Below are 52,643 nucleotides of genomic sequence, written 5' to 3' on the forward strand. Positions count from 1 at the left end.
CGCGCGCGACGCTCGAGGACGCGCTCACCGGCGCGTCGCCCGATGATCCGAACGAAAGGCTCTGAACCATGGAACCACGCCACTCGAAGATCGAGTCGGAGAAGCCCGTGCATCCCCTGGGCCCCGCCCTGCGGCGAACGGGCAGGGGGGCGCTCCTGACCGGCGCCCTGCTGACGCTCGGAGCTTGCGCGGTTCCAGTCGGAACGGAGAGAGCGCCGGAGCAGGGCATCTCGCCCGAGGCAATGGAGCAGATCGCCGTCCTGGCGGCCCCGTATCAGGATCTGAGCACCGTCGAACGGCGACCCGGCGACGGGTGCTACTGGTACCGCCATGTCGGACCGGTCGAGACGACGATGCTCCCGCTGCGCACGCCCGAAGGAAATCCGATCTGCTCCGGGACGTCGGCCGGGTCATGAGGACGCGGCGTTGCGACTGTCCAACCGTCGCCATTCCGGCGCCCCGCTGGGCAGCGGCCCGGCAGGGCGGGATCATGAGGCCGTCAGCTGTGCGCCACCGACGGCCCGTCGCCCGCAGGCTTGTAGAGGAAGGCCGTCACCCCGGTCTCGACCCGGTCGTAGAGGTCGTTGATGTGGGGCATGACCATCCGCACGCAGCCCGAGCTGGCGCGCGAGCCGATCGAGCCCGGCGACGGCGTGCCGTGGATGCGCAGATAGGTGTCGCGGCCGCCATCGAAAAGGTAGAGCGCGCGCGAGCCGAGCGCGTTCTGGGGGCCCGGCTCCATCCCGTCCTCGTACTGCGCATAGGCCTCGGGCTCGCGCCGGATCATGTCCTGCGTGGGCGTCCAGTGCGGCCACCGCACCTTGCGGCCGATCCGGTAGGTGCCCGGCTCGTAGAGGCCGTCGCGGCCGATGGCCACGCCGTAGCGCATGGCGGTGCCGCCCTCCTCGATATGGTAGAGGTAGCGCGCCGTCGCGTCCACGTGGATGTCGCCGGGCACGAGGCCGGGCCGGGCCGTGACCCGCTGCGGCAGCAGGCGCGGATGCAGGCCCCAGGGATTGGTCGTGGCCGGGTCGTAGCCCGGCGGCGTGACCTGCGCGTCCCAGGCCGCTTTCTGCGCGTCCGTGGGCCAGCGGCTCGCGAGGGCCGGGCCTGTGGCCGCGGTCGAGAGCAGGGCGGAGGTCGTCGCGATGAAATGGCGTCTGGTCAGCATGGGATAGGCCTATTCCTTGAAGATTTCGCCTCCGCGCTACACGCAGGGGGCTCATGTTTCAAACCGGCGACGGCAAGTCCGGGTTCCGGCGCGGGCCGTGGGAGTTCGTCGGGGCTCGAGGCGTCGGCCCGCGAACTTCACGCGATTTTGCGTGGCCGGACCGTGAGCGTCGTCGGGCCGTCCATCCCGGCATCGGGGGGGCGACGATGACCGAACTATCCCCCATCATGCTGGGCCTCCTGGGCAGCCTCGCCGCCGGCTCCATGACGGCGATCGGGGCGGTCCCGGTCCTGTTCGGCCGGCTCCCGTCGCGCTCCACGCGGGACATGGCGCTCGGCTTCGCGGCTGGCGTGATGCTGGCTGCGTCCTTCTTTTCCCTCATAATCCCCGCGCTCGATGCCGCCGAGCCGATGTTCGAGAACGGCGCGATGCCCGCCGCCGTGGTCTGCGTCTCGATCCTTCTGGGCATGGGCGCGGTCGCGCTGATGAACGAGCGGCTTCCGCACGAGCACTTCGCCTCGGGGCGCGAGGGGCCGCAGGCCGCTTCGCTCAGGCGCGTCTGGCTCTTCATCATCGCCATCACCATCCACAACTTCCCCGAGGGCCTCGCCGTGGGCGTGGGCTTCGGCGCGGACGGGATGTCCGGCGGCCTGCCGCTCGCCATCGGCATCGGGTTGCAGAACGCCCCCGAGGGGCTGGCGGTGGCCGTCTCGCTGCTGGGCGAAGGGTACTCGAAGGTCCGGGCCTGGGGCATCGCAGCGCTGACCGGCATGGTCGAGCCCCTGGGCGGCCTTCTCGGCGCGGGCGTCGTCACCCTGTCCCAGCCGCTCCTGCCCTGGGGCCTCGCCTTTGCGGCGGGCGCGATGCTCTACGTCATCAGCCACGAGATCATCCCCGAGACGCACCGCAGCGGCCATCAGAACCGCGCGACGCTGGGGCTCGCCGTGGGCCTCGTCATCATGCTGTTCCTCGACGTGTGGCTGGGATGAGCGAGTTGGCGATGCGACGTCGGAACCTTGTCCCGGGCAGCGGCGCGCTGCTGGCCGCCCTCACTGCCGATCAGGCGAGCAAGGCACTGGTCGTCGCGGAGGCCGCGCGTCTCGCGGGCGGCGTGCCGTTCGCGCCCGGCTTCAACCTTGTCTTCGGGCGCAACTCCGGCGTGACCTTCGGGCTCTTCGGTGATGTGCCCTGGTGGGGGCTCGCCCTCGTCGCGGCCGCGATCTGCGCGTGGCTTCTGCGGATCATGGTCGCGGCCCCGACGCGCAGCGAGGCCGTCGCCGCCGGGATGATCGTGGGCGGCGCGCTCGGAAACGTCGTGGACCGCATCCGCTTCGGCGCGGTCACCGACTTCCTCGATTTCTATGCCGGGGCCTGGCACTGGCCGGCCTTCAACTTCGCCGACGTGGCGGTGGTGTGCGGCGCGGCGCTGCTGGTCCTGCGCCCGCTCATGGGCCGCCGCGCCGCATGACGGCCGCCGTCGCGGGCCTCGGCCGCGGCGTGCCGGTCCTGCCGCTGGCCTTCGCGGCGGGTGCCGCGGCGGTCCTCGCCCTGCCGCCCTTCTCGGTGCTGCCGGCCGCGCCGCTGGCCTTCGGGGCGCTGTTCCTTCTGGTGTCGGGGGCAGGGACATGGCGGGCCTTCGCGCTCGGCTGGGTCTTCGGGCTGGGGCATTTCGCTTTCGGGCTCTCCTGGATCGCGGAAAGTTTCACTGTCGAGGCCGAGCGCTACGGCTGGATGGCCGTTCCCGCCATCTCGGGCCTGAGCGCGCTTCTCGCTCTGTTCCCGGCCCTGGCCTGCGCGGCCTTCGCGCGGCTGCGGATTGGCGGCGCGACGGGCGCGACCGCCTTCGCGGCCTGTTGGACGGCGACCGAGTGGCTGCGCGGCCATGTGCTAACCGGGTTTCCCTGGAACCTTTCGGGGTACGCCCTGGCGGAGTTCGACCCGCTCCGGCAACCCGCCGCCTGGATCGGCAGCTACGGCCTTGGGTTCGTGTTGGTCCTAGTCTCCGCGCTCGCGGCGGGCGCGCTGCGGGCTGAGGGGCGGCGGCGGGCGGGCGCGCTGGCCCTCGCCGGGCTTCTCTGTTTCGCGCTCGCGGGCGCCGGATGGCTGCGGCTGGCCGCGGCGCCGGTCAAGGAGACGGGGATCCGCCTTCGGATCGTGCAGGGCAACGTCGCACAGGCCGACAAGTGGCGTCCCGAGCTGCGCGCGGAGACCTTCGCGCGCTACCTGCGCCTGTCGAGCCGGCCCGGCGCGTTCGACGTGCTGCTCTGGCCGGAGACGGCCTTTCCGGGCTATCTCGACGAGGATGCGGCGGCCGCGGATCGCATCGCGGGGATGCTCGGGCCGGGCCGGGTCCTGCTGACGGGAGCGCCCAGCCGCGTCGCGGACGGGCAGGGCGCGCGCTACTTCAACGCCGTGCAGGCCTTTGACGCCGGCGGCCCGGTCGGCCGATACGCGAAGCACCACCTCGTTCCCTTCGGAGAGTACGTGCCGCGCTGGCTGCCCATCGAGCGCCTGGTGGAGACGCCGGGCGACTTCACGCCGGGGCCGGGGCCGCGCACGCTGGCGCTGCCGGGCCTGCCGCCGGTCGGGGTCGCCATCTGCTACGAGATCGTCTTCCCGGGTGCCGTGGTGGACGACGCCATCCGGCCGGACTGGATCTTCAACGCCACCAACGACGCGTGGTTCGGCACCTCGATCGGACCCCGCCAGCATCTCGCCTCCGCCCGGATGCGCGCGGTCGAGGAAGGGCTGCCGGTCGTGCGGGCGGCGAACACGGGCATCTCGGCGGTGATCGATGCGGAGGGCCGCATCCGCGACCGTCTGGAGATGAAGCGGACCGGTGTCATCGACGCCGCGCTTCCCGCCCCCCGGCCCGCGACGCTTTACGCGCGGCTCGGCGATCTGGTGCTGGCACCCCTCGTGCTGATGGCGCTGCTGCTGGCATGGCTGACGGATGGCGGAAGGGCCGGCCTGCGGCGGCGGGCCTGAAGGAGAGGCGCCACCGGGCCGTCAGGCGTAGATGTCGACGGGCGTGCCGTCGCGGACCATGGCATAGACCTCCTCGATCTGGCGATCGGTGACGGCGATGCAGCCCGCCGTCCAGTCGCGCAGGTCGGTCGGGTCGATGCCGCGCCTGGGCCCGCCATGGATGAAGATGTCGCCGCCCGGCTTCTTGCCGGCGGCCTCGGCGAAGGCGATGTCGGCTTCGTTCGGGTAGGAGATGCCGATGGACAGATGGAACTTGCTGTCGGGGTTGCGGCGGTCGATGACGTAGGTCCCTTCGGGCGTCTTGCCGTCCCCCTCGAACTGCTTGTGGCCCACCGGCGCGAAACCCAGCCCGATCGGATAGGTCCGCAGGATGCCTTCACTGCCCTCCAAGGCCAGCAGCCGTCGGCTCTTGAAGAGCCGCAGCCGCGTCACCGCCGGTCCGTCATAGGATCGGAACTTGCCGGCGCAGCCGGAAAGGAGGGCGCCCGCGCCCCCCAGAAGCGCCGCGCGGCGCGTCAATATCGTGGTCATGCCTGCCCCTCGCGCCCCGTGTTCCGGTGGCCGCTGTTATTGCGTCGAGACTACGCGGCGGCGGGCCGCCGATCAATGCCCGTGCGCCAGCGCCCCCTGCGCCATGCGCGTAGCCACCCGCTCGCCGCCTTCAGGCGGCGGCGCGTCGCCCCCGGCCCGCAGAAGGCGCATCGCATTGGCCACGACCAGGAGCGACACGCCCACGTCGGCGGCGATGGCGCCCCACATGGAGGCCAGTCCGAACGCCGTCAGTCCGACGAACAGCGCCTTGGTGGCGAGCGCCAGCGCGATGTTCTGGCGGATGACGCCCATGGTCCGTCGCGAGTGCCCGACGAGCCACGGAACCTTGCCGATGTCGTCGGTCATCAGCGCGATGTCCGCCGTCTCGATGGCCGCATCCGAACCGACGGCGCCCATCGCGATGGCGAAATGCGCCCGCGCCATGGCCGGCGCGTCGTTCACCCCGTCGCCGATCATGGCGACCACGTCATGGCGCGCGACCAGTTCCTCGATGGCTGCGACCTTGTCCTCGGGCAGCAGCTCCGCGCGGACCTCGTCGATGCCGACCTCGGCGGCGACCGCGCGCGCCGTGCGTTCGTTGTCGCCCGTGAGCATGACGATGGTCGTCACGCCTTGTTCATGGAGCCGCGCCACGATCCCCCTTGCGTCGAGACGGATGCGGTCGCGCAGCGCGATGAGCCCCATCAGCCGGTCGCCCGACCCGACGGCCACAAGGGTGCTGCCCGCGCCTTCGATCCGCTCCGCCAGGTCGCGCGGGATCGCGTCCCCCAGCCCCTTCTCGGCGGCGAAACGGTCGGAGCCGAGCCAGATCGGCGCCCCCCGCCACGTCCCCTCGACGCCGCGGCCGGGAACGGTGCGCGTGTCCTCAGCGGCCGCGCGGGCGATGCCGTCGCGCTCGCCACGGGCCAGGATCGCGCGCGCCAAGGGGTGCGAGGAACGCGCCTCGAGCGCCACGGCCGCCTCCAGCAGGTCGCGCTCGGAGGCGTCGCCCAAGGGGTGCAGCCCCGCCACCTCCGGCTCGCCCATCGTGATCGTGCCGGTCTTGTCCATGGCCAGCGCGGTCATCCGGGCAGGCGCCTCGACATAGGCCCCGCCCTTGATCAGAACGCCGCTGCGCGCCGAGGAGGCCAGCGCCGCGACGATCGAGACGGGGGTGGAGATGACCAGCGCGCAGGGGCAGGCGATCACCAGCAGCACCAGCGCGTTGTAGATCCAGTAATCCCAGGCCGCGCCCAACAGGAGCGGCGGCAGAAGCGCGATCAGCACGGCCAGGGCCATGACGATGGGCGTGTAGACGCGGGCGAAGCGGGCCACCCACTGCTCGACCTCGGCGCGGCGCGAATGAGCGTCCCCCACCATGCGGATGATCTTGGACAGCACCGTGTCCGAAGCGGGCTTGGTCGCGCGCACCGTCAGCGTGCCCTCGCCGTTGATCGTGCCGGCATAGACCTCGTCGCCGGCCTCCTTGGGAACGAGCGCGCTCTCGCCGGTGATCGGCGCCTGGTCGACGGCACCCGCGCCGTCCGTCACCTCGCCGTCGAGAGGGATGCGGTCGCCGCCGCGCACCACGAAGCGCGCGCCGACCGCGACCTCGGCGGCCGGCACGTCCGCCTCCGAGCCGTCGTCCCGGATCACCCGCGCCGTGGGCGGCGCGAGGTCCAGCAGCGCGGCGACCGCGTTCCTTGCGCGCCCCACGCTCCAGCTCTCAAGCGTCAGCGACAGGGCGAAGAAGAAGGCCACCGTCGCCGCCTCGAAATACTCGCCGAGCGCGATGGCGCCCGCGACGGCCACGACCATCAGCAGGTTCATGTCGGGCGCGAGCCGCCGCGCCGCCGACCACGCCTTCGGCGCGACGAGCCAGACGCCGAACAGGATCGCGATCAGGAAGGCGACCACCTCGATCAGCGGCATGGGCACCTCGCCATGACCCGAGAACAACCCGACCGCGCCGATGGCGCCGGACTCGAAGACGTGCCAGCCGAAGCCGGCCGCCCAGAAGCCGCCCGAGATGGCGGTGAAAAGCCGCTGGCGGCGGAAATGCGCGGCCTGGTCGGCCTCCGCGGTTTCCGCGTCCCAGGGCTTGGCGCTCATCCCGGTGGAGCCGACGATCTTCACGATCTGGTCGTCGCGCAGGGGCTTCGCGCCCTCCAGCACGGTCATCCGGCCGTTGAGCACGTCGAAGGCCAGATGCTCGGCGCCGCCCACCTCGGGCCCGACCACGCGGCTCAGGATCGCTACCTCCTCGGCGCAGTCGAGGCCGTTGACGCGGAAGCTGCGCCCCGCCTCGGGCGGCGGCGCGCTCGAGGCCTGCGGGACCTCCGAGGCCTGCAAGGCCTGCCCGCCGCAGCAGGTGTCGTTTGCCACTCCGTGCTCGTCTTCGTGCTCTGCGCGCCGTTCCATGAAGGTCTCCTGCCGAACGTCCGGCCCGTAAGATGGGTGCTCTAGCCGCTAGAGGTTCAAGGGGTTTCGGCATGGGCATCGACCTTTTCCACAGTTCGCGAACCGATCGGGCGGCTTTCGCGTTTCTGGAAGGACTTGTCACGCGGAGGCCTGCCATGGCGGGGAAGAACGACCGGGACGCGAACCTCAAGCGCGGCATTCGCGTCGAGATCGCCAGCCTCGTCTACAACATCTTGGAGGTCGTCGTGTCCGTAACCGCGGGTCTGCTCACGGACAGCGCGGCGCTGGTCAGCTGGGGTCTGGACAGCACGGTCGAGGCCACTTCGGCGGGCACGCTCATCTGGCGGCTGCGCGGTGAGGCGAAGGGCGGGGACCGCCGCACGGTGCTGCACCGCAAGAAGGTCGCGCTCTCGGTCGTGGCCTGCGCCTTCTGGATCGTGGTCGCGGCGATCCTCTACGAGGCGGTAAGCGCTTTCCTGTCGCAGGAGGCGCCCGGCTTCAACTGGTGGGGCATCTCGATCCTGTTCGTCTCGCTCGTGGTCAACCCGTTCCTGGCTTGGGGAAAGTACCGCTACGGCAAGCGGCTGGACTCGCCCGCCCTGAAATACGACGCCAAGGACACGATGATCTGCCAGTACCAGACGGTGGTGGTCCTGGTTGGGATCGGCCTGACGCAGTGGCAGGGCTGGTGGTGGGCCGACCCCGTGGCGGCGCTGCTGATCGTGCCCTATGTCGCCTGGGAAGGGTTCGAGGCCACGAAGGACGCCTGGTCGGTCGATCCGGACGATGTCGAGGCCGCCGCCTGACGTTCGGAAGCCTGGTTGAAATCGGCAAAACCGGTGACGAAGGAGCCAACGACATGATGATCGACGGATGCATGATGGGTGGGATGGGGTCGATGATGGGCGTCATGGGAGCCGGGACGCTCGTGATTACCGTCGTCCTCGTCGGGATCGGCTTCGGGGCCGGATACGCGGTGGCCGGGCGGCGCTAGCGCCGCCCGGCCGTTTTGTGCAGACCGTTCCAACGAGAATACCGGCTCACCCCGCGGCAGAACGTGTCGTACGGCGCGGCCATGACGGCTTCGATCTGCGGGTCGGCAAGACGATAGTGGATGGTTTGGGCCTCGCACCGGGTAGCGAACACGCCGCCCCCGCGCAGCTTGGCGAGGTGCTGGGACAGTGCGGCCTGGCTCAGGCCCACCACATCCTGCAGCGCGCCGGCCGACGCCTCGCCCTCGGCCAAAAGGCACAGGATCAAGCTGATGTATCCCAACATGGGGTCGAGCCGGGCCGACTTCCCCGACGGCTCGGTGTCCGAACTGTGGGACTCGATCCAGGCGGTCCTGGCCTTGCCCGAGGAGACGCGCCTGTTCGTCGGTCACGACTACGGCACCGAGGATCGCGGCGAGCCGATGTGGGGGGGGCACCGTGGCCGAGCACCTGGCATCGAACAAGCAAGTCGGGCGGGGCGCAACGAAGGCGGAGTTCATCGAGACCCGCGAGGCGCGCGACGCTCTCCTGTCGTTGCCCGACCGGATGCTGCATGCGTGCAGGTCAACCTGTGCGGCGGCGCACTGCCCGCGCCGGAGGCGGACGGGCACGCCTACTTCAAGATCCCCGCCAACCGGTTCTAGACCGAGGCGCAAGCGAAAGGACGACGGCATGAGCATGAGCATGAAGGACTTGGTGGTCGAGGCGCGCGAACGGATCGCGCCGGTCGCCCCAAAGGACGCGGGGGAGGGGCTGATCCTCGACGTGCGCGAGCCGGGCGAGCTGGAGCAGAAGGGCCGCGTGCCGGACGCGCTGCACGTCCCGCACGGCCTGCTGGAGGCGCATGCCGATCCCGAAAGCCCGATGGCCAGCGCGCGGCTGACGGCGGCGCGGGGCGGCGCGACGGTGGACGTGCTCTGCGCTTCGGGGGCGCGGGCGGCGCTGGCGGCGGCGATGCTGGACCGGATGGGCTACCGCGCCCGCGTGATCGAGGGCGGGCTGGAGGGCTGGGCGGCGGCGGGCCTGCCGGTCGAGCGCTGAGGCGGGGGCGGGGCGGGCCCCGTCAGGACGCCAAGGACGAGAGGAGCGTGAATGCCGCGACGCAAAGGAGCGTCCAAGCGATCATTCCCGCGGCAGCCCGTCGCCATCGCCCGCCGCCCCGTCGCAGCGTCGCGGCCTGCGCGGGCAGGGAGGCCAGCAGGGTCGCGTAGAGGTAGACGCCAGATAGGTTCTCGAAGGCGGCCGCCCGCGCCAGCGTCGGCGCCACGACCCGCAGCGCCGTCATCCTGTCGCCCCCGAAGGAGCCGAACCAGCCGGCGGCGAAGACGAAGACGGCCGCATGCAGCAGCGCGAGGACGGCAAGCCGCAGCGGCGCGTCGATCAGCAGCGCGGGCCGTCCACGCCGGGCCGTGCCGTGCAGGACGGCACCCGCCCAGGTGGCGATGAAGACGACCGGCAGGCCGTTCACCACGACCTGCCGGATCAGCAGCCACAGGGCCGCCGACCCGCCGTGCCGCAGCATCTCGGCCGCGCCGGGGCGGAACGCAATGTAGGCCGCCAGCGGCAGGGTCAATGCGGCGAGGCTGAGCGCCAGGAGGTTGCGCGCGAAGCGCATCGGCCGCAGGCTCGGGTCGAAATGCCGGTCGAGGCTTTTCAGATGAGCACGACCTTCACCCCCACGGGCACCTTCGCGTAAAGGTCCTCAATCATCGTGTTGTAGAGGCCGATGCAGCCCGAGGACGAACGCCGCCCGATCTTGCGCGTGTCGTGGGTGCCGTGGATCAGGTAGGCCGGCCAGTCGAGATAGAGTGCGCGCGTGCCCAGCGGGTTGCCCGGATCGCCCCCCTCCATACGGATCGGCAGCGAAGGGTCGCGCTCGCGCATGTCGGGCGTGGGCGTCCAGGACGGGTTCTCGCGCTTGCGCACGACTTCCGTGTAGCCGCGGCGCGTCAACTCGTCGGTCATCGGCACCGAGGTCGGATAGAGCGTCATTCGTCCGTCCGCGTCCCAATGCTGAAGGGCGCGGGTGTTCGTGTCCGAGACGATGCGACCGGATCCGAGGGCGTCGAAATGATCGCGCCAGTCGTGTGGGACGAAATAGGATGTATTGCGGCGGGTCTCGGACTGCGCCAGGGCGGGGGCCGCCAGGCCGGTCAACGCTGCGGCCATGCCGCCCGTGATCACGGCGCGGCGCCGTTGGTAATCGGACATCTTCGGTCTCCTCTGCTCGATGCCGCGACATGCGTCCGGCCGGAGGATCGGCTCGGGCCTTCCAGCGCGGAAAGGTCAAGCGCCATCGCCGCCTCGGCGCAGGTTCGCCGACATGGCGCCGGCGGCCTTGCGCTCCGTCCGGGGCGACGGTCCGACGACCGGGGATCAGCGCGCCTCGCGCACCCTCGCGACCGCCTCCGCCAGCGTCCCGGCGTCGACGAGGCCGGGCAGCAGGGTCTCGCCCACCACGAAGGAAGGCGTGCCGGAGAAGCCGAGCAGATCGGCCAGCCGCATGGATTCCTCGATGTGGGCGTCGACCTCCGGCGCCTCCATGTCCGCCAGCAGCCGCTCGACGTCGAGCCCGACCTCCCCGGCGACGCGCAGCACCGAGGCGCGCTCGGCCCGGCCCGACAGGCCCATGAGGGCCCAGTGGAACGGCTCGTAGAGGCCCTGCTCGCGGGCGGCCAGCGCCGCGCGGGCGGCGAACACGCTGCCCTCGCCCAGGATCGGCCATTCGCGGCCGACGACGCGCACGCCGGGATCGTCCGACATGAGCTCGGACAGGACCGGCTTGGCGCGGCGGCAATAGGGGCAGTTGTAGTCGAAGAACTCGATCACCGCGACGTCGCCGGCCGGGTCGCCCAGCACGGGCGCGTCAGCGAGCAGCGCCTGCCGCTCCGCCGCGACCACGGAGCGGGCCGCGTCCATGCGGGCGGTCTCCTCCCGCTGTTGCAGGATGCCCACGGCCTCCATGACAATCTCGGGATTTTCCAGGATCGCCTCAAGGGCGAGACGCTTGACCTCCTCCGCCGTCATCTCGTCGGCGAGGGCGGGGGCGCCGGTGAGCGCGGCGGCCAGCAGGGCCGTGGCGAGACGGAGAGACGGTATGGGCATCGTGGAGCCTCATGTCCATGGCAGGGCAGGGCGCGATCGCGCACCCGGCGCCCGGTCTACGAAGCGGACCGTCGGACCCTCCCATGCGGGAAGGTCAAGCGCCTCATTCCGCCGGGGCGGCCATCGTGTCGCCGCGGGGCGCCGGCACCGGAACGGACGTCTCGCGCATCGGCGGCGACCAGCGGCGCAGGCGCAGCGCGTTGCCGAGGACGAAGACCGAGGAGAGGGCCATCGCTCCGGCGGCGAAGATCGGCGAGAGCAGGAGGCCGAAGGCGGGATAGAGCACGCCCGCCGCGACCGGCAGGAGCGCCGTATTGTAGGCGAAGGCCCAGAACAGGTTCTGCCGGATGTTGCGCAGCGTCGCCTTGGACAGCGCGATGGCGTTCGGCACGCCCCTGAGCGAGCCCGACATCAGCACTACGTCGGCCGCTTCGATCGCCACGTCGGTGCCGGTGCCGATGGCGAGGCCCACATCCGCCTCGGCCAACGCGGGGGCGTCGTTGAGCCCGTCTCCCACGAAGGCCAGCCGGCCATGCGCGGCCCGGAGCGCCTTGACGGCCTCGACCTTACCATCGGGCAGGACCTCGGCGACGACCTCGTCGATCCCGAGGCGGCGCGCGATGGCGTCCGCCGTCCGGCGGTTGTCGCCGGTGATCATCGCGACCTTAAGGCCGAGATCGTGCAGGGTGCGGATCGCCTCGGGGGTGGTCTCCTTGATCGGGTCGGCGACCGCGACGATGGCGGCGAGCTTGCCGCCCACGGCCGCGTAGAGCGGCGTCTTGCCCTCGTCGCCGAGCCGCTCGGCGGCCTCGGTGAAGACCGAGACGTCATATCCGAGGGAGACCATGTACCGATCGGCGCCGATCTCGATGGGCCTGCCGCCCACCATGGCCGAGACGCCCATGCCCGTCACGCTCTCGAAGCTCGCGACCTCGGGGAGATCGAGCCCCTCCGCCTCCGCGGCCGCGACGATGGCGCGCGCGATGGGATGCTCGGACTTCGCCTCGCCGGCGGCGACGCGGGCCAGCACGTCCGCCGGGTCGAAGCCGTCCGCGACGTCGAGATCCGTCATCCGCGGCTCGCCCTCGGTCAGCGTGCCGGTCTTGTCGAGCGCGACCACGCGGGCCTCGTTGAGAAGCTGAAGCGCTTCGCCCTTGCGGAAGAGGACGCCCATCTCTGCGCCGCGCCCGGTGCCCACCATGATCGAGGTCGGCGTGGCGAGCCCCATGGCGCAGGGGCAGGCGATGATGAGGACGGCCACCGCGTTGACGAGGCCGAAGGTCAGCGCCGGGTCGGGCCCGAAGAAGAACCACACGCCGAAGGTCAGGGCCGCGAGCGTGATGACGGCGGGGACGAAGTACATCGTCACCTTGTCCACGAGGGCCTGGATCGGCAGCTTCCCGCCCTGCGCCTCCTCGACCATGCGGATGATTTGCGAGAGCATCGTGTCGCCGCCGACGGCCGTGGCGCGGAAGGACAGTGCCCCGGTCTGGTTGACCGTCCCGCCGACGACGGTGGCGCCCGCTTCCTTGGACACCGGGATGGGCTCGCCGGTGATCATCGACTCGTCGACGTAGCTCCCGCCCTCGACCACCTCGCCGTCCACCGGCACGCGCTCACCCGGGCGCAGCTCGACCACGTCGCCTGGGGCCACGTCGGCCACGGCGATCTCGATGATCTCGCCGTCCCGGCGCACGCGCGCCGTCTTGGCCTGGAGCCCGACGAGACGCTGGATCGCCTCCGAGGTGCGCCCCTTGGCGCGGGCTTCCAGCCAGCGGCCGACGAGGATCAGCGTGGCGATCACGGCGGCCGCCTCGAAGTAGACGTTCACCGTGCCCTCGGGCAGCAGCCCCGGGGCGAAGAGCGCCACGACCGAGAAGAGATATGCGGCGGACGTGCCCACGGCGACGAGGCTGTTCATGTCCGGCGCGCCCTTGAAGAGCGCCGGGAAGCCCTTGGCGTAGAACTGGAGACCGGGTCCGAAGAGGACGAGGGTGGTTAGAGCAAACTGGATCATCCAGTTGGCCTGCATCCCGATCGTGTTCATGACGAGGTCGTGGATGGCGGGGATCAGGTGGCTGCCCATCTCCAGGGCGAAGATCGGGAGCGTCAGCAGGCCGGCGATCAGGATGCTGCGACGCAGGCGACCGGCCTCCTCGTCGCGCTTCGCCGCGGCCGCGTCCCGCGATCCCTGGTCTCCCGCGACCTCGCGCGCCGCGTATCCGGCGGCCCCGGCGGCCGCGATCAGCGCCGCGGGATCGGCCGTCCCGCGCACCGTCGCACGCCCCGTGGCGAGGTTGACGTTCGCTTCCGCGACGCCGGGAACCGCTGCCAGTGCCCTTTCGACCCGGCCCGTACAGGACGCGCAGGACATGTCCTCCACCGCAAGCTCAACGGTCGTGGCGGGCACGGCGTAGCCCGCCGTCTCGACGGCGTGCACCAGCGCGGCCCGGTCGGCCGTGCCGCGCACCGACGCGCGCCCCGTGGCGAGGTTGACGCTGGCCTCCGCGACGCCCGGAACGGCCCGCAGAGTCCGCTCGACGCGGCCGACGCAGGACGCGCAGGACATGCCTTCGACGGGTAAGGTCTGCGGGGGCGGGGCGGGGGCTGGCATCGGCACGGGTCCTCGGGCGGGCTTCGGTCGGCCGCAGACATGGAGCTTCCCCCCGCTGGAAGGTCAAGGGCCGATGCCGTGAACTTGAGATCACTGGGCATCGGTCTTATCTTCCGGTCATGGCACTGTTCCGAACCCTCTACTCTCTGCTCGTCGTCGCCTTGTTGACAGCAAGCCTGTTCGGGGCCGGTCTTGCCGCCGCCGCGGATGCCCATGGGCATGGCGAGACCCAGTTCGAACAGGGTCTTCCTACCGAAAGCACCGGCTCCATGGACGAATGCTGCCAGGACGCGAGCGACCGGGGGGCATCCTGCATGAGCGTCCTGGGCATGGCGCCCGACGCATCGGAGCCTTGCCTAGCTGCGCAGTTCCACAAGGCGATTGCAGTCCGGCCGGTCGGTTTGTCCGACGGCCGCGACCCTCACGACCTCCTCGATCCGCCGCGAACGGCCTGACGGCGCGCCCCGGTGGCGCGCCGACCCTCGTCGCGCCCGAACGGCGCGCAGCGGGCTATCGCGCCAATTAAACCGAGGAACCTGTCATGTCATTTCATTCCACTTGCCGTCCCTCCTCCGCGGGAGGTCCGTCATGAACATCGGAGAAGCCGCCGAGCGGACCGGCGTCCCCCCCAAGACGATCCGCTACTACGAGGATATCGGTCTCGTCAGGCCGACCCGGTCGGGAAACGGATACCGGGCCTTCTCGATGCGGGACGTCCACAAGCTGAACTTCCTGGGCCGGGCCCGGGCGCTCGGGTTCTCGATCGAGGATTGCCGTGCGCTACTCGCGCTTTGGAACGACGAGACGCGGTCCAGCGCCGAGGTCAAGCGGCTCGCCCAAGACCACCTCACCGCGATCGAGGCTAAGATCACCGCCCTGCGGGAGATGCGCGACACGCTCACGGGACTGGTCGAGTCCTGCGCCGGCGACGACCGGCCGGACTGTCCAATCATCGAGACGCTGAGCGCGCGCGACGGTGCCCATGCCTGAACATCGCCACCGAGGGCACGGCAGCCACATCGCCGGAAGCGGCCGTGCCCTCGCGATCTCCGCGTGGCTGACGGGGGTCTACTTCCTGATCGAGCTCGCCGTCGGCCTCTGGATCGGCTCGGTCGCCGTCCTGTCGGACGCGCTACACACCTTTTCGGCCGTGGGCGGGGTGCTGGTCGCCTTGGTCGCAGCCCGGATCGCTCGCCGCCCGGCGGACGCGGCCTACAGCTTCGGCCGCAAGCGCGCGGAGGTGATCGGCGCGCTCGTCAACGGCGCGTTCCTGCTGGGCATGGCGGTCCTGGTGATCGTCATGGGGGCGATGCGCCTCGGGCAGCCGATCGACCTGCCCACGGCGCCGATGCTGTGGGTCGCGGCGGGCGGGCTGGTCACGGAAATCGTCTCGCTGGCGCTGCTCTGGCAACAGCAGAAGATCGACCTCAACGTGCGCGGGGCCTATTGGCATATCCTTCAGACCTTCGTCGGCAGCCTCATCATCGTCGTCGCGGCGGTCGTCATCCGGTTCACCGGGTTCCTCGCGATCGACCCGCTTCTGGGCATGGCCTTCGGGCTCGTACTGCTCTGGGCTGGGTGGGGCATCCTGCGCGAGGCCCTCCGCATCCTGATGGACGCGACCCCGCCGGAGATCGACCTTGCGGCCGTCGTAGCGCGTCTGGCGAAGATCGATGGGGTCCGGGAAGTCTACCACGCGCATGCCTGGCGCTTGTCCGACGGGCGCGATCTGTTCACCGCACATATCGCGCCGGAGATGGGTGCGATCAGGGCCTACGTCCTCGAGGACGCCCACCGGTTCCTGATCGAGGCCGGGTTCGGATTCTCGACGTTGCAGATCGAGGAAAGGGTCGCTGTCGACGATCCCGCGCCCGATTTAAACGTCGTCCGGAACGGCCGCTCCTGAGGCTGCCGGAACCTTCCAGCGCTGGACCTACGTTCAATCCAAGACTGGTGGGCGAACGCCGCGCCCGCAAACACGCGCGACGGAGGATACTATGGCCGACGAGACGATGCATTCGGGACATTCGGGCGACGCTGAGGCGCAGGGCAAATCCGAGAGCGGCCCCAACTGGAAGATGTACGCCAACCTGCTGGCGATGGTGACCACGTCGACGGTGGTCATGTACTTCTTCATGTACTGGAACATCTACCGCTGGAGCGACTTCTGGCTGTCGGAGACGCGGGCCTACATGTCGATGCTGATGTTCGGCACGATGCTGGCCATAATGCTCTCCTTCATGATCTTCATGTACAAGACGAAGTGGCTGAACCTGACGCTCTACGCGGCGTCCCTGCTGTTCTTCGCGGTCGGGCTGTGGCTCGTACGCTCGCAGATCACCGTGCAGGACGAGAGCTGGATGAAGTCCATGATCCCGCACCACTCCATCGCCATCATGGTCTCCGAGCGGGCGACGATCACGGACCCGCGCGCCCGCAAGCTCGCCGACGAGATCATCGCCGCGCAGGAGAAGGAGATCGCGGAGATGGACTACTTGATCCGGTATATCCGCGATAACGGCGAGGTGGGCGGCGAGTATCCGAACGGCGAGACCGCGGGGCCGACTCCCGTGGCGGCTTCGGTCGCGGAGGCGCTGTCGCGCCCGGCGCTTGCGGGCGTGGACGTTGGTGGGATGACAGACGAGGAGGTCGCGCAGGTCGTGCCGGACGCGGCCTGCGCCTTCCGTTTCTCGGAAGGTCAACAAACCGTGGTCGCGGTGAACACGGCGGGAGAAGGCGTGATGAAGATCACCGGCCAACTCGTGCCCGTATCGCTCGTCGAGGGCGACCTGACGCGCAGCCCCGTGCTCGGAGCCGAGGGCGTGCGCCTCAGCGTCGTCCCGCAGGACGATGGCGCGGGCAGCGATCTGATCTTCGACCTCGAAACCGACCCTGCCCTTCGCGCCGGCTACGGCGGCGTCTACATCTGCACCTGAGGAGGCTTCCGATGCCCAAGGACACCATGACAGATGGCGCCACGCGCGCCACCATCTACCGGATGGACATGCCGGGCCACACCTGCCCCTACGGCCTGAAATCCGTCGACCTGCTCCAGCGCGAGGGCTTCGAGGTCGACGACAACCTGCTGACCACGCGCGAGGAGACCGACGCCTTCAAGGAGAAGCATGGCGTCGAGACCACGCCGCAGACCTGGATCGGCGAGGAGCGGGTGGGCGGCTATGACGACCTGCAGGTCCATCTGGGCAAGAAGAAGCCCGAGGCCGAACGCTCCGACACGTCCTACCAGCCGGTGATCGCGCTGTTCGCGGTGGCGGCGGCGTTGGCGGTGGCCTTCACCTGGTTCACCTTCGACACGCTGCTGACCTGGCAGACGCTGGCCTGGTTCATCTCGGTCTCGATGGTCCTGCTGGGGTTGCAGAAGCTCAAGGACATCGAGGGGTTCTCGACGATGTTCCTCAACTACGACCTGCTGGCCAAGCGATGGGTGCGCTACGGCTACGTCTATCCGTGGGTCGAGACCGGCGCGGGCCTGCTGATGACAGCCATGGTCTGGCACTGGCTGTCGGTGCCGTCGGCGCTGTTCATCGGCACCGTGGGCGCGGTCTCGGTGTTCAAGGCGGTCTATGTCGACAAGCGCGAGCTCAAATGCGCCTGCGTGGGCGGCGACAGCAACGTGCCGCTCGGCTTCGTGTCGCTGACCGAGAACCTGATGATGGTCGCGATGGCGGTCTGGATGGGCTGGCGTTTCCTGCTGTGAGGGATGTGGAGCGCGTCGCCGTCAGCCAATGGTCAGCGTTCCGTCTTCTGCCAGCGCATAGGGAGGAATGTGCAGGTTCTCCGGCGCCGGGCCCCTTCGGATGCGACCTGCCGCGTCGTAGTGCGAGCCGTGGCAGGGGCAGAACCAGCCGCCAAAATCGCCGGCCCCGTCGCCAAGAGGAACGCAGCCCAGATGCGTGCACACGCCGATCTGCACCAGAAGAGCCTCCTGGTCCGGCACCACCCGGTTGGCATCGACGGCCGGCGCGTCGGCGGGCAGGTTGGCGTTGCGGGCGAATGGGTCGGGAAGATCGGCGACCTCCTCCGCCAGCGCCGCCTCGATCTCGGCCGGCGTCCTGTTGCGAATGAAGACCGGCTTGCCCTGCCACATGACCGTGAGTTGCGTCCCGGGCTCCACCCCCGAGATATCGACCTGAATCGACAGCAGTGCCCGCACGTCCGCGGACGGGTTCATCTGGTCCACGAGCGGCCACATGGCTGCCCCGGTCACCACCACGCCGGCACCGGCCGTCGCGTAGTAGAGGAAGTCCCGTCGTGTTCCTTCGGGGGCTTCGTCTGCTTTCGTATCCATCGTCGACCTCCTCGCGAGAGCGGCGGCCCCCTCGGAAGCTGCCCATGGAGGTCGCGAACCACCTTCCCACGGAGTAAGGTCAAGCCCCCGCCGCGGATGCGGCTGTCCCTTCCCTTCCAGCGCGGGACCTCGCGTAACCGTCCATGGATCGCATCGTTTAAGCACAGGTCACTTGCATGGACGTCTCGCTCTCGCAGCCCTGCACCCCAAGCCGTCACGCACGCTACCCTACCGTGGATGTGCTGCGGGGCTGGGCCATCCTCGGGGTCGTGCTGTTCCACCTCGCCTGGGACCTCGCGTTCCTCGGCCTGATCCCCTCGCAATGGGCGGTGGAGCCCGCATGGATCGCCTTTGGCCGGACGGTCGCTGCGACGTTCATGGCGCTAGTGGGCGTCAGTCTCGCGCTGGCGGCGCGCGGCGGCCTGGACCCCGCCGCGTTCGGCGCGCGGCTGGTGAAGATCGCCGCCGCCGCCCTGGCGATCACGGTGGCGACGCGCCTCGCGATGCCGGGCGCCTGGGTCTATTTCGGCATCCTCCACGCCATCGTGGTAGCGAGCCTGATCGGGGCGGCGTTCCTGCGCGCGCCCTCCGTCGTCACGTTCCTGCTGGGCGGCGCGACCATCGCCTTCGGCCTGGCCTGGACGGACCCCGCCTTCGACGCCCGGACCGTCGCCTGGATCGGTTTCGCCGCCGGCCCCGCGCCCTCCGTCGACTTTGCGCCCGTCTTCCCGTGGGTCGGGTTCACCCTGATCGGCCTCGCCGCCACGCGCGCGGCGCTGCACCGGGGGTGGCTGGATCGGCTGCCGAGACCCGAGGGGCGCCTTGCACGTGGGCTGTCGCGGATCGGACGCCGGACGCTCGCCATCTACCTGCTGCACCAGCCGGTCCTCCTGGCGATCCTCTATCCGGTCGCTTGGGTGGCGGGATGAGCGCCGCGCGGGGTCAGGCGCGGGGCAGGTCCGGCCGCAATCGCTCGCCCCGAAAGGCCCGCAGGGCCAGCCAGAGCCCGGCCGCGATCATCGGCAGCGAGAGGATCTGCCCCATCGTCAGGCCGGCCTGCCCCAGTTGCAGCGCGTAGCCCAGCGGGTTGCCCGGCCCGGCGAACTGGGCGTCCGGCTGGCGCACCAGCTCGACCAGCGCGCGCGCCGTGCCGTAACCCATGAGGAACACGCCCGTCAGAAGGCCGGGCCGCTGGAAGGCGCCGCGGCGCCAGGCCAGCCACAGCAGCACCGCGCCCAGAAGCACCCCCTCCAGCAGCGCCTCGTAGAGCTGCGAGGGGTGACGGGCGCACAGCCCGGCGACACCGGCGCAGTCCTGCGCGGCCGCGCCGGGGAAGATCACCGCCCAGGGTAGATCGGTCGGACGGCCCCACAACTCGGCGTTCACGAAGTTGGCGAGCCGCCCGAGGAAGAGCCCGATCGGCGTCGCCAGCGCGAGAAGGTCGGCCAGCGGCAGCAGCGGCACGCGGTGGCGCAGGTGGAACAGGATCAGCGCGACCGCGACGCCCAGCATCCCGCCGTGGAAGGACATGCCCCCTTGCCAGACCATCAGGATCTCGGCCGGGTTGGCGAGGTAGTAGCCCGGCTGGTAGAACAGCACGAAACCGAGGCGTCCGCCCAAGATCACCCCGAGCACGATCCAGGTGACCAGATCCTCCAGTCGCGCGGGCGCGAGCGGCGGGCCGGCGGCCCCCCAGAGGCGCGGCGTCAGCACCGCCCGGCGGCACAGCCACCAGCCCAGCACGATGCCGGCGATGTAGGCCATCGCGTACCAGCGCAGGGCGAAGGTAAAGGACCCGAGGTCGATCGAGAAGATGTCGGGCCCGATCTCGGGGAAGGGAAGGGCGAGCAGGGTCATCGGGTCCTTCGGAAGCTGGGATGGGGCCGGTCGACGGGACCGCCCTTCGTCGCGGCGACCCCTGCGGGCCTGCTCCGCTGGAGGGTCAAGCGCCGACCCGTCACGAGGCCGTGATCCCGACCCTGCCGATCTCGCCTTGACCCTCCCCCGATGGAACCCCCGACCTGCCCCTCCGAGACAATGGGGACGACGACCATGATACCCGAACTCGGCCATTTCGCCCTGATCCTGGCCCTGATGCTCGCGCTGGTGCAAAGCGTGCTTCCGATGATCGGCGCGCGGGCCGGGCGGGCGGACTGGATGGACAGCGCCCGGACGACCGCGGCGCTTCAGGTGGCGCTGCTCGCGCTGGCCTTCGCGGCGCTGATCCGGTCCTTCGTGATCAGCGACTTCACCGTCGTGAACGTCGTCGAGAACTCGCACTCGCTCAAGCCGATGCTCTTCAAGGTCGCCGGAAGCTGGGGCAGCCACGAGGGCTCGCTGCTGCTCTGGACGCTGATCCTCGCCGTGTTCGGGGCGGGGGTCGCGCTGCTTGGCGGCAACATCCCGGCGGGGCTGAAGGCGCGCACGCTGTCGGTGCAGGCCTGGATCAGCGTGGGCTTCCTGACCTTCATGCTGTTCACCTCCAACCCGTTCGACCGCGTCTTCCCCGCGCCGCTGGACGGGCAGGACCTCAACCCGCTGCTGCAGGATGTCGGGTTGGCGCTGCACCCGCCGCTTCTGTACTTCGGCTATGTCGGCTTCTCGATCGTGTTCTCCTTCGCCGTCGCCGCGCTGATCGAGGGGCGGGTCGATCCGGCCTGGGCCCGTTGGGTCCGGCCCTGGACGCTCGCGGCCTGGATCAGCCTGACCGCCGGCATCGCGCTCGGCTCCTGGTGGGCCTATTACGAGCTGGGCTGGGGCGGCTGGTGGTTCTGGGACCCGGTCGAGAACGTCAGCTTCATGCCTTGGCTGCTGGGCACGGCCCTGCTGCATTCGGCGATCGTCACCGAGAAGCGCGACGCCTTCAAGAGCTGGACGATCCTGCTGGCCATCCTGACCTTCTCGCTGTCGCTCCTGGGCACGTTCATCGTGCGCTCGGGCCTGCTGACCTCGGTGCATGCCTTCGCCGTGGACCCCGAACGCGGGCTCTACATCCTGGGGCTGCTGGGCGTCACGGTCGTCGGCTCGCTGACGCTCTATGCCTGGCGCGCCCCGCAGCTCGAGCCGGGGGGCCTGTTCCGCCCCGTCAGCCGCGAGGCGGGGCTGCTCATCAACAACCTGCTGCTGGCGACGGCGACCGGGACGGTTCTTGTGGGCACGCTCTACCCGCTCTTCGTCGAGGCGCTGACCGGCGAGAAGCTGACGGTCGGCCCGCCCTTCTTCAACGCCGTCTTCATCCCGGTGATGCTGCCCTTGGTGGTCGTCATGGGCGTGGGCCCGCTTTTGTCGTGGAAGCGCGCGGACCTGCCCGGCGTCGCGCAGCGGCTGCGGCTGGCGCTTCTCGTGACGGCCGCCGTCGCCGGGATCGTCTGGTACCTGCAGACTGGAGGCCCGCTGCTGGCCGTGCTGTCCATCGCGATCGCGGCCTGGCTCTTCGCGGCCAGCCTGCGGGAATGGGCGCTGCGCATCCGGCTGGGCGACGTCCCTCTGCGCGAGGCGGCGCGCCGGGCGCGGGGCCTGCCGCGCGCGGCCCATGGCATGACGCTGGCCCATCTGGGGGTGGCGGCCCTGATCCTGGGCTTCGTCGGCTCGTCGGCCTGGAAGGAAGAGCAGGTCCTCTTCGCCCGCGCCGGCACGGTGGTGGAGATCGCGGGCTTCGAGGTCGTGTTCGAGGGCGTCGAGCAGGTGCGTGGCCCCAACTACGTGGCCCAGCAGGCGCAGCTGCGCGTCCTGAAGGGGGGCGAGGAGATCGCCCGGCTGCGCCCGGAGCGCCGGTCCTACCCGGTCGCCGGGACCACGACGACCGAATCGGCCATCCGCTCCACCCTCGTGGGCGATCTCTACACCACGGTCGGCGAGCCCGCCGCCGGGCCGCAGACGGGGCAGTGGACGCTGCGCATCCTCTACGAGCCGCTTGTGAACTGGATTTGGATCGGGTCGGCCATGCTGATCCTCGGCGGCCTTCTGTCCATGTCCGACCGGCGGCTGCGCGTCGGCGCCCCCCGGCGCGCCGCGCGGCCCGTGCCGGCCGCCCAACCCGCGGAGTAGCGCCATGTCCCGCCTCCTCCTCGCCCTGCCGGCGCTTCTGGCCGTGGCGGTCGGCGGCTTCCTCCTCTGGGGGCTGGACCCCGCGCGCGACCCGAACGCCGTCCCCTCGGCGCGCATCGCCGCGCCCGTGCCAGAATTCGCCCTGCCTCCCGTCGCGGGCACCGGCATGCCGGGCCTGTCGGCCGCCGACCTGCGCGACACGGGCGAGCCGGTCCTCGTCAACGTCTTCGCCTCCTGGTGCGTGCCCTGCCGGGCCGAGCATGCCGTGCTGACGCGGCTCGTGCGCGAGGAGGGGGTGAAGCTCATGGGCCTGAACTACCAGGACGATCCCGCCGACGCGGCCCGCTGGCTGGACGACCTGGGCAACCCCTACGAGCGGATCGGCTCCGACATCGAGGGCCGCGTCGGGATCGACTGGGCGATCTCGGGCGTGCCGGAGACCTTCGTGATCGACGGCGACGGCGTCGTCACCTTCCGCTACGTGGGCCCGATCATCGAGCCCGACGCGCAGGCGGAGGTCCGCGCGGCCCTGGCGGCGGCAGGGGCCCGGTCATGAGGCGCCTGATCCTCGCCCTCGTGCTGTCGCTCGCCGCGGGCCTCGCCTGGGCGGTCGAGCCCGACGAGATGCTCGCCGACCCCGTCCTGGAGGAACGCGCCCGCGTGCTGTCGAGGCAGCTGCGCTGCGTCGTCTGCCTCAACCAAGACATCGACAGCTCCAACGCCGGCGTGGCGCGCACGATGCGCCTCCTGCTGCGCGAGCGCCTGGTGGAGGGCGACAGCGACGCGGAGGTGCTGGCCTTCTTCGTGGAGCGCTACGGCGACTTCGTGCTGTTCCGCCCGCCCCTGAAGGGGTCGACCTACGTGCTGTGGCTCGCGCCCTTCACGATCTTCGGGGCCGGCGCCACGGCGGTCGCGTTGACGCTGCGCCGGCGGCGGCCCGGGGCAGGGCAGGCGGGTCCGACCGCGCTGAGCCCGGAGGAGGAGCGGGAGCTTATGCAATTCGCCACCACCGAGGAGGCCGACCGGCCATGACCCTGTGGATTTTTCTCGCTCTGCTTGCGCTCGCAAGCGGCGCGCTCCTGTTCTTTGGGCTGGGCGGGCGCCCGGTCGCCCTGACGCGCCGCGACGGCAGCGTCGCGATCCTGAACGACCAGCTCGCCGAGGTGGCGGCCGACCGCGACCGGGGCCTGATCTCCGGCGCGGAGGCGGAGGCCGCGGAGATCGAGATCAAGCGCCGCCTCCTTTCGGTGGCGCGTCGGACGGAGGCGGCGCCGGAGCGCCGGGGCTCGGGCCGCGCGACCGGCGCGCTGCTGGCCGTCGCCGTGCCCGCGGCGGCGGTGCTTCTCTACCTCCAGATCGGTGCCCCCGAGGTCGCGGGTCGACCGTCCGAGGAGGTCGCCGCGCAGCGGGCCGAGGCGGCGCAGGTCGCCGCCCTGACCGCCGAGCTGAAGGCGCGGCTGGAAGGCGACCCGGAGGGCGGCCCGACCGAGGGCTGGGTGCTGCTGGGCCAGACCTACATGACCATGGGCCGCTACGAGGACGCGGCCGGCGCCTTCGCCAGCGTGGCGGGTCGCGAGGAGGCGGATTCGTCTATTCAGTCGCGCTATGCCGAGGCGTTGATCGCCGCCGAGAGCGGGGTCGTCACGCCCAAGGCGCGCCGCGTCATCGACAGGGCCATCGCCCTCGACCCCGCGAACCCGGCGGCCGTGTTCTTCCTGTCGCAGGCCCGCGAGCAGGAAGGCGCGCTCGTCGCGGCCCGCGCGCTGCTGGTCGAGCGGCTGGACTCGGCGGACGGGTTCCAGCCCTGGATGGAGCTGTTCATCGCCTCGGCCGACCGGCTGGGCGAGCAGACGGGCGACGCGCCGCTCGACCTCGCGCGCTACGCGCCGATGCTCGGCGGCGGGCGGGGGCCCGGCGCGGCCGATGTCGCCGCGGCGCAGGACATGGCCCCGGCGGACCGGATGGCCTTCATCGAATCGATGGTCGAAGGGCTGGCCGCGCGGCTGGAGGACGAGCCGGGCGACGTCGAGGGCTGGATGCGCCTGATCCGGGCCTACGACGTGCTGGGCCGGACGCAGGACGCGGCGCAGGCCCGCGCCGGTGCCCGTGCGGCGGCCGAGGCGCTGCCCGGGGACGATCCGCGACGGGACGCGGTGCTGCGCGCGCTGGACGGGGGCTGAGGCGGGGGCTACTCCCCCGGCGCGCCCGCGACCCGCGTCCCCGCGGCGGTGGCCAGCGCGTCCATCACCGCCCCCGGCGTCAGCACCTCGGACAGCACGATCCCCTCCGGCGCGGTCGGGCCGAAGACGATGTTGAACGGGATGCCGAAGCGCCCGTTCGCCTCTAGGAAGGCACTGATGCGCGGATCGGGCCGCGTCCAGTCGGCCTGCATCGCCAGGACCGAGGGCAAGGCCAGCGCATCGACCACCGGCGCACGCTCCAGCACCAGCGACTTGTTGGCGATGCAGGTCAGGCACCAGTCCGCGGTCACGTCCACGAAGACGGCGTGCCCCTCGCTCACGTGGCGCGCGATCTCGGCGCGCTCGAACGGGACCCAGGCGATCGGCCCGTCCTCCGCGGCCGCGCGCGCCTCGGGCCGCATCACAGCCGGCAGGGCGACCATCGCCACCGCAAGCCCGAGCGCGGCCGCCATGGCCCCGCCCCGCCATGCCGGCCGCGCGCGCATCAGGCCCATCGCCGCGATCACCCCGGCCAGCACGGCCGCGACCGACCAGGCCAGCGCCTCGGAGCGGACCCCGGCCAGCACCCAGAGCAGCCAAGCCGCCGTCCCCGCCAGCATCAGGCCCAGCACGGCCTTGACGGCCAGCATCCAGCGGCCCGGCCGGGGCAACGCGGCGACGAGACCCGGGCGCGCGGCCACGATCAGGTAAGGCAGGGCGAGGCCCAGCCCCATCGCGGCGAAGATCGCCACGACCTCGAAGGCTGAGCCGGTCAGCGCGAAGGCCACCGCCGTCCCCAGCAGCGGGGCCGAGCAAGGCGTGGCCAGCACCGCCGCGAAGGCCCCGGTGGCGAAGTCCCCGGCATGGCCGCGCCCGCCCGCCGCCGCGAGCCGGGTGGCGAGGCCGGGGGGCAACGCGATATCGAACAGGCCGAAGAAGGAGGCCGCGAAGAGCCCCAGCACGAGCGTGAGGACGGTGAGGAAGTAGGGGTTCTGGAACTGCGTCCCCCAGCCGATCGCGTAGCCCAGGGCTTGCAGCCCGATCACCACGCCGGCCAGCGCCAGCATGAAGGCCATCGTCCCGGCCGCCGTCGCGAGGAACCCCGTGCGGACCCGCCGCCACGACGTCTGGGCGGCGTTCAGCGCGGAGGACAGCTTGATCGACAGGACCGGCAGGACGCAGGGCATCGCGTTGAGGATCAGCCCCCCGCCGAAGGCCAGGGCGAGGGTCCAGGCCAGCGCCGACCAGGGCCGGGCCGCGCCCTCCGCGGCGTAGGGCGGCGGGGGCGGCGCGGCGGCGATCGCCACGTCCTCGAAGGTCGTGGCGTCCGGGCCGTCCGTGACCGTCAGGGTCAGCGGTCCGGGCGGGTCGGCCAGCGCCAGCACCGGCAGCGCGGCCCAGAGCGTGCGGCCGTCCGCCGACACGCGGATGTCCGGCCCGCCGAAGGCGGTGCCTTGGCCCAGCTCGGGGAACACGTCCGGCGACCGCCAGCCCGACGCCCGCTCCAGCGCGACGGTCAGCGCGCCGTCCTCCGCCGGCAGGGCGGCCGCGCGCAGCTCCATGTCCGACGCCTCGGGCGCGGCGGGCACGCGCGCGGCCCATTCGGCAATCGTCGCAGCCGAGACCTGGTCGATGCCCGTCCCTGCGGGGATGTCGAGCGCGAGGTCGAACTGGAGCGGCACGCAGATGTCGGAGCAGGCCAGCATCGAGACGGCGGCGCGCAGGCGGGCGGACTCCCCGGGCTCCGCGAGGGTGATGCGGATCGGGTGGACGACCTCGCCCGCATAGCCGAAGTTCTCGATGCCGAAGGCGCGGAAGCGCATGGGCGCGGGCCACTGGAACTCCGCCGCGGCGACGTTCTCCGACCCCTTCCAGTCCACCTCGGGCGGCAGGCCGACCTCGCCGGGGGAGCGCCAGTAGGTCTTCCACCCCTCGGCGATGTCGAGGGCGAGCCCGGCCGAGACGCCGCCCGCGTCGGGCCCGATCCCGTCCTCGACGGTGACGAGCCGCGCCGTGAGCGCGGGCGACTCGAAGGGGTTCGACACGGCGGCGACGGCGGGGCCGCCGAGCGTGGCCACGCATAAAGCAACAGGGAGGACGCGCCGGATCAGGCCGATCATGCGCAGGCCTCGATGGCGCCGTCGGCCCGTTCGCGCTCGATCAGCCGCTTCAGGCGCGCGTCGCCTATCTCGCCCTGCACGATCGTGCGCCCGACCACGAGCGCGGGCGTCCCGACGAAGGCGAATATGTCCGCCAGCGCGCCGCTCTCGCGCAGCTCGCGCCGGACGTCCTCGCTCGCCATGTCGGCGCGCAGGCGCGCGCCGTCGACGCCGATATCCTCGGCCAGCACGTCGAGATATTCCGGTGTCGTCCCGAACGGCGTGCGCATCAGGCGCTTGTGGAACGCCACGTAGGCGTCCTGCCGTTTGGCGGCGAGCGCGGCCTGCGCCGCCATCGTCGACGCCTCGCCCAGCAGGGGCAACTCGTGCCACGCGATCCGCACGCGGCCGGCGGACGCCTCCTCGATCTTCGACAACCGGATCGTCAGCGCCCGGCAATACGGGCAATTGTAATCCGAGAAGGAGGCCATCTGGACCACCCCCGGCTCGGTCTGGGCACCGTAGAGCGTCTCGCAGACCCGACCCTCGACCCGCTCCACGGTCGCGGCCATCGCGGGGTCGGGGCCGTCGTCGAGCCCCATGAACAGGTCGAAGCCGGAGGAGCTGTCCCCGCCGGCGATCCTGCGGAAGCCGGCCGGTCGAGCGACCGGCTCGAAATCCAAATCCCCGGCGAACAGTTCGGCTGCCGCCGGCGGCCCGAACCTGAGCGCCGCGTAGCCTCCGGCGATCGCCAGCCCTCCGATCAGCAGGTTCCGTCTTGAACTCGGCACCATAGCACTCCTTTGCCCGTCAGGCCGCCGGTGCGGCCTTCCAGCGCCGCAAGGTCCAGTCACAATTTTGCGAAGAGGCAAGGCCTTCACAATCGCTGCGTCGGGCGTCATCCCCAATGGAAACACCGGCTCGACGGGCGGCCAATGCACGTCGGTCAATGGAGCAAAGGGACGACGGGCTATGCAGATCACGAAACCCGCTCGGATGCACGGCGACGGCGACCGGATGCGCCGCACGTCCCTACATCTCGGATATGCCGCGGCCGCCGGATCGGCGGCGTTGCTGGGAGCGGCTTATCTTTACCAGCTGGCGGGCTATGCCCCCTGCACCATGTGCATCTGGCAGCGTTACCCGCATGGCGTGGCCATCGCGCTCGGGCTCGCGCTACTCGTGCTCGGGCGAAGCCAAGTCGTCCTAGCGCTCGGCGCGCTGGCGGCGGGCACGACGGCCGCGCTCGGCCTGTATCACACCGGCGTGGAGCGCGACTGGTGGGACGGGCCGTCCGCCTGCACGGGCGGGGCCTCGGAGCTGTCGGGCATGACCGGCGCGGACCTGCTGTCCTTCGACACGGCCGAGACGCTGGTCCTGTGCGACGAGGTGGTCTGGGAGTTCCTGTCGCTCTCGATGGCCAGCTGGAACGCCATCCTCAGCGCGCTCCTGGCCGGGGTCTGGATCGCGGCGCTCGTGCTGTCGCGGCGCGCGGGCCGCGCGTAGCGGAGCCGCGCCGGATTATCGCGCAAGGCTCGATCCGCTCTTGCCTTCCGGCGCTGGAGGTCGGCCACACGCATCGTCGAGGATGGGACCTGATCGGAGACCCCGGAATGCTGACACGCCGACACTTCATCTCGTCGACCGCCGCGCTGTTCTCCGCGCCGATCGCCGCACCCGCCCTCGCGCAGACGCTCCCCGAGGGCGTCGAGGGCCGCGCGCCGCGATCCGACCGGAGCATGTGGGACGTCTGGGACGCGCAGGTGACGCCGCCGGGCTACGACCCCGCGACGTCCAACCCGTGGGGCCTGGAGCCGCGCTTCCTGCCCCGGCTCGTCGAGGCGAAGCCCGGCCTCCTGCCCGGCGACGTCCATGTCGACGCCGTGGCCCGCTACCTCTACCACATCCGCCCCGGCGGTCTGGCGATGCGATACGGCGTCGCCATCGCGCGGGGCGACCTCTACGAGCCCGGCATCTACACGATCGCGCGAAAGGCGCGCTGGCCGATCTGGACGCCCACGCGGAACATGATCCGACGCGACCCCGAGCTCTACGCGCAGTTCGAGGGCGGTGTGGATGGCGGGCCACTCAACCCGCTCGGCTCTCGCGCGCTCTATCTCTACGAGGGCGGGCGGGACACCTACCTGCGCATCCACGGCTCGCCCGAGGCCCGCTCGATCGGCGGGCGGGCGAGCTCCGGCTGCGTGCGCATGGTCATGGCGCACATCATCGGCCTCTACGATCTGGTCGAGACTGGGTCCACGGCGTTCCTCTATCCGCCCGAGGATGCCTTGGGCGCGGTCTAAGGCCAAGCCGCGTCCTCAGGAGGACGCCTGGCATATCGGGTTTCCCTCTGGCGTGCGCAGCGGCAGCAGCGTCATCTCCACCGGCCCGTCATGCCAGTACCAGTAGCAGCCGTCCTCGGGCCGGAACTCGATCGCGCCGAGGTTCTGGTAGGGCGCGGCGAGCGCCACGACCTCGGCCGGGACCGCGCCGTCGGCGGAAAGGCCTGGCTCGGCCGTCGGGCCGATGGCTACGCAGCCTCCGAGGGCGAGGGTCGCCACGCCGAGCGTGATGCTGGAACGTCTCTTCATGTCGGGTCTTTCTGTTGTGTCAGGTCGAATCAGGATTGAACCGCGAAGCCCGTCCGGCCGCCGTCGCAGGACAGCAGAAGCAGGCTTCCAGCACCGTCAGGCGTCGCCGTACAGTCGGGCGGGATCACCGGATGGCCCCGCGCGTCCTCCGGGCAGAGGCCGCTGCCGGAACATGCGGATAGGAGAAGAAGGCCCCAGAGGCAGGCTAGGCGCTTGGCGCACCGTCCTCTGAGTCCGATCGTCATACTTGACCTCCGAGGTGGCGAATTCCGAGTGCCGATCGGAGATCCGGCGGTGATCTTCGTATCTCAGCTCGAAGCCTCCGGCAGAGGAAGGGCAACGCCTTTCTTGCCGGATTTCCCAACGTTCGACCCCGAAAATGTGTGATGGCGCTCAACCGCCGGCCGCCTGCGTCCGGGCCGCTTGCGCGGCGCGTTCGCGGTCGGGCCAGGTGGACTTGATGTATTTTAGCACGTCGCGGATCTCGGCGTCGGTCAGGGTGCCCTCGAAGCCGGGCATCCCGCTGTCGAAGCCCTCGACCCCCTGCGCGGCCAGCGCGGCCGCCCCGCCCAGCTTGGTGTAGGCGAAGAGCGTGGCGTCGTCGTGGTGCCAGGTGTGGCCGGTCGCGTCGTGGGGCGGGGCGGGCAGGCGGCCGTCAGGGCCGGGGCTGCGCCAGTCGGGCTGGCCTTCGAGGTTTGCGCCGTGGCAGGACGCGCAGTAATCGCCGTAGAGAGCCTCGCCCCGGGCCAGGTCCACCGGCGCGGCGATGGCGGGCATGGCGCCGGGGGCGGCCGGGTCCGCGCGGGAGCCGAGCGCCCACCACGCGCCGCCCGCCGCCAGCGCGGCGCCGGCCAAGGCGAGCGCCGCTACCCTCACGCGGCGACCCGCAGGAAGGCCATCATGCCCGAGGCGGCGTGGCTGAGCATGTGGCAATGCAGCATCCAGTCACCCGGCGCGGCCGCACTGAACGCGACCTCCACCGTTTCGCCGCCCGGCACCAGCGTGGTGTCGCGCAGGTCGCCCAAGGCGCCGTCCGCGACCTCATGGAAGTGCATCCCGTGCAGGTGCATCGCGTGCGGCCAGTTCGAGCGGTTCTCGATCGTCAAGCGCACGGTCTCGCCCGCGGCCAGCTCGGCCAGCGGCGCCATCGCATCCTCGGCCGTCCAGTCGGCGCGGCCGTTGAACGCCCAGTAGAAGCCCGCGCCCGCCATCTCGCGGAAGCCCGCCCGGCGGCCGCCCATCAGCGCGCCGTCCATGCGGCCCATCGCGCCGCCCTCCATCACCAGCCGCAGGGGCCGGGCATCCGCCAGCGCGCCGAGGGCGGGCACCGGGTTGGGCGGCAGGGGCGCGGGTGCGGGGCGCGTCGCGGCGGTGCCGCCCGCGCGGACGGGGAAGGCCATCTGCACCACCGGCTCGCGCTCCATGTGGATCAGCAGGGCCTCCTCGCCCGCCCCGGCGGTGACGTCCGCGATCACGTCGGCGCGCTGCGCTGGGGCCAGGACGAGGCGGTCCAGGGGGCGCGGCGCGGGCAGCGGCATGCCGTCCAGCGCCACGACCCAGCCGGTCATGCCCTGCAGCGCCAGATCGAAGATGCGGGCGTTGGCGGCGTTGATGAGCCGCAGGCGCAGCCGGTCGCCCCGACGCACGGAGTGGGTGGCCTCGACCTGGCCGTTGGTGGTGACGACGTTGCCGAAGCGGCCGCCATGGCTGGCGTCGTGGGGGGCGGCGAAGTCCAGCGCCTGCGTGCCGTCCTCGCGCAGCCGCCAGTCGCCCAGCAGGGCCACGACCTCGTCGTCCACGTCCGGGCGTGCGCCCTCCGGCTCCTCCACGATCAGCGGGGCGTGCAGGCCGCGGCCCACCTGCGCGGCCGAGGCGCGGTGCGCGTGGTACCAGTAGGTGCCCGCGTCAGGCAGGTCGAAGGCGTAGTCGAAGCTCTCGCCGGGCGCGACGGGCGCCTGCGTCACGCCGGACACGCCGTCCATGCCGTTGGGCAGGCGGATCCCATGCCAGTGGATCGAGGTCGGCTCGGGCAGGGCGTTGAGGAGCCGCCGCTCCAGCCGCTCGCCCTGCACCATGCGGATGCCCGCGCCGGGGGCGGCGCCGTCATAGCCCCAGACCGGCGTGGCCGGGTAGGGCGCGGGCAGCAGCTGCGCGGTGCCGGGCCGGGCCTCGATCACGATCGGGTCCATGGCGGCGCGCGCGAGCCGGGGCAGGGCCGGGAGGGCCGCCGAGGCGGCGAGGAGGGCGCCGAAGCGGCGGCGGGAAAGGGTCATCTGTCGCGTCCTGTGATAATGGACCGGGGCGGAGGTTCCCGCGCTACCCGATCCCGTTCTCGCGCTGCAGCGCGCGGATGTAGGCGGTGATCGCCTTGACGTCGGCGCGGGTCAGCCCCTCGATGGCGGGCATGTTCCCGAACTGCCAGTGATGCGCCTGCACGCCCATCTGCGTGGCGCGCCAGAACGACTCGTCTCCGTGATGGCCGGGCTCGTAGGTGATGTGCACCAGCGGCGGCGCGACCCCGTTCCGGCCGGCCGCGGCCGCTCCGTGGCAGGCGGCGCAGACGCCCTCGTAGGCGCGCTTGCCGATCGTCTCCAACTCGCCCAGCGTCTCCGGCAGGGCGACCTGCACGATGGGGGCGCCTTCGGGAATGCCGGAGGTGTCGGGCGGCACCATCGAATGGCCGCCAGCCGGCGGGTTGGCCACGTTCCAGACGAGCGCGCCGGCCCCGGCCAAGAGCACGGCGCCGACGGTCAGGGTCAGGCCGTCGACCTTCATCGCGTGCCGGCCGTCTCGAAGATCGTGCCGTCGCCGGCCGCGCCGCCGAAGGCGAACATGTCGTACTCCGCCGCCGGGTCGTAGCCCATGCCGGGCGAGCCCATCGGCATGCCGGGCGCGGCGAGCCCCGCGACATCCGGCGCCTCGGTGAGAAGGCGGTCCATCGCCTCGAAGGAGACGTGCCCCTCAATGACGTAGGCGCGCCCGTCCGGGGCGGTCAGCGTGGCCGTGTGGCAGGACCAGAGGTCGTCGGGCACGCCCGCATCGAGCTTGGCCTGCGTAATGTCGTCCACGTCCCGGGTCTCGACCGCGTAGCCCGCCGCGCGCGCCATCTCGGCCCAGCCGGTGCAGCAGCCGCAGGTCGGACTCTTGACGACGGAAAGGGTGGGCGGGGCTGCGGCCAGAAGCGGCGCGGTTCCAGCGACGAGGGCGGCGGCCCCGGTGGCGGCGATCAGGGCGCGGCGGGTCAGGGTGGTCATCGGGAACTCCTCAGGGTCAGGCGGGCGCGACGTCGTAGCCGGCATCCTTGAGCGCGGCGCGCATGGCGTCCGCGTCGCGCGCGGTGTCGATCTCGACCATGCGGTCCTCGGGCGCGAAGGTCACGCGCGCGGCCGGGTCGGCTGCTGCGACGGCCTTCTCGATGCTGGTACGGCAATGGCCGCAGGACATGTCGGGGACGTGGAATCTCATCGGTCTTCTCCTGGCTTGGTGGGCAGGTGGGGGTTTCCCCCGCTGGAAGGTCAAGGGCTGCCACGGGCTGCGTCATCCTGCCGCCGGGGCGGTCCCGACGGGCCGCGTCGGGGGCAGCGCTTGACCGGCCGCCGGCGCGCTGTCTACCCCGGGGCGATGACGCCCTTCGCAGATCCACGACCATCGGGCACGGGCGCCGTTGGCAGGGGCCGCGGCGCCCCCGGATGGCTCCGGCCGAACGGGTCGCGACCATGAATGTCGTCGCCCTGCTGGCGGGCGTCGCGCTGATCCTCGCCGCGCTCTGGGACGTGTTCCGGTCGCTCGTGCGCTCGCCGCTCTCCGCCGGGCCGTTCACGAGCTTCGCCGAGTTCGTGATCTGCCGCGGCCTGCTGCGGCTGTTTCACCTGACGGGCCGCCGCGCAGTCCTCGGTGCGATCGGCCCAATCTCGGTGCCGGCGCGGGCGCTGATTGTCGTGGCGGCGCTGATCGCGGGCTGGGCGCTGGTGTTCCAGGGCGCCGCGGACTGGGTGCTGGTGTCGAAGACGGACGCGCCGGCGGGGCCCTGGCAGCGCCTCTACCTGGCCGCCTATTCCGTCGCGACCCTGGGCTTCGGCGCCTACGAACCCGACAGCCCCGCTGGCCGGCTCCTGACGGCGGCCTCGGCGCTGACCGGGTTCATCGTGCTGACCTTTTCGGTCGGGGCGGTCTCGACGATCTCGCAGGTGCTGGCGGCGCGCGACGCCGTGATCGCCGCGATGCGCGCCCATGTCGAGGCGCTCGACGCCGGGGCCGATCCGGCCGAGGCGCTGGAACGCACGCTCGTTCTGGTGGCAGCGCCGTTGTCCTCGGTTGCCTCCGCCGTGCAGACCCTGCCGGTGCAGCATCGCCTGCACGCGGAGACGGAGGATCGCGCGTTCAGCCGCGCGCTCGACCGGCTCGACCGGGCCCTGCCGGACGCGCCTACCGACCCGCGCGCCCGGCTCGCGGCGCAGTCCATAGACGAGACGCTGGAGGTGCTGGCGCGGGGCTGGCTGAGGCCGTGGACGGAGGGCGAGGGCCGGCGCGCCCGGATCGCGGCGTTCCTTCGCGCCGACCGTCTTGACGGCGCGGCGGGCCGGTGACCTCGTCAGGCCAGCTCGGACGCCGTAGCCGGGCGCCTGGCCACGCCGGGGACGTCGGTGGCGGCCTCGCGCACGGCCGGGGCCTCCGCCTCGTCCGCCTTGCCGTGGCAAGACTTGCCCAGAACCAGGAACATCACGCCGTGCAGCGCGAGGCAGATCAGCAGCGGCGCGAAGGCGGTCGCCGCGCTCGCGATCCCGGTGATCGTGCCGCCCATCAGGAAGAAGGCGGCGACGGGCGCCAGCATCACCACGCAGCACGCCATCATCCCGAGGTTCATCAGGTTCAGGCCGGTCAGTCGTTTCATCGCTTCGTCCTTCTGGCGGTCGTTGATTCGCGATCTTGCACCATGATCCCGCGCGGGAAGGTCAAGCAGCTCAGGTCGGCGGAGTCACGCGGCCGTGATCGACGGGGGTTTGACCTTCCAGCGCCGGAAGGCTCCAGCGCCGATCCGAACGAGCCGCGCAACGCGGCCAGACGAGGCGTCCACCGGGGCAGGGGACAGGACTTGATGCACGCATTCGAGACAATTCGTCGATGACCGTCCTGCGGCTCCTGGCCGTGCTGGCCCTGGTGCTGGCGGGCTTAGCAGCGGGGGACGTGCAGGCGAGCGGCGCGCATGACGCGCCTGAGGTTTCGACCGACGGGCACGGCGCCCATTCCCATGACGCGGCGACGGCGCCCGACTGTGACCCCAAGCCCGACTGCAAGCCCGTTGCCGTCTGGATCACATCGCCGCGGCCCGGAATTGCGTTGGGCCGGGTGTTGCCGGTGCGGCCCGCCCGACGGGCCACCGGCCCGCTGGCGCCGGTTGGCCACGATCCGCCCGTTCCCATAGACCTGACTCGAGCATGACGCGGCGGGCCGCGCCCGCGAACCGAGATCAGGACAGGACGAACGACATGAGAACGAAGATTTCCCTTCTGGCGCTTGCCGGAAGCATGGCCGCCGCGGCGGCCCTCGCCCATACCGGCGCCACCGGCGTCGTGCTGGAGCGCATGCAGGCGATGTCGGAGATGGCCAAGGGCGTGAAGGCCGTCACGCCGATGATGCGCGGGACGGCGCCTTACGACGCGGGCGCCGTGCGCGACTTCGCTTCGATGGTCGAGGGCCATTCGGGCGAGACGATGGTCGCGCTGTTCGAGGAGGGCACGGGCGGCATGCCGTCCCAGGCCAAGGCCGAGGTCTGGACCGACGCGGAGGGCTTCGCCGCGCTGGCCGAGGAGATGGCGCTGCGCGCCCGGGGCCTCGCGCTGGCGGCGGAGAACGCGCCCGGCGGCGCGGCCGCGGGCGGCGGCGCCTCGATGATGGGCGGCGGCGGCATGATGGGCGGCACCGGCGGCATGATGGGCGGCACCGGCGGCATGATGGGCGGCGGGTCGATGATGGGCGGCGCGGGCGGCGCGATGACCCCCGAGGCCATCGGCGCGATGCCGGCCGACCGGGCCTTCGCCATGGTCAGCCAGACCTGCTCGGCCTGCCACACGCGCTTCCGGGCCGAGGACGACTGACATGCGCCGCCTTTTCTGGGGCGTGGCCGCCGCCGGCACCTTGGCCGGCGGCGCGATCCTCGCCGTCATCGCGTGGCCGGTCGGTGTCGTCCCCCGCCCGATCGAGCTTGCGGGCGATCCCGACCGGGGCGCCTACCTCGCGCGCGCCGGGGGCTGCATCGCCTGCCATACGGACTTCGAGCGCGGCGGCGCGCCGCTGGCGGGCGGCGTAGCACTGACGACCGATTTCGGCACCATCCGCTCGCCCAACGTCACGCCGGGGCCCGCCGGCATCGGCGGCTGGAGCGTCGAGGACTTCGCCCGCGCCGTCCGCCAGGGCGTCTCGCCGGAGGGGGAGCCGTACTATCCGGCCTTCCCCTACCCGTTCTACGCGGGCCTGTCGGATCAGGACATCGCCGACCTCTGGGCGGCGTTCCAGACGGTGCCCCCGTCGGACGCGGCCTCCGTCCCGCCCGCCATGCGCTTCCCCTTCGACCAGCGATGGGGGCTGAAGCTCTGGCGCGCGCTCTACCAGCATCCGCCCTTCGTCGAGCCGATCGAGGGCCGGGACGCCGCCTGGAACCGTGGGCGCGAGCTGGTCGAGGGACCGGCCCACTGCGCCGCCTGCCACACACCGCGGAACGCGCTCGGCGGGCGGAACCTGTCGGCGCGCTACGCGGGCAACGACGACCTGCCCGGTGGCGCGGACGCCCCGGCCATCGACGCGGCCAGCCTGGCGGCGAACGGCTGGGACGCGGACGCGCTGGCCTACGCGCTGCGCTCGGGCATCACGCCGGAGGGCGACGTGTTCGGCGGCGGCATGGGCGAGGTGGTGATGCACGGCACGTCGTGGCTGTCCGACGCCGACCTGCAGGCGATGGCCGCCTACCTGACGGACCCGTAGGCCCGGAGCGCCGCCGGGGGTGCTTCAATTCGCGCCTGCCCCCGGCGGTCGCCGCCCTGGCTCGCCCGCCCGAACCCCGCGGACGGGAGGGCGCGCGATGGAAGACGGCGGCTTCATGCAGACATGGAACGAGGCGGCGGTCACCGCGCTCGGCCTGTTCTGGACGGCGTTCTGGGCCTTCGGGCTGGGCTACGTCATCTCGGCGATGATCCAGGTCTTCGTCACGCGCGACCGGATGCGGCGCGCCATGGGCGAGGCGGGGCCCAAATCCGTGGCGCTCGGCACGTTCTTCGGCTTCGTCTCCTCCTCGTGCAGCTTCGCCGCGCTGTCGGGGGCGCGCGCGCTCTTCGCCAAGGGGGCGGGGCTGGTGCCGTCGCTCGCGTTCCTGCTGGCCTCCACCAACCTCGTGGTCGAGCTGGGCATCATCATCGCGATCTTCCTCGGCTGGCAGTTCGTGGTCGGCGAGTACGTGGGCGGCGTGCTCCTGATCCTCATCACCTGGGCGCTGGTGCGCCTGACCGCGCGCTTCGCCCCGATCGACAAGGCGCGCGAGAAGGCCCGCGAAAGCCAAGGCGACAAGGACGAGGGCGACGACGACGCGGACCGCGATTGGCGCGAGCGGCTCAAGTCGCGCAACAACTGGGGCGCGGTGGCCGAGCGCTACTGCATGGAATGGGCGATGGTCTGGAAGGACGTCACCGTGGGCTTCACGGTGGCCGGCATCATCGCCGCCTTCGTGCCGCGCTCGTTCTTCGAATGGCTGTTCATCGGCGGCTCCGACCCCGGCTTCCTGGAGCTCGTCGCGCAGTCGCTGGTCGGCTCGGTGGCCGCGTTCTTCACCTTCATCGGCTCGATGGGGAACATCCCGCTGGCGGCCGTCCTCTACGGCAACGGCGTGGCCTTCGCGGGCATCATGGCCTTCATCTTCTCGGACCTCGTGGTGATCCCAGTGCTGCGGGTCAACGCCAAGTATTATGGCTGGACGATGGCGGTCTACATCCTGGGGGTGTTCCTCGTGGCGCTCGTGGGGACGGCGCTGCTGCTGCATTACGGGTTCTCGTTCCTGGGGCTTCTGCCCTCGGCCGAGGACGTCCAGTCGGTCGTGGATCGGACTTTCTTCAAGATCGACTACACCTTCTGGCTCAACCTCGGCTTCCTTGTCGTGACGGCGGCCTTCGCGGTCTGGAAGGCCCGGCGCTCGGGCCTGAGCCTGGGCATGGGCGGCGACCTGATCGAGAAGGTGCTGTTCTGGCTCGCGCTCGCCGCCTTCGCCTGGCTCGCGGCGGGGCTCTTCGTCGGCGACGGGCTGCCCTCCTTCGGCGAGGGCGACGGGGGCGGTTCCGAGTTCGAGAGCGGCGAAAACGGCTGAGCGGCGGAACCCTCCAGCGTTGGAAGACGCGTTCGGTCTCGGACCGGCGCGTTCGCCGGTCGAGACAGGAGGATCATCCCGATGCACCCGACCCGCCACGCCACCCTCGCCGCGCTGATCGCCGTCATGGCCGCGCCGCCCGTCATGGCCTCGCCCGGCCACGGCGAGACGGACGTCACCTTCACCCGCGGCAACCGCAACACCGACGTCGCGCCCGCCTTCGACGCCCAGTTCCGCGCCCAGCTAATCGAGGGCAGCGCCTCGACCTCGGCCGCGCTGCTGGCCGGCGGGCTGGTGCATCCCTGGGGCATCGACCAGCTGCCCGACGGCTCGTTCCTCGTGACCGAGCGGCCCGGCCGCCTGCGCCACGTCATCATGGACGGCACGGTGCACGCCCCCATCGGCGGCCTGCCCGAGATCTACAACGAGGCCCCCTCGACCGGCTGGGCCACGCAGGCGGGGCTGCTGGACGTCAAGGCCGGACCGGACTTCGCCGAGGACCGGATGGTCTACTTCACCTATTCCAAGCCGATGGGCGACGGAATGTCCGCGACGGCGGCCGCGCGTGGCGTGCTGTCGGACGACATGACCGAGCTGACGGGCGTAGAGGATATCTGGGTCCAGTCGCCCCCCTCGGACGCGGCGATGCATTACGGCTCGCGGCTGGTCTTCCCCGGCGACGGCACCGTGTTCATCACCACGGGCGAGCACTTCACCGAGGAATACCGCGACTACGCGCAGGACCTGAACCGCACCTACGGCAAGGTGATCCGCGTGAACCTCGACGGCTCGATCCCCGAGGACAACCCCTTCGTGGGCCGCGAGGGCGACGACGCGATCTGGTCGCTGGGCCACCGCAACATCCAGGGCGCCGACCTCGCCCCCGACGGCAGCCTCTTCGTGCTGGAGCACGGGCCCGCTGGTGGCGACGAGATCAACAAGCCCGCGCCGGGGCTGAACTACGGCTGGCCGCTGGTGAGCTACGGCGAGCAGTATTCCGGCGATCTGGTCGGCACCGGCCAGGCGTCGATGGTGGGGATGGAGCAGCCGCTCTACTTCTGGGACCCCGTGATCGCGCCCGGCGGGGCCACCTTCGTGACCGGCGAGATGTTCCCCGAATGGGAAGGCGACCTGATGATCGGCTCGCTCTATCCCGGCGGGTTGGTGCGGATCGTCTTCGGCGAGGACGGCTACGTCGTCGAGGAGGAGCGCCTGCTGCGCAACCAGGGCCGGGTGCGCGACGTGGACGTGCTGGCCGACGGCTCGATCGTGTTCCTGACCGACTTCGAGAACGGGTCGATCATCCACGTCACGGCGCCGGACTGAGGCCTGTGCCCGCCGCGGGCCGCAAGGACCATCCCGTGCGGCTCGCGGCATCGGCGGCCTATTGCGAGGCGCCGTCCATCCCCATCATGCCGCCGCCCATCATGGCGTGCATCTCCTCCATGGTGACCGCGCCGTCCCCGTCGGCATCGGCCATAGAGAACATCCGGTCATGGACAGCCTGCGCCTCCTCGCGCGACAGCATGCCGTCGCCGTCGGAATCCATCATCGCCATCGTCATGCCCGGCATCATGCCGCCGCCCATCATGCCGGGCTGGCCCATCGTGTTGTCCATACGATGCTGATCGGCCTGCACGCCGGTCGCGGCAAGCGCGAGGATCGCGGCGCATAGGCCCGTGCTCTTCTTCGTCATCTCGTCGTTCCTTTCCTTTTAGCCTTTCGGTGGCACAACCAACGCCGTTCGAATCGGTTTCGGTCCGCGAACACCGGCTCACATCGCCTCCGAACCCCGTTCCCGGACTGGAAGGTCAAGGCCCGACGCGCGCCGCTGCCATGCGTTCCCGGCCCTTGACCTTCCGACGCCGGAAGCCCCACCTCCACGGCTCTCGAAAGGCCCCGCCATGTCCACCGCTTCCGTCCGCCGACCCCGCCGCCTGCTCGGGCTGGCCGTCGCCATTCTGCTGGCGGCCGTCGTCCTGCTGTGGCTGACCCCTTGGGGCGAGGCGGCGCGGGGGCTGGTGGCCGAGGGCGCGCTGACCGACCTTGTCGCGCGAGCCGGGCCGTGGGGGCCGCCGCTGCTGATCGGGCTGATGACGCTGGCCATCGTGGCGAGCCCGATCCCCTCGGCCCCGATCGCGCTGGTCGCGGGGGCGGCCTACGGCCACTGGTGGGGCACGCTGATCGTGGTCGCGGGCGCGCAAGCGGGGGCGATGATCGCCTTCGCCATCGCCCGCGTGCTGGGGGCCGAGGCGATGCGCCGGCGCTTCGGCGACCGGGTGACGCAAGGCCTGGCCGGCTCGCAATGGGCGCTGATGGGCACGGTCTTCGTCTCCCGCCTGCTGCCCTTCGTGTCCTTCGACCTGATCTCCTACGCCGCGGGGCTGACGGTACTGCGGCCCTGGCGGTTCTTAGTGGCAACCTTGGCAGGCGTGCTGCCGGCCTCCTTCCTGCTGACGCATTTCGGCGGCGCGCTGACGGGCGGGAACGCGACCCGCGCGGGGCTGGCCGTGCTGGGGCTAGGCCTCGTCACCGGCCTGCCGCTGATCTGGGCGGCATGGCGCAGGTATCGGGCCTGAGCCCTCCTCACAGCCGGCCCCCGTCCCGCGCCAGCCTGCGGCGCTGGCGGCGCGAGCGGACTTGCTCGGTGTGCAGGTCCACGGGCTCCAGCCGGGGGGCGTCATCGTCGGGCCGGATGCGGAAGCGGCGCCGCGCCGCCACGGGCAGGTCCTCGGCGGCGTAGAGCGCGACCACCTCGACCGTCAGGATGCCCTCGACACGCGTGAAGACCGTCTCCGGGTCGCGCCCCTCCGGCACGACGTGCCCGAGCAGATCGCGGAAGGCCCCGGCATCCATGTAGTCGCCGGCCCTGAGCGGCCCCTGTCGGGTCCGGCGCGTCGGGTCCCGGCCCGCCTCCTCGTCGGGCACGTCGCGACGGTCGATGAAGGAGGCGTCCCAGCCCTCGTCCCCAGCCTCCACGTGGGCGATGAGGTTGGCGACGTAGATCGCGTCCTCGCTCATGTTGCTGAGCAGGCACTGGGCGTCCAAGCCCGCCCCCGCCCCCATGCTGATGACGATCTTCGCGCGGCGCTGCCGCCGGAAGCCGCTTAGGAAGACCTGCAGATACAGCACCCAGACCAGCAGCATCGCGCCGTTGAGCGCCACGTTCAGGACCTCGCTGTTCTGCCGCAGCCAGTCCATTCCGTCCCCCGTATGCCCGGCCCCGCGAGGCCGCGCGGGCAGGGCTTTCCAAACTGTCCATCCGGCTTGTATGGCATCGGGACGAAGCCCTGCTCTGCCCCGCGTCCCGGTCTGGGCGCTACAGCCGCACCCCCCTGAGCCGCAGCGCGTTGCCGATCACGGAAACCGAGGACAGGCTCATCGCCGCCGCCGCGAAGATCGGCGAGATCAGCAGGCCGAGGAACGGGTAGAGCACCCCCGCCGCGATCGGCACGCCGGCGGCGTTGTAGACCAGCGCGAAGAACAGGTTCTGGCGGATGTTGCGCATCGTCGCCACCGCCAGCCGCCGGGCGCGCACGATGCCGTTCAGGTCGCCCTTGACCAGGGTCACGCCCGCGCTCTCGATGGCCACGTCGGCACCGGTGCCCATGGCGATGCCCACGTCGGCCGCCGCCAGCGCGGGCGCGTCGTTCACCCCGTCGCCCGCCATGGCGACGCGGGCGCCGCCCGCGCGCAGCTCCTCGACCAGCGCGGCCTTGTGCTCGGGCAGCACGTCGGCGCGCACCTCGTCGATGCCCAGCCGGCCGGCCACCGCGCGCGCCGTGCGGGCGTTGTCGCCCGTGGCCATGACGATGCGCAGGCCCAGCCGGTGCAGCTCGGCGAGGGCCTCGGCCGTGGTCTCCTTGATCGGGTCGGCCACGGCCACCAGCCCAGCCGACGCGCCGTCGATCACGACGAACATCACCGTCTCGCCCTGATCGCGGCGCGCGTCCGCCTCCGCCGCGGCGCCCGAGGCGTCCAGCCCCAGCTGCTCCAGCATCCGGGCGTTCCCGAGCGCGACCGCGCGCCCCTCGACGGTGCCGCGCACGCCCATGCCCGTCACCGCCTCGAAGTCTGCCGCAGGGGGCAGCGACAGGCCCCGCGCCTCGGCGCCGCGCAGGATGGCCTCGGCCAGCGGATGCTCCGACCCGCGCTCCAGGGCGGCCGCTAGGCGCAACAGTTCGTCCTCCTCCATGCCGCCTTCGGGCAGCACGGCCACCAGTTCCGGCTTTCCCAGCGTCAGGGTGCCGGTCTTGTCCACGATCAGCGTGTCGACCTTCGCGAAGCCCTCCAGCGCCTCGGCGTTCTTGATCAGCACGCCCGCCTGCGCGCCGCGCCCCGTCGCCGTCATGATCGACATCGGCGTCGCCAGCCCGAGCGCGCAGGGGCAGGCGATGATCAGCACCGCGATGCTGGACACCAGCGCGTAGGCCAGCGCCGGCGCCGGGCCCCAGATCGCCCAGGCGACGAACGACAGGACCGCGATGCCGATGACGGCGGGCACGAAGCGGCCCGCGACGGTGTCGGCCAGCTTCTGGATCGGCGCGCGCGAGCGCTGCGCCGCCGCCACCATGTCCACGATGCGCGCCAGCATCGTGTCGGACCCGACGCGCCGCGCCTCGACCACCAGCGACCCGGTGCCGTTGATGGTCGCGCCCGTCACCGCGTCGCCCGGCGCCTTCTGGACCGGCACCGGCTCGCCCGTGATCATCGACTCGTCGATGGACGAGGATCCCTCGACCACCTCGCCGTCCACGGGCACCTTCTCGCCCGGGCGCACGCGCAGCCGGTCGCCCACGGCGATCTCCTCCAGCGGCACCTCGTCCTCGGTGCCGTCGGGGCGGATCACCCGCGCCGTCTTGGCCGCGAGGTCCAGCAGCGCCCGTATGGCCGAGCCGGTGCGCTCGCGCGCGCGCAACTCTAGGATCTGGCCCAGCAGGACCAGCGTCACGATCACCGCGCCCGCCTCGAAGTAGACGCCGACCTGCCCGCTCATGGGGTCGCGGAAGCCCGCCGGGAACAGGCCCGGCGCGATCACCGCCACCGCGCTGAAGACGTAGGCCGCGAGGACCCCCATGGCGATCAGGCTGAACATGTTGAGGTTCCAGATCCGGAACGACCGCCAGCCCCGCACGATGAACGGCCAGCCGGCATAGAGGATCGCGGGCGTCGCGACGATCAACTCGAACCAGCGCACGGCGCGCGCGGCGATGAAGCTTTCCACGTGCAGCCCGACCATCGGGCCCATGGCGATGATCACCAGCGGCACCGACAGCACCGCGCCCACCCAGAAGCGGCGGGTGAAGTCCACGAGTTCGGGGTTGGGCCCGTCATCGACGGGCGGCACGCCCTTGGGCTCCAGCGCCATGCCGCAGATCGGGCACTCGCCGGGGCCGACCTGTTCGATCTCGGGATGCATGGGGCAGGTATAGGTGGTGCCGGCCGGCATCGGCTCCGGCGTGGGCTTGCCCTTGAGGTAGGTCTCGGGCGTGGCCTCGAACCGCTCCTTGCAGCGGGCGGAGCAGAAGTGGAACAGATCGCCCCCGTGGCGCGAGACGTGCTCGGCCGCCGCGCGGTTCACGGACATGCCGCAAACCGGATCCGTCGCCTCGACGAACTCCTCCGACGCGGCGGCGAAACGGTCGCGGCAATGTGCGGAGCAGAAGTGATAGTGGTGGCCGTCATGCTCGTGCGCAAGGCCGCCCGACGGGTCGACCTCCATGCCGCAGACCGGATCGCGGACGAGGGTGGCGCTTGTCTGAACGGTCATCTCGGCCTCCTGTGACGGGCAGGCTGAAAGATGGGGCCTCCAGCAGGGGGAAGGTCAAGGCGGGCCGTCGAACTCTCTTCGCGCTCTAGGTGATTACATAAGTATTCGAGGGCTGACAGTAAGGCGGGACAGTTCTACGTCTATGCCAGGCGCTACGCCGTTGCCAACGCGGCAGCCATACTGCGCCCGGCCCCGAGGATGTAGGGAGGCAGTGACAGCGAGTAGTGCCCGCAGTCGAGCCACCGGACGCGGGGGTCTTCTCCGGCCTGCCTGACGGCTCCTACCAGTTGCTCGGACAGGTTCGGCAGAACCACCGTGTCCCGTCTCGCCAGCACGAATTGCAGCGTCAGCCCACAACGGGCTAGCTTTGGCGCGTGCCGGGTAAGATCGAGAGGCGCCCACGCCCTTCGGAGTTGCGCCAGCTCGACCACGCCGTCCAGGCTGGCGCGAACGTGCCGCGTGGCGCGTCCAGTCCAAACCATGTCCGCGAGACTTCCCGCCGACAGGAAGAGGCCCGCGCACCCGACACGTTCGTCGTGGGCTGCTACGAGCCCCGCGACCCACGATCCGAGGCTCATCCCGAGGACGGAGACCCGCTCGAAACCGACGTCCCGCAGGATGCCCACCAGCGCCCGGCCGTCGAGGACCGCCTGCCGCATGGAACGAAGCGTCCGCCCAAGGTTGGCGCTCAGGATGTCGTCCACGTTCTCGGCCCCGGGCCGCCGCCGCTCCATGTGAAAGGGCATCGCAATCTGGACGACCGTGACGCCCTTACCCGCGAAGTAGCGGGCCAGACGCGAGGACCGCTCCCGCGCGTTCCAATGGTGGAACACAATTAGCGCGTGACCCCGCCCTTCGCCCTCGACCACGGATGCGTGAACCGTGTTGTTGGTCTCCACGTCTGACGGCAAGGGAGACGGAATGCTGATCCAGCCGTCCTGCCACCACACCTCTTCCGCCGCGATCGGAGCCGGGGTGAAGAACGCAGGATCGTCGGCCGCCGCCTCTGCGCGCTCGCACAGCGCATCGAGGTCCGAGGATGGGGCCGCGTCGGGGAAGGGCAGGTCCACGTCGATGGCCGGCCTCATGGGCCGCTTGGCCGCGTCGCCGCGTGCCGCCCGGCGTTCGTCCCAGAGGTCGAGCACACTATGAAGCACGTCGTCCCTCCGATGCTTCGCATGTTCGCGAAACCCCGAAGCCGGGGTCGATCAGTCCGTAGATGCCCAGCAGGACGGCCAACGCCAACAGGACCGCGAAGCCGGGGAACGCCCCGACCAAGAGATAGGCCGCGACAATCACGCCCAGAGCCGCCGCCATGCGGAATGAGACATCGTTCTGCCGGGCGGGCACCCCCACCCGAACGATGCCGTAGATCATCACCGTGCATGTCGGCAGGGCCACGATGAGACTGGTGTAGTGCATCGCGAACCCGTATTCGGCCTCGGAGGGATTCAATGGCAGGCCGCCCCAAAGGGAGGCGGTGTCCGCGAACAGCCAGGCCCAGACGTCGAGCGCGTCAGACCCCAAGAACCGGTTCTGCACGATCATGCAGATTGCCATCAACATGCCCGCGACAGAGCAGCGGAACAGGCCGTCCAAGATCTTGCGGGCCACATCGCCCGTCAAAGGCTTGCATCGAGCGGCACCCTTCGAGATCGTCCAGTAATCATCCGCGAGGGTGTAGAGCAAGATCAGACCCGCGAACATTAAGTAGAAGCATACAGCCATGTAGAGATAGGCGACGCCGCTGAGCATGATCGCCTCCGGGATCGTCACAACGTCGGGACGGACCAGCGCGACCGACGCCCAGTCGATGTCGTCTTCATCGACCCCCGCCCGCAGCGGGAGCATCCGAGCGCCGACCCACTGCATCAGCCCCGCGAAGACGATACAGATAAGCAGGACGGCCCAGAAGGTTGCGCCGGACCTCTGGACCCTCGCGACCCATCCGTCAGCAGCACTCGACGCCTGTGCATTAGGTAGGAGTGCTGCGCGGCCCCGCGACCGCCAGAAGGCCACGAGGTCGCCTGCGAAGATCACGAAGAGTGGCAGAAACAGCATGAACAGGAAGGTCCAGTTTGTCGCCCAGTGGAACCCGACTTGTTTCTCGATCCCGTCCGCCCGGACGTAGGTAATGCTGTGATTGCCGATGAAGAAGGCTACGAATTGAAGCGCCGTCGCGCCGGCGAAGATCGAGGCGGGGAGATTTAGAGGTCCCCCGAGACCGAAGATCCTTTCCGACCACACTGCGAGTCCGCCGCGGTGCGTCTTGCGCGGGCGATCAGCTAGTCTCCTATATTCCGTCGGGGTGGTGATAGGCTCTTCGGCCGTTTCCACACGAGTCCGCGCCTGGACTCGCGCGGCCCGCCTGTTTTCCGCAAGCAGGCTGAGGGAGGCGCGCAACTCTCGCTGCCAGTCCCCTGTCGCTTCGGGATCCCCACACCCGAAGATCCGGGCCAGCCAGCGCACGTTCTCCGGGCTGACCCCCTTCTGGTTATCCTGAAACCAGAGCTGGACGGTTCGAAGCTCGATCCCCTTCCGGTTCGCGTCGATGGCCGTGATTGCCTCTGCCAGTAGGTCGGGCGTCCACGGGCCGTGTGGCAAACCCTCCAGGTCAACCGGCCGACCAGCTCCTACCGCTGTAAGGCGCTGGAACAGCACCTTGAATTCCTGCGTATTGCCGTCCGGTGGGACGAAATATTTCCCATTCAATATCAAGGGTTTGCGCGCCTACTTTTCGCGTCGTTTCGCTCTCCTTCGTAGTGTTTCGTGATCTAGCCCATCGATGATGTCCATCTTTCGCCGAGGGAGGGCCAAATCAGCGCAGATGTCCGCCGGATCTGCATTCGATGCCGTCAAGGGAGGGGAGCGACATGGGACAACGTCACCGACAACACCAGTTCGACATGCCCAAGCGGGATACGATCCGCGTTCGGAAGGGCCTCGCTGGTACGGGGGAGTTGCCGGGCGGGCTACGGGTCGAGCGGCGTGCCCGCCGCATCCATGTCCCACTGCTCGAGACGTCCGGCGCACCATCAAGGGCGATGGCGAACCAGTGGCTTGCCGTCTACACCATGGCCCTCAACGAAGAGAACGCGGCTGGCTGGCGGGTCGTGACGGTCTCGACGACCAGCCCCGCGGGGGTCGTTCCAGCCGTCCTGCGATACGCTCAGACCTTCGTGCCAGGTTTCGAGTTCGAGGAGATGCGCGTCTATCTTCTGACGGCTGCCGCGATCGGTGCCCTGATCAAAACCAACGCGTCTATATCCGGAGCCGAGGTCGGCTGCCAAGGTGAAGTGGGCTTCGCATCGGCGATGGCTGCCGCCGGGCTTGCGGTTGTTATCGGTGCGACGCCGGATCAGGTCGAGAACGCCGCAGAGATGGCGCTCGAGCATCATCTCGGGATGACCTGCGATCCGATTGGCGTGCTGGTTCAAGTTCCCTGCATAGAGCGCAATGCGTTCGGTGCCGTGAAGGCGGTGACGGCGGCCTCGCTCGCGTTGCATGGCGTCGGTCGGCAGATCGTTTCGCTCGACGTCGCGATCGAAGCGATGCGGCGGACCGACGAGGACGTGTCGGACGAGTACAAGGAAACGAGCCGCGCCCCCTTGCTTCGCAAGTGAGCGTATTTCGACCGGAGTGCTGATGGTCCGGATGAAATCAACTGAATCATCCGCTGGGAAATGGAGTACATGAGCATCCTTCTCAGTTTGCTCAGATAGGAATGGGCCCCATTGGGAACATGGCTTGGCATCCCTCCACCAAGAGACCGAAAAAACTATTGATCGATACGCTTAGAAACGGAGTGAGTCCTTGGAATTGCGCCAACTTCGCTATTTTGTGGCTGTCGCCGATGCAGGAAGCATCAGCGCGGCAGCGCGCGAATTGGGAGTATCGCAACCGACGATAAGCGATCGGATCCGCGCGTTGGAGGACAGTGTCAAAAGCAATCTATTCGAGCGCCAGCCTCGGGGAATGCGACTGACCTTCGCCGGCAGACATTTCTTGGTGCTCGCGAGGCGGATCGTGACGGATGTCGATGAGGCTTCGAATTTCGCCGAGCGTACTGCTCGGATTCAAGTCGGCACCTTGTCGCTCGGCTTCTATACTTCGCTCGCGAACGGGCCGTTCCGGCAGACACTCAAGAATTTTCGGGATGCGTCTCCGGACGTGACACTCGAGTTGCATGAGGGCAATCCGACCGAGCTTCTTGCCGCCCTTCGAGAGCGTCACATTGAGCTTGCAATTACCGTACTCGACGTCTCCGCGACGGGGTTCGAGACCCAAACCCTTTGGGACGAAGATCTGGTCGTCGCGATCCCGTCCGCTCACGCGCTGGCCAAGAAAGACAGCATCACTTGGGCTGATCTGGAGGGTCAGCCGATCGTCATGCGCAGTTGGGCCAGCGGAAGCGCGCCCTACGACCTACTGCCAGGCCGCATCTCTCCCGACGGATACGTCCCAACGGAGCGGCATTTCGTATCACGGGAAGCGCTGCTGGGTATCGTCGGCCTCGATATGGGACTTACCGTCATCGGTGGATCGGCCATAGGGCTCTCCATGCCGGGCATAGTCTTGAAGCCAATGTCGGGCCCGGACGTCACCTTGCCTGTGATGGCGGTGTGGCTGCCCGGGAACGATAATCCGGCACGCGGCCGGTTCGTCGCCATGCTTCGGGATTGGCAACCGCGTGCGGCTCAATCACCGCAGGCTTGATCCTTCGTGGACGCGGCAGGCGGGGTCCGGGATTGTCCGGCAGGCGCCCGCTTTAGTTTCGCAAATCCTCTATCTGTCGCCATGAACCGTGAGAGCATCGGCGCAACGATCTTTGCTGGTTCGACACGGTCGCCCGTCTCGCCCCCGAGCAGCTCGGCATAAGCGATCAGGTCGCGGTGCACCGCGGCTGGCAGCTCGATCGTCAGTTTCACGGGTGTCTCGTCCACGAGTGGTCCGAGCTTCAGCTTGGCCATGATCACTCCCTTAGCGGTTCCAATACGAGATCGCGGGTCACGATGACGTTTACCGGCGTGCCCGGCCGGATCGTCAGCGTGGGGGGCATTTCCAGCTGGCGCTGGATGATCCGCTCGCCTGCGGTTCCGACCGTCTGCTGGGCGCTGTCGCGGATCGCATCGGCGATCGCATCTTCCCCGTCGCGCCCGGCTTCGAGCCCGACGCCGATCAGCGTGGCGAGGCCCGCGGCGCGGAACACCCGCCCCCAATGGTCGTCGACCCGGTCTTCGACGCCTGCATAGCCTTGTCGATCCGCGCCCGGCAGGCGTTCGAGGGTGATCGAGCGGCCGGCTGGCAGGATGAGCCGCGTCCAGACGAGCAGGATTCGGGATTGCCCTGCGCCGACCTCGGCGTCGTAGGTGCCAAGCAGGCGCGCGCCCTGTGGGATGAGGAGAATGCCGCCGGTCGGGCTGTCGTAGACCGCTTGGGTGACCTGGGCGGTGACCTGCCCTGGCAGGTCGGATCGGATGCCGGTCATCAGCGCCGCCGGGATCACGGCGCCGGCCTGCAACAGGAAGGGGCTCCCGGGCGGGGCGATGCGGTCGCCGCTCACCACGCGGCGGTCGACGGGGGCGTCGAGGAAGGTTTGCCGCCTATCCGTCGCCGTCTGCTCCGCGGTGGGCTGCAGGCCCGTCAGGTCCGGGAAGGGCGCCGGTTGGGCCGCAAGCCCGGTGGATCGTGCGGGCTGTCCGGCACTGGACGATTGTGTGAAGAGCTGGCTCGTGCGCGCGGCCTCGATCTCGGCGAGGCGGCGTTGCTCCTCGGGATCGAGGGTCTGAACCGGTTGTATTGTCGGCGGTGTGATGGGCTGGCCGCGTTCCTGAGTGCGCAGGATCGGCCGTCCGAGATCGCCGGGCAGGGGTGGTCCGAGGGTCGGGACCTCGCGCGGGATGTCGGAATAGTCCCGCGGCAGGCGCGTCAGCTCGTCCGCGGTCGGCGGATTGTCGGTGCGATAGAGCTCGGCGGGCGCGCTTCGTTCGCGGCTTTGCAGCGCGACGATCAGCATTCCGCCGATGGCCAGGGCCACGAGGGCCGCACCGGCGCCGAGCACGCGTCGCGACAGGCGCACGACCCGCGGCGGGTCCGGCCGCAGCCGCATCTCGGCTGCAATCTCCTCCCGGACGGCATCCGGTCCGTCTTCCGGTCGCGCGGTCACAACTTGCCTCCGATGCGTCGGTCTTGCGTCAGTGGGGCCGGAGCTACCGCGCTTTGCTGTCGTCGGACGATCCGGACGACCTGTTGCGCCCGACCTGTTCCGAGACGCAACTCGGCCGCTGCGAAGAGCCGATCGACGATGATCACGTTGCGATGCACCCGGCTGTTGACCAGTTCCGGTGAGCCGTCCGATCCGAGCACGAAGAGCGGCGGCATCTCGCCCTGCACGATGCCGCGGGGGAATTCGATATAGACCCGACGACCGTCGTCGTAGACCTGTCGCGGCCGCCAGGGCGGCGCGGGCGCCTCGACCTGCAACGCGTAGCGGTGGTTGCGGTGGGACGGGGCAGGCAGGATCGGAGCTGCCGGGATACCCGCCGTCGATCCGCGACGGGTCCGCTCCGCGGGATAGTACCAGGCGACCGACGGCATGTGGGTCGCCTCATCGGAGATCAGTTCCAAGTGATAGGTCCGGCGGTCGGTGTTGAGGATGAGGTTGGTCTCGATGTCGGGCCGAGTCGGCTTGACCAATACATGGACCCGGGCCGAGCGACCCGCGCCGCTGACGGTGTCGCCGATGATCCAGCGCGCGGTGTCGCCGGCGGCGATCGGACCGTCGCCGACCAGCCGCTCGCCGTAGTCGAGCGCAATCTCGGTGATCTTCCCGGGGCTGGCATAGATCCGGTAGAGCGCGCCCGGGCTGTAATGATAGACCTGCACGGCGTTGAAATACCCCGCGCGCCGCGGTTCGATCCGTGCGGCGCCGTTGGCGGCGGCGATCCGGGCGGTCGGCGTGGCCGCACCCTCGGTCCCGCCGCGTGCAGGCGTCACGACCGGTGGGCGATGCAGCGGCTCGGGGCCAGACTCGACGACGACGGCGGGCGGTGGAGGCAGCGGCGGGACGGAGGCATCGTAGTCGATCTGCGGCAGCGGCTCCGTCGCGCAGGCCGAGAGGAGTAGGGCTGCGACGATCACGGGGGCCAAGCGGGGCAGGGGCGCGCGGTCGATCATTCGCCCATCTCCCGCGACCAGTCGAGCGCGTGGACATAGATGCCGAGCGGGTTCTTGCGCAGCCGCTCGGTATCGCGCGGTGGCTGCACCACGATGGTGAGAATGGCGGTCCAACGCTCGGTCCCGACGAGCTGGCCGTTGTCGTAGCGCCGCTCGCTCCAGGCGACACGGAACGAGTCAGGAGAGGCGCGGATGACGCTGGAGACGTCGACCGAGACCTGTTCCTCGCCGACACGTGCGAACGGGTCCGCCTCGCGGGCATAGTCGTTGAGCGCCAGCGCGCCGCGATCCGTGGTGAAGTCGTAGGCTTCGAGCCACTGGCGCCGCAGAACGATCGGATCGGCCGGGATGCTGCGGACCTCCTCGATGAACCGCGCGAGATGCCAGGCGAACTGGGCGTCGGTCGGATCATAGGATCCGTCGGCCGGGCCGACGGCCTGGGCCTGGCCCAGCTCGTCGACCTGCACGACCCAGGGCACGACATTGCCTTGCAGGGATTGCCAGACGAGGGCCGCGGTAAGCCCGGCGACGAGGCCCAGCTGCCCGAGCGCCATCACCCGCCAGTTCTTGGCCTGCACCCGGGCCGAGCCGATCCGGTCGTCCCAGGCCTGGCCGGCGCGCTGGTAGGGCGTTTCCGGCTCCGGCGTCTTGCCGTAGGCGGTCGAGGGACGCTTGAACATGGTCTACTCCTTTCCCGAGAGACTGATGGAGGTGCCGGACCCGCCGCCATCGCCCGCGCGCAGGGCATGGGCGATGGTGTTCGTGCCGTGGCTGAGGGATTGCGCGCGCTTCATCCGCCGCGCCCAGTCCGGCGGCGTACCGCTGCCACCGGCACTGGCGGCCGCGCCAACAGCCGAGGTCGCAGGAGGCGGTCCCCCGGCGGCCTGCGATCCCGCCTGGCCTCCGGCGACGAAGCTCTGCTTCATCGCCCCGGCCGCTCGGCGCAGCGGCGAGGTGGCGGTGCCGGCACCCGCCTTGGCCAGACCGAGGCTGCCGTCCGCCATGGCTTTCGCAGTGCTCGATGCGCCGCTGGCCCCCGTCCGGTAGGCCCCGGCGGCCCCGCCCGCGAGGGACGCGCCGCCGCGCGCGGCCGTGCCTGCGGCACTGCCGCCCATGCGGAGCGCCGCGCCGCCCGCCATGGCAGCCCCGCCGACGGCAAGGCCGGTTCCGACAGCGGCGCCTGCGCCGAGTTGCGGGCCCCCTGAGATCAGGCCGTTGGCGATCCCGGGTCCGAAGATGCCAAGGCCGAGGAGGGCGAGGGCGGCGAGCACGATCGCCATGGCGTCCTCAATGGTGGGTGTCGCGGCGCCGAAGCCCGCGGTGAATTCGCCGAAGAGGGTCGAGCCGATGCCGATGATCACGGCAAGGACCAGCACCTTCACGCCCGAGGAGACGACATTGCCGAGGACGCGCTCGGCCAGGAAGGCGGTCTTTCCGAAGAGGCCGAACGGGATCAGCACGAAGCCCGCGAGCGTCGTCAGCTTGAACTCGATCAGCGTGACGAAGAGCTGGATGGCGAGGACGAAGAAGGACAGCAGCACCACGCCCCAGGCGAACATCATGACGAGGATCTGCACGAAGTTCTCGAAAAATGAGATGTAGCGCAGGAGATCGGCGATGGATTCGAGGATGGGACGGCCGGCGTCTATGCCGACCTGGGCGACGCGGCCCGGCTGCAGGAACTCGGCGGCTGTGACGGAGCCGCCCGCAGCCTGCAGGCCGAGCCCGGCGAAGCTCTCGAAGACGATCTTGGCGAGCGCGTTCCAGTTGCCGATGATGTAGGCGAAGACGCCGACGAAGATCGTCTTCTTCACGAGCCGCGCGAGGATGTCGTCATCCGCCCCCCAGGCCCAGAAGAGGGCGGCGAGCGTCACGTCGATGACGATGAGCGTGGTGGCGAGGAACGCGACCTCGCCACCGAGCAGGCCGAAGCCGGAGTCGATATAGCTGGTGAAGACCTGCAGGAAGCGATCGATGACGCCGGTGCCGCCCATGGGTCAGTCCTGCCCTTGTGGCGGGCGCGTATCGTCCGGTGGACTGATCGACGGAAGGGAGGGCGCCGGGTCGTGTTGGTCCTCTGGTTCCGCAACCCCGAGAAACCGGTCCCGCTCCTCCGACCAGAGGCGCAGGCAGGGCGGATCGTCGAGCGCGGCCGTGCCCCTGTCGCGGCAGGCGCGCAGCGCGTCGGTTCGGTCGACCGCCGGCGGCGGCGGGTCGGGTCGCGCGACAGAGGGCACCTCGGGTCCGTCGTCCGCACGATCGGCGACGATCGCCACGGCGAGGGGCGCAAGTCCCAGGA

At 70.6% G+C, this 52,643-nt stretch carries 59 protein-coding genes and 1 pseudogene (2 of these 60 running past the window's edge); 30 read left to right on the top strand and 30 right to left on the bottom strand.

Translation table 11 applies throughout. The features are described from left to right. Positions 1-65: the 3' portion of a M23 family metallopeptidase gene (locus tag MWU52_RS01190; protein WP_246948480.1), read on the top strand. It extends 1,303 nt beyond the left edge of the window; only the last 65 of its 1,368 coding nucleotides appear in the window; its start codon lies beyond the left edge, outside the window; its stop codon occupies positions 63-65. Between the two features lie 3 nt (positions 66-68). After that, a complete protein-coding gene (locus MWU52_RS01195) occupies positions 69-416 on the top strand; it encodes a hypothetical protein (RefSeq protein ID WP_246948482.1) in 348 nt (115 codons plus the stop codon). A gap of 83 nt (positions 417-499) precedes the next feature. On the opposite strand, the gene MWU52_RS01200 is transcribed toward MWU52_RS01195, so the two are convergent. Then, positions 500-1,171 (bottom strand): L,D-transpeptidase, encoded by a 672-nt coding sequence (locus MWU52_RS01200; protein ID WP_246948484.1) that lies wholly within the window; start codon positions 1,169-1,171, stop codon positions 500-502. A gap of 206 nt (positions 1,172-1,377) precedes the next feature. On the opposite strand from MWU52_RS01200, the gene MWU52_RS01205 reads away from it, so the two are divergent. Genes MWU52_RS01205 through lnt form a run of 3 tightly spaced genes read left to right on the top strand, consistent with a single transcriptional unit; the run spans position 1,378 to position 4,159 of the window. Further along, on the top strand, positions 1,378-2,160 hold the full coding sequence (locus MWU52_RS01205) for a ZIP family metal transporter (protein WP_246948488.1): 783 nt from the start codon (positions 1,378-1,380) through the stop codon (positions 2,158-2,160). Between the two features lie 11 nt (positions 2,161-2,171). Then, entirely contained in the window at positions 2,172-2,639 is a 468-nt protein-coding gene (gene lspA / locus MWU52_RS01210; RefSeq protein ID WP_246948489.1) for a signal peptidase II, read from the top strand. Continuing rightward, the gene (lnt, locus tag MWU52_RS01215; RefSeq protein ID WP_246948490.1) at positions 2,636-4,159 is read left to right on the top strand and encodes an apolipoprotein N-acyltransferase; all 1,524 of its coding nucleotides are present in this window, start codon (positions 2,636-2,638) and stop codon (positions 4,157-4,159) included. The genes lspA and lnt overlap by 4 nt, the downstream gene beginning before the upstream one ends. Before the next feature lie 21 nt (positions 4,160-4,180). On the opposite strand, the gene MWU52_RS01220 is transcribed toward lnt, so the two are convergent. Then, the gene (locus MWU52_RS01220) at positions 4,181-4,690 is read right to left on the bottom strand and encodes a L,D-transpeptidase family protein (RefSeq protein ID WP_246948492.1); all 510 of its coding nucleotides are present in this window, start codon (positions 4,688-4,690) and stop codon (positions 4,181-4,183) included. A 72-nt stretch (positions 4,691-4,762) separates the two neighbouring features. Beyond that, positions 4,763-7,111: a cation-translocating P-type ATPase gene (locus MWU52_RS01225; RefSeq protein ID WP_246948493.1), complete on the bottom strand. Its 2,349-nt coding sequence runs from the start codon at positions 7,109-7,111 to the stop codon at positions 4,763-4,765. Between the two features lie 155 nt (positions 7,112-7,266). Between MWU52_RS01225 and MWU52_RS01230 the strand changes: the two genes are divergently transcribed. Both MWU52_RS01230 and MWU52_RS17920 read left to right on the top strand, forming a co-directional pair. After that, positions 7,267-7,917 (top strand): cation diffusion facilitator family transporter, encoded by a 651-nt coding sequence (locus MWU52_RS01230; protein ID WP_246948494.1) that lies wholly within the window; start codon positions 7,267-7,269, stop codon positions 7,915-7,917. Between the two features lie 53 nt (positions 7,918-7,970). Then, on the top strand, positions 7,971-8,105 hold the full coding sequence (locus MWU52_RS17920) for a hypothetical protein (protein ID WP_281493878.1): 135 nt from the start codon (positions 7,971-7,973) through the stop codon (positions 8,103-8,105). Here MWU52_RS17920 and MWU52_RS01235 read toward each other — a convergent pair. After that, positions 8,102-8,389: a metalloregulator ArsR/SmtB family transcription factor gene (locus tag MWU52_RS01235; protein ID WP_246948498.1), complete on the bottom strand. Its 288-nt coding sequence runs from the start codon at positions 8,387-8,389 to the stop codon at positions 8,102-8,104. The two genes, MWU52_RS17920 and MWU52_RS01235, sit on opposite strands and share 4 nt — an antisense overlap. Here MWU52_RS01235 and MWU52_RS01240 point away from each other — a divergent pair. Next, positions 8,376-8,747: a hypothetical protein gene (locus tag MWU52_RS01240; protein WP_246948500.1), complete on the top strand. Its 372-nt coding sequence runs from the start codon at positions 8,376-8,378 to the stop codon at positions 8,745-8,747. The genes MWU52_RS01235 and MWU52_RS01240 overlap by 14 nt on opposite strands. A 28-nt stretch (positions 8,748-8,775) precedes the next feature. Continuing rightward, positions 8,776-9,144: a rhodanese-like domain-containing protein gene (locus MWU52_RS01245; RefSeq protein WP_246948501.1), complete on the top strand. Its 369-nt coding sequence runs from the start codon at positions 8,776-8,778 to the stop codon at positions 9,142-9,144. A gap of 22 nt (positions 9,145-9,166) precedes the next feature. On the opposite strand, the gene MWU52_RS01250 is transcribed toward MWU52_RS01245, so the two are convergent. The 4 genes from MWU52_RS01250 to MWU52_RS01265 all read right to left on the bottom strand — a co-directional run bounded on the left by MWU52_RS01250 (position 9,167) and on the right by MWU52_RS01265 (position 13,822). After that, a complete protein-coding gene (locus MWU52_RS01250; RefSeq protein ID WP_246948503.1) occupies positions 9,167-9,718 on the bottom strand; it encodes a hypothetical protein in 552 nt (183 codons plus the stop codon). 38 nt (positions 9,719-9,756) lie between these two features. Continuing rightward, positions 9,757-10,272, bottom strand: coding sequence for a L,D-transpeptidase (locus MWU52_RS01255; RefSeq protein WP_246952708.1), 516 nt, complete (start codon positions 10,270-10,272; stop codon positions 9,757-9,759). A gap of 207 nt (positions 10,273-10,479) precedes the next feature. Further along, positions 10,480-11,208, bottom strand: coding sequence for a DsbA family protein (locus tag MWU52_RS01260; protein ID WP_246948506.1), 729 nt, complete (start codon positions 11,206-11,208; stop codon positions 10,480-10,482). Between the two features lie 103 nt (positions 11,209-11,311). Then, complete coding sequence (locus MWU52_RS01265) at positions 11,312-13,822, bottom strand: heavy metal translocating P-type ATPase (protein WP_246948508.1); 2,511 nt, start codon at positions 13,820-13,822, stop codon at positions 11,312-11,314. 119 nt (positions 13,823-13,941) lie between these two features. Between MWU52_RS01265 and MWU52_RS01270 the strand changes: the two genes are divergently transcribed. From MWU52_RS01270 to MWU52_RS01290, 5 genes are all read left to right on the top strand, one after another. Beyond that, the gene (locus tag MWU52_RS01270; RefSeq protein WP_246948510.1) at positions 13,942-14,277 is read left to right on the top strand and encodes a hypothetical protein; all 336 of its coding nucleotides are present in this window, start codon (positions 13,942-13,944) and stop codon (positions 14,275-14,277) included. A gap of 133 nt (positions 14,278-14,410) precedes the next feature. Next, the gene (gene cueR, locus MWU52_RS01275; protein WP_246948512.1) at positions 14,411-14,812 is read left to right on the top strand and encodes a Cu(I)-responsive transcriptional regulator; all 402 of its coding nucleotides are present in this window, start codon (positions 14,411-14,413) and stop codon (positions 14,810-14,812) included. After that, complete coding sequence (locus MWU52_RS01280; protein WP_246948513.1) at positions 14,805-15,728, top strand: cation diffusion facilitator family transporter; 924 nt, start codon at positions 14,805-14,807, stop codon at positions 15,726-15,728. Before cueR ends, MWU52_RS01280 begins: the two co-directional genes overlap by 8 nt. Positions 15,729-15,819: 91 nt before the next feature. Continuing rightward, the gene (locus MWU52_RS01285) at positions 15,820-16,758 is read left to right on the top strand and encodes a DUF305 domain-containing protein (RefSeq protein WP_246948514.1); all 939 of its coding nucleotides are present in this window, start codon (positions 15,820-15,822) and stop codon (positions 16,756-16,758) included. Between the two features lie 11 nt (positions 16,759-16,769). Then, on the top strand, positions 16,770-17,540 hold the full coding sequence (locus tag MWU52_RS01290; protein WP_246948517.1) for a glutaredoxin family protein: 771 nt from the start codon (positions 16,770-16,772) through the stop codon (positions 17,538-17,540). A gap of 21 nt (positions 17,541-17,561) precedes the next feature. On the opposite strand, the gene petA is transcribed toward MWU52_RS01290, so the two are convergent. Next, positions 17,562-18,131: a ubiquinol-cytochrome c reductase iron-sulfur subunit gene (petA, locus tag MWU52_RS01295; protein WP_246948519.1), complete on the bottom strand. Its 570-nt coding sequence runs from the start codon at positions 18,129-18,131 to the stop codon at positions 17,562-17,564. Between the two features lie 176 nt (positions 18,132-18,307). On the opposite strand from petA, the gene MWU52_RS01300 reads away from it, so the two are divergent. Then, positions 18,308-19,060 (top strand): heparan-alpha-glucosaminide N-acetyltransferase, encoded by a 753-nt coding sequence (locus tag MWU52_RS01300; protein WP_246948520.1) that lies wholly within the window; start codon positions 18,308-18,310, stop codon positions 19,058-19,060. A gap of 13 nt (positions 19,061-19,073) precedes the next feature. Here MWU52_RS01300 and lgt read toward each other — a convergent pair whose 3' ends face one another. After that, the gene (gene lgt, locus MWU52_RS01305; protein WP_246948522.1) at positions 19,074-19,988 is read right to left on the bottom strand and encodes a prolipoprotein diacylglyceryl transferase; all 915 of its coding nucleotides are present in this window, start codon (positions 19,986-19,988) and stop codon (positions 19,074-19,076) included. A gap of 195 nt (positions 19,989-20,183) precedes the next feature. Between lgt and MWU52_RS01310 the strand changes: the two genes are divergently transcribed. The 4 genes from MWU52_RS01310 to ccmI are packed head-to-tail and all read left to right on the top strand — an operon-like array spanning position 20,184 to position 24,358. Further along, positions 20,184-22,178: a heme lyase CcmF/NrfE family subunit gene (locus MWU52_RS01310; protein WP_246948524.1), complete on the top strand. Its 1,995-nt coding sequence runs from the start codon at positions 20,184-20,186 to the stop codon at positions 22,176-22,178. A gap of 4 nt (positions 22,179-22,182) precedes the next feature. After that, positions 22,183-22,734, top strand: a complete 552-nt coding sequence (locus MWU52_RS01315) for a DsbE family thiol:disulfide interchange protein (protein WP_246948526.1) — start codon at positions 22,183-22,185, stop codon at positions 22,732-22,734. Then, positions 22,731-23,210 carry a cytochrome c-type biogenesis protein gene (locus MWU52_RS01320; protein ID WP_246948527.1) on the top strand — a complete coding sequence of 160 codons (480 nt, stop codon included), beginning with the start codon at positions 22,731-22,733 and terminating at the stop codon, positions 23,208-23,210. Before MWU52_RS01315 ends, MWU52_RS01320 begins: the two co-directional genes overlap by 4 nt. Further along, the gene (ccmI, locus tag MWU52_RS01325) at positions 23,207-24,358 is read left to right on the top strand and encodes a c-type cytochrome biogenesis protein CcmI (RefSeq protein WP_246948528.1); all 1,152 of its coding nucleotides are present in this window, start codon (positions 23,207-23,209) and stop codon (positions 24,356-24,358) included. The genes MWU52_RS01320 and ccmI overlap by 4 nt, the downstream gene beginning before the upstream one ends. An 8-nt stretch (positions 24,359-24,366) precedes the next feature. On the opposite strand, the gene MWU52_RS01330 is transcribed toward ccmI, so the two are convergent. Both MWU52_RS01330 and MWU52_RS01335 read right to left on the bottom strand, forming a co-directional pair. Beyond that, positions 24,367-26,478, bottom strand: a complete 2,112-nt coding sequence (locus tag MWU52_RS01330; protein ID WP_246948530.1) for a protein-disulfide reductase DsbD domain-containing protein — start codon at positions 26,476-26,478, stop codon at positions 24,367-24,369. Continuing rightward, the gene (locus tag MWU52_RS01335) at positions 26,475-27,248 is read right to left on the bottom strand and encodes a DsbA family protein (protein ID WP_246948531.1); all 774 of its coding nucleotides are present in this window, start codon (positions 27,246-27,248) and stop codon (positions 26,475-26,477) included. Before MWU52_RS01335 ends, MWU52_RS01330 begins: the two co-directional genes overlap by 4 nt. Before the next feature lie 181 nt (positions 27,249-27,429). On the opposite strand from MWU52_RS01335, the gene MWU52_RS01340 reads away from it, so the two are divergent. Together MWU52_RS01340 and MWU52_RS01345 are read left to right on the top strand one after the other, a co-directional pair. Then, a complete protein-coding gene (locus MWU52_RS01340) occupies positions 27,430-27,963 on the top strand; it encodes a disulfide bond formation protein B (RefSeq protein ID WP_348645484.1) in 534 nt (177 codons plus the stop codon). Positions 27,964-28,070: 107 nt separating this feature from the next. Further along, positions 28,071-28,763, top strand: coding sequence for a L,D-transpeptidase (locus MWU52_RS01345; RefSeq protein WP_246948532.1), 693 nt, complete (start codon positions 28,071-28,073; stop codon positions 28,761-28,763). Between the two features lie 15 nt (positions 28,764-28,778). On the opposite strand, the gene MWU52_RS01350 is transcribed toward MWU52_RS01345, so the two are convergent. The 6 genes from MWU52_RS01350 to MWU52_RS01375 form a co-directional block, all read right to left on the bottom strand. After that, complete coding sequence (locus tag MWU52_RS01350; protein WP_246948533.1) at positions 28,779-29,051, bottom strand: hypothetical protein; 273 nt, start codon at positions 29,049-29,051, stop codon at positions 28,779-28,781. A gap of 393 nt (positions 29,052-29,444) precedes the next feature. Further along, the gene (locus MWU52_RS01355) at positions 29,445-29,828 is read right to left on the bottom strand and encodes a cytochrome c (protein WP_246952712.1); all 384 of its coding nucleotides are present in this window, start codon (positions 29,826-29,828) and stop codon (positions 29,445-29,447) included. Between the two features lie 95 nt (positions 29,829-29,923). Beyond that, on the bottom strand, positions 29,924-31,324 hold the full coding sequence (locus tag MWU52_RS01360; protein ID WP_246948535.1) for a multicopper oxidase family protein: 1,401 nt from the start codon (positions 31,322-31,324) through the stop codon (positions 29,924-29,926). Between the two features lie 43 nt (positions 31,325-31,367). After that, positions 31,368-31,826 carry a c-type cytochrome gene (locus MWU52_RS01365; RefSeq protein ID WP_246948537.1) on the bottom strand — a complete coding sequence of 153 codons (459 nt, stop codon included), beginning with the start codon at positions 31,824-31,826 and terminating at the stop codon, positions 31,368-31,370. Beyond that, positions 31,823-32,305: a DUF411 domain-containing protein gene (locus MWU52_RS01370; protein WP_246948539.1), complete on the bottom strand. Its 483-nt coding sequence runs from the start codon at positions 32,303-32,305 to the stop codon at positions 31,823-31,825. Before MWU52_RS01370 ends, MWU52_RS01365 begins: the two co-directional genes overlap by 4 nt. 16 nt (positions 32,306-32,321) lie before the next feature. Continuing rightward, positions 32,322-32,516: a cation transporter gene (locus MWU52_RS01375; RefSeq protein ID WP_246948540.1), complete on the bottom strand. Its 195-nt coding sequence runs from the start codon at positions 32,514-32,516 to the stop codon at positions 32,322-32,324. A gap of 251 nt (positions 32,517-32,767) precedes the next feature. On the opposite strand from MWU52_RS01375, the gene MWU52_RS01380 reads away from it, so the two are divergent. Then, positions 32,768-33,637, top strand: a complete 870-nt coding sequence (locus tag MWU52_RS01380; protein ID WP_246948542.1) for a potassium channel family protein — start codon at positions 32,768-32,770, stop codon at positions 33,635-33,637. A gap of 5 nt (positions 33,638-33,642) precedes the next feature. On the opposite strand, the gene MWU52_RS01385 is transcribed toward MWU52_RS01380, so the two are convergent. Beyond that, entirely contained in the window at positions 33,643-33,942 is a 300-nt protein-coding gene (locus tag MWU52_RS01385; RefSeq protein ID WP_246948544.1) for a DUF2933 domain-containing protein, read from the bottom strand. 230 nt (positions 33,943-34,172) lie between these two features. Here MWU52_RS01385 and MWU52_RS01390 point away from each other — a divergent pair, with 230 nt between their 5' ends. The 5 genes from MWU52_RS01390 (at position 34,173) to MWU52_RS01410 (ending at position 38,724) form a co-directional block, all read left to right on the top strand. After that, positions 34,173-34,490: a hypothetical protein gene (locus MWU52_RS01390; RefSeq protein ID WP_246948546.1), complete on the top strand. Its 318-nt coding sequence runs from the start codon at positions 34,173-34,175 to the stop codon at positions 34,488-34,490. A 47-nt stretch (positions 34,491-34,537) separates the two neighbouring features. After that, complete coding sequence (locus MWU52_RS01395; RefSeq protein ID WP_246948548.1) at positions 34,538-35,146, top strand: cytochrome c; 609 nt, start codon at positions 34,538-34,540, stop codon at positions 35,144-35,146. 1 nt (position 35,147) lies between these two features. After that, entirely contained in the window at positions 35,148-36,029 is an 882-nt protein-coding gene (locus MWU52_RS01400) for a cytochrome c (RefSeq protein ID WP_246948550.1), read from the top strand. Positions 36,030-36,126: 97 nt separating this feature from the next. Further along, positions 36,127-37,398 carry a permease gene (locus MWU52_RS01405; RefSeq protein WP_246948552.1) on the top strand — a complete coding sequence of 424 codons (1,272 nt, stop codon included), beginning with the start codon at positions 36,127-36,129 and terminating at the stop codon, positions 37,396-37,398. An 81-nt stretch (positions 37,399-37,479) separates the two neighbouring features. Further along, positions 37,480-38,724 (top strand): PQQ-dependent sugar dehydrogenase, encoded by a 1,245-nt coding sequence (locus MWU52_RS01410; protein WP_246948556.1) that lies wholly within the window; start codon positions 37,480-37,482, stop codon positions 38,722-38,724. 58 nt (positions 38,725-38,782) lie between these two features. Here the strand turns inward: MWU52_RS01410 and MWU52_RS01415 are convergent, their stop codons facing one another. Further along, complete coding sequence (locus tag MWU52_RS01415; RefSeq protein WP_246948557.1) at positions 38,783-39,094, bottom strand: hypothetical protein; 312 nt, start codon at positions 39,092-39,094, stop codon at positions 38,783-38,785. A gap of 208 nt (positions 39,095-39,302) precedes the next feature. On the opposite strand from MWU52_RS01415, the gene MWU52_RS01420 reads away from it, so the two are divergent. Continuing rightward, the gene (locus tag MWU52_RS01420) at positions 39,303-39,977 is read left to right on the top strand and encodes a VTT domain-containing protein (protein ID WP_246948558.1); all 675 of its coding nucleotides are present in this window, start codon (positions 39,303-39,305) and stop codon (positions 39,975-39,977) included. Between the two features lie 7 nt (positions 39,978-39,984). Here the strand turns inward: MWU52_RS01420 and MWU52_RS01425 are convergent, their stop codons facing one another. The 4 genes from MWU52_RS01425 to MWU52_RS01440 all read right to left on the bottom strand — a co-directional run bounded on the left by MWU52_RS01425 (position 39,985) and on the right by MWU52_RS01440 (position 45,829). Beyond that, positions 39,985-40,599 carry a hypothetical protein gene (locus tag MWU52_RS01425; protein ID WP_246948559.1) on the bottom strand — a complete coding sequence of 205 codons (615 nt, stop codon included), beginning with the start codon at positions 40,597-40,599 and terminating at the stop codon, positions 39,985-39,987. A gap of 118 nt (positions 40,600-40,717) precedes the next feature. Next, the gene (locus MWU52_RS01430; protein ID WP_246948561.1) at positions 40,718-43,168 is read right to left on the bottom strand and encodes a heavy metal translocating P-type ATPase; all 2,451 of its coding nucleotides are present in this window, start codon (positions 43,166-43,168) and stop codon (positions 40,718-40,720) included. A 152-nt stretch (positions 43,169-43,320) separates the two neighbouring features. Further along, a complete protein-coding gene (locus MWU52_RS01435; protein ID WP_246948563.1) occupies positions 43,321-44,313 on the bottom strand; it encodes a dienelactone hydrolase-related enzyme in 993 nt (330 codons plus the stop codon). Position 44,314: 1 nt separating this feature from the next. Continuing rightward, positions 44,315-45,829, bottom strand: coding sequence for a hypothetical protein (locus MWU52_RS01440; RefSeq protein WP_246948565.1), 1,515 nt, complete (start codon positions 45,827-45,829; stop codon positions 44,315-44,317). Positions 45,830-46,098: 269 nt separating this feature from the next. Between MWU52_RS01440 and MWU52_RS01445 the strand changes: the two are divergent. Together MWU52_RS01445 and MWU52_RS01450 are read left to right on the top strand one after the other, a co-directional pair. Next, positions 46,099-46,791: pseudogene (locus MWU52_RS01445) on the top strand (L-serine ammonia-lyase, iron-sulfur-dependent, subunit alpha); the annotation flags it as partial. Between the two features lie 190 nt (positions 46,792-46,981). After that, positions 46,982-47,884 (top strand): LysR family transcriptional regulator, encoded by a 903-nt coding sequence (locus MWU52_RS01450; protein ID WP_246948567.1) that lies wholly within the window; start codon positions 46,982-46,984, stop codon positions 47,882-47,884. On the opposite strand, the gene MWU52_RS01455 is transcribed toward MWU52_RS01450, so the two are convergent. The 6 genes in view from MWU52_RS01455 to trbK-alt are tightly spaced (at most 53 nt apart) and all read right to left on the bottom strand, a layout consistent with a single transcriptional unit that may run on beyond the window. Beyond that, positions 47,866-48,138 (bottom strand): DUF2274 domain-containing protein, encoded by a 273-nt coding sequence (locus MWU52_RS01455; RefSeq protein WP_246948569.1) that lies wholly within the window; start codon positions 48,136-48,138, stop codon positions 47,866-47,868. The genes MWU52_RS01450 and MWU52_RS01455 overlap by 19 nt on opposite strands. A gap of 2 nt (positions 48,139-48,140) precedes the next feature. Then, positions 48,141-49,277 carry a TrbI/VirB10 family protein gene (locus MWU52_RS01460; RefSeq protein ID WP_246952714.1) on the bottom strand — a complete coding sequence of 379 codons (1,137 nt, stop codon included), beginning with the start codon at positions 49,275-49,277 and terminating at the stop codon, positions 48,141-48,143. Positions 49,278-49,330: 53 nt separating this feature from the next. Beyond that, positions 49,331-50,344 (bottom strand): P-type conjugative transfer protein TrbG, encoded by a 1,014-nt coding sequence (gene trbG / locus MWU52_RS01465; RefSeq protein WP_246948573.1) that lies wholly within the window; start codon positions 50,342-50,344, stop codon positions 49,331-49,333. Next, on the bottom strand, positions 50,341-51,024 hold the full coding sequence (trbF, locus tag MWU52_RS01470; RefSeq protein ID WP_246948575.1) for a conjugal transfer protein TrbF: 684 nt from the start codon (positions 51,022-51,024) through the stop codon (positions 50,341-50,343). The genes trbG and trbF overlap by 4 nt, the downstream gene beginning before the upstream one ends. Before the next feature lie 3 nt (positions 51,025-51,027). Next, on the bottom strand, positions 51,028-52,338 hold the full coding sequence (trbL, locus tag MWU52_RS01475; protein WP_246948577.1) for a P-type conjugative transfer protein TrbL: 1,311 nt from the start codon (positions 52,336-52,338) through the stop codon (positions 51,028-51,030). A 3-nt stretch (positions 52,339-52,341) separates the two neighbouring features. Further along, positions 52,342-52,643, bottom strand: the 3' portion of a protein-coding gene (trbK-alt, locus tag MWU52_RS01480) for a putative entry exclusion protein TrbK-alt (RefSeq protein ID WP_246948579.1). The gene runs 40 nt beyond the window's last position; only the last 302 of its 342 coding nucleotides appear in the window; the start codon falls outside the window, past its right edge; it ends in the stop codon at positions 52,342-52,344.

This window comes from Jannaschia sp. S6380, assembly GCF_023015695.1.
Taxonomy (GTDB): Bacteria; Pseudomonadota; Alphaproteobacteria; order Rhodobacterales; family Rhodobacteraceae; genus Jannaschia.

Bases quoted from the DNA above. Each gene is read 5' to 3' on its own strand.
- MWU52_RS01195 (WP_246948482.1), top strand. From the start codon at position 69: ATGGAACCACGCCACTCGAAGATCGAGTCGGAGAAGCCCGTGCATCCC.
- MWU52_RS01200 (WP_246948484.1), bottom strand. From the start codon at position 1,171: ATGCTGACCAGACGCCATTTCATCGCGACGACCTCCGCCCTGCTCTCG.
- MWU52_RS01205 (WP_246948488.1), top strand. From the start codon at position 1,378: ATGACCGAACTATCCCCCATCATGCTGGGCCTCCTGGGCAGCCTCGCC.
- lspA (WP_246948489.1), top strand. From the start codon at position 2,172: ATGCGACGTCGGAACCTTGTCCCGGGCAGCGGCGCGCTGCTGGCCGCC.
- lnt (WP_246948490.1), top strand. From the start codon at position 2,636: ATGACGGCCGCCGTCGCGGGCCTCGGCCGCGGCGTGCCGGTCCTGCCG.
- MWU52_RS01220 (WP_246948492.1), bottom strand. From the start codon at position 4,690: ATGACCACGATATTGACGCGCCGCGCGGCGCTTCTGGGGGGCGCGGGC.
- MWU52_RS01225 (WP_246948493.1), bottom strand. From the start codon at position 7,111: ATGGAACGGCGCGCAGAGCACGAAGACGAGCACGGAGTGGCAAACGAC.
- MWU52_RS01230 (WP_246948494.1), top strand. From the start codon at position 7,267: ATGGCGGGGAAGAACGACCGGGACGCGAACCTCAAGCGCGGCATTCGC.
- MWU52_RS17920 (WP_281493878.1), top strand. From the start codon at position 7,971: ATGATGATCGACGGATGCATGATGGGTGGGATGGGGTCGATGATGGGC.
- MWU52_RS01240 (WP_246948500.1), top strand. From the start codon at position 8,376: ATGTATCCCAACATGGGGTCGAGCCGGGCCGACTTCCCCGACGGCTCG.
- MWU52_RS01235 (WP_246948498.1), bottom strand. From the start codon at position 8,389: ATGTTGGGATACATCAGCTTGATCCTGTGCCTTTTGGCCGAGGGCGAG.
- MWU52_RS01245 (WP_246948501.1), top strand. From the start codon at position 8,776: ATGAGCATGAGCATGAAGGACTTGGTGGTCGAGGCGCGCGAACGGATC.
- MWU52_RS01250 (WP_246948503.1), bottom strand. From the start codon at position 9,718: ATGCGCTTCGCGCGCAACCTCCTGGCGCTCAGCCTCGCCGCATTGACC.
- MWU52_RS01255 (WP_246952708.1), bottom strand. From the start codon at position 10,272: ATGGCCGCAGCGTTGACCGGCCTGGCGGCCCCCGCCCTGGCGCAGTCC.
- MWU52_RS01260 (WP_246948506.1), bottom strand. From the start codon at position 11,208: ATGCCCATACCGTCTCTCCGTCTCGCCACGGCCCTGCTGGCCGCCGCG.
- MWU52_RS01265 (WP_246948508.1), bottom strand. From the start codon at position 13,822: ATGCCAGCCCCCGCCCCGCCCCCGCAGACCTTACCCGTCGAAGGCATG.
- MWU52_RS01270 (WP_246948510.1), top strand. From the start codon at position 13,942: ATGGCACTGTTCCGAACCCTCTACTCTCTGCTCGTCGTCGCCTTGTTG.
- cueR (WP_246948512.1), top strand. From the start codon at position 14,411: ATGAACATCGGAGAAGCCGCCGAGCGGACCGGCGTCCCCCCCAAGACG.
- MWU52_RS01280 (WP_246948513.1), top strand. From the start codon at position 14,805: ATGCCTGAACATCGCCACCGAGGGCACGGCAGCCACATCGCCGGAAGC.
- MWU52_RS01285 (WP_246948514.1), top strand. From the start codon at position 15,820: ATGGCCGACGAGACGATGCATTCGGGACATTCGGGCGACGCTGAGGCG.
- MWU52_RS01290 (WP_246948517.1), top strand. From the start codon at position 16,770: ATGCCCAAGGACACCATGACAGATGGCGCCACGCGCGCCACCATCTAC.
- petA (WP_246948519.1), bottom strand. From the start codon at position 18,131: ATGGATACGAAAGCAGACGAAGCCCCCGAAGGAACACGACGGGACTTC.
- MWU52_RS01300 (WP_246948520.1), top strand. From the start codon at position 18,308: ATGGACGTCTCGCTCTCGCAGCCCTGCACCCCAAGCCGTCACGCACGC.
- lgt (WP_246948522.1), bottom strand. From the start codon at position 19,988: ATGACCCTGCTCGCCCTTCCCTTCCCCGAGATCGGGCCCGACATCTTC.
- MWU52_RS01310 (WP_246948524.1), top strand. From the start codon at position 20,184: ATGATACCCGAACTCGGCCATTTCGCCCTGATCCTGGCCCTGATGCTC.
- MWU52_RS01315 (WP_246948526.1), top strand. From the start codon at position 22,183: ATGTCCCGCCTCCTCCTCGCCCTGCCGGCGCTTCTGGCCGTGGCGGTC.
- MWU52_RS01320 (WP_246948527.1), top strand. From the start codon at position 22,731: ATGAGGCGCCTGATCCTCGCCCTCGTGCTGTCGCTCGCCGCGGGCCTC.
- ccmI (WP_246948528.1), top strand. From the start codon at position 23,207: ATGACCCTGTGGATTTTTCTCGCTCTGCTTGCGCTCGCAAGCGGCGCG.
- MWU52_RS01330 (WP_246948530.1), bottom strand. From the start codon at position 26,478: ATGATCGGCCTGATCCGGCGCGTCCTCCCTGTTGCTTTATGCGTGGCC.
- MWU52_RS01340 (WP_348645484.1), top strand. From the start codon at position 27,430: ATGCAGATCACGAAACCCGCTCGGATGCACGGCGACGGCGACCGGATG.
- MWU52_RS01345 (WP_246948532.1), top strand. From the start codon at position 28,071: ATGCTGACACGCCGACACTTCATCTCGTCGACCGCCGCGCTGTTCTCC.
- MWU52_RS01350 (WP_246948533.1), bottom strand. From the start codon at position 29,051: ATGAAGAGACGTTCCAGCATCACGCTCGGCGTGGCGACCCTCGCCCTC.
- MWU52_RS01355 (WP_246952712.1), bottom strand. From the start codon at position 29,828: ATGCCCGCCATCGCCGCGCCGGTGGACCTGGCCCGGGGCGAGGCTCTC.
- MWU52_RS01360 (WP_246948535.1), bottom strand. From the start codon at position 31,324: ATGACCCTTTCCCGCCGCCGCTTCGGCGCCCTCCTCGCCGCCTCGGCG.
- MWU52_RS01365 (WP_246948537.1), bottom strand. From the start codon at position 31,826: ATGAAGGTCGACGGCCTGACCCTGACCGTCGGCGCCGTGCTCTTGGCC.
- MWU52_RS01370 (WP_246948539.1), bottom strand. From the start codon at position 32,305: ATGACCACCCTGACCCGCCGCGCCCTGATCGCCGCCACCGGGGCCGCC.
- MWU52_RS01375 (WP_246948540.1), bottom strand. From the start codon at position 32,516: ATGAGATTCCACGTCCCCGACATGTCCTGCGGCCATTGCCGTACCAGC.
- MWU52_RS01380 (WP_246948542.1), top strand. From the start codon at position 32,768: ATGAATGTCGTCGCCCTGCTGGCGGGCGTCGCGCTGATCCTCGCCGCG.
- MWU52_RS01385 (WP_246948544.1), bottom strand. From the start codon at position 33,942: ATGAAACGACTGACCGGCCTGAACCTGATGAACCTCGGGATGATGGCG.
- MWU52_RS01390 (WP_246948546.1), top strand. From the start codon at position 34,173: ATGACCGTCCTGCGGCTCCTGGCCGTGCTGGCCCTGGTGCTGGCGGGC.
- MWU52_RS01395 (WP_246948548.1), top strand. From the start codon at position 34,538: ATGAGAACGAAGATTTCCCTTCTGGCGCTTGCCGGAAGCATGGCCGCC.
- MWU52_RS01400 (WP_246948550.1), top strand. From the start codon at position 35,148: ATGCGCCGCCTTTTCTGGGGCGTGGCCGCCGCCGGCACCTTGGCCGGC.
- MWU52_RS01405 (WP_246948552.1), top strand. From the start codon at position 36,127: ATGGAAGACGGCGGCTTCATGCAGACATGGAACGAGGCGGCGGTCACC.
- MWU52_RS01410 (WP_246948556.1), top strand. From the start codon at position 37,480: ATGCACCCGACCCGCCACGCCACCCTCGCCGCGCTGATCGCCGTCATG.
- MWU52_RS01415 (WP_246948557.1), bottom strand. From the start codon at position 39,094: ATGACGAAGAAGAGCACGGGCCTATGCGCCGCGATCCTCGCGCTTGCC.
- MWU52_RS01420 (WP_246948558.1), top strand. From the start codon at position 39,303: ATGTCCACCGCTTCCGTCCGCCGACCCCGCCGCCTGCTCGGGCTGGCC.
- MWU52_RS01425 (WP_246948559.1), bottom strand. From the start codon at position 40,599: ATGGACTGGCTGCGGCAGAACAGCGAGGTCCTGAACGTGGCGCTCAAC.
- MWU52_RS01430 (WP_246948561.1), bottom strand. From the start codon at position 43,168: ATGACCGTTCAGACAAGCGCCACCCTCGTCCGCGATCCGGTCTGCGGC.
- MWU52_RS01455 (WP_246948569.1), bottom strand. From the start codon at position 48,138: ATGGCCAAGCTGAAGCTCGGACCACTCGTGGACGAGACACCCGTGAAA.
- MWU52_RS01460 (WP_246952714.1), bottom strand. From the start codon at position 49,277: ATGCGGCTGCGGCCGGACCCGCCGCGGGTCGTGCGCCTGTCGCGACGC.
- trbG (WP_246948573.1), bottom strand. From the start codon at position 50,344: ATGATCGACCGCGCGCCCCTGCCCCGCTTGGCCCCCGTGATCGTCGCA.
- trbF (WP_246948575.1), bottom strand. From the start codon at position 51,024: ATGTTCAAGCGTCCCTCGACCGCCTACGGCAAGACGCCGGAGCCGGAA.
- trbL (WP_246948577.1), bottom strand. From the start codon at position 52,338: ATGGGCGGCACCGGCGTCATCGATCGCTTCCTGCAGGTCTTCACCAGC.